Origin of the sequence: Pedobacter steynii (assembly GCF_900103665.1) — a bacterium.
GTDB lineage: Bacteria > Bacteroidota > Bacteroidia > Sphingobacteriales > Sphingobacteriaceae > Pedobacter > Pedobacter steynii.
The window spans coordinates 286976-340809 of the sequence record NZ_FNGY01000009.1; the positions used below are offsets into that span (position 1 = coordinate 286976).

The 53834-nt window shown below is 41.6% G+C and carries 40 protein-coding genes and 1 tRNA gene (1 of these 41 cut by a window edge); 25 read left to right on the top strand and 16 right to left on the bottom strand.

The features are described from left to right. On the top strand, window positions 1-765 hold the 3' portion of the coding sequence (locus tag BLQ87_RS24170; protein ID WP_083362033.1) for a PSP1 domain-containing protein. It extends 675 nt beyond the left edge of the window; the window shows 765 of its 1440 coding nt (coding positions 676-1440); its start codon lies off the left edge, out of view; it ends in the stop codon at window positions 763-765. Beyond that, window positions 758-1237: a gliding motility lipoprotein GldH gene (locus BLQ87_RS24175; protein ID WP_074611491.1), complete on the top strand. Its 480-nt coding sequence runs from the start codon at window positions 758-760 to the stop codon at window positions 1235-1237. Before BLQ87_RS24170 ends, BLQ87_RS24175 begins: the two co-directional genes overlap by 8 nt. 204 nt (window positions 1238-1441) lie before the next feature. Here the strand turns inward: BLQ87_RS24175 and BLQ87_RS24180 are convergent, their stop codons facing one another. Continuing rightward, window positions 1442-2743, bottom strand: a complete 1302-nt coding sequence (locus tag BLQ87_RS24180) for a UDP-N-acetylmuramoyl-tripeptide--D-alanyl-D-alanine ligase (protein ID WP_074611492.1) — start codon at window positions 2741-2743, stop codon at window positions 1442-1444. An 89-nt stretch (window positions 2744-2832) separates the two neighbouring features. On the opposite strand from BLQ87_RS24180, the gene BLQ87_RS24185 reads away from it, so the two are divergent. From BLQ87_RS24185 to BLQ87_RS24210, 6 genes are all read left to right on the top strand, one after another. Next, a complete protein-coding gene (locus BLQ87_RS24185) occupies window positions 2833-5316 on the top strand; it encodes a M14 family metallopeptidase (RefSeq protein WP_074611493.1) in 2484 nt (827 codons plus the stop codon). Window positions 5317-5639: 323 nt separating this feature from the next. Continuing rightward, window positions 5640-8867 (top strand): SusC/RagA family TonB-linked outer membrane protein, encoded by a 3228-nt coding sequence (locus BLQ87_RS24190; RefSeq protein WP_074611494.1) that lies wholly within the window; start codon window positions 5640-5642, stop codon window positions 8865-8867. A gap of 11 nt (window positions 8868-8878) precedes the next feature. Continuing rightward, the gene (locus tag BLQ87_RS24195; protein WP_074611495.1) at window positions 8879-10327 is read left to right on the top strand and encodes a SusD/RagB family nutrient-binding outer membrane lipoprotein; all 1449 of its coding nucleotides are present in this window, start codon (window positions 8879-8881) and stop codon (window positions 10325-10327) included. A 473-nt stretch (window positions 10328-10800) separates the two neighbouring features. Beyond that, window positions 10801-13929 carry a SusC/RagA family TonB-linked outer membrane protein gene (locus BLQ87_RS24200; RefSeq protein WP_074611496.1) on the top strand — a complete coding sequence of 1043 codons (3129 nt, stop codon included), beginning with the start codon at window positions 10801-10803 and terminating at the stop codon, window positions 13927-13929. Between the two features lie 25 nt (window positions 13930-13954). Next, the gene (locus tag BLQ87_RS24205; RefSeq protein WP_074611497.1) at window positions 13955-15424 is read left to right on the top strand and encodes a SusD/RagB family nutrient-binding outer membrane lipoprotein; all 1470 of its coding nucleotides are present in this window, start codon (window positions 13955-13957) and stop codon (window positions 15422-15424) included. A gap of 23 nt (window positions 15425-15447) precedes the next feature. Next, window positions 15448-15891 (top strand): hypothetical protein, encoded by a 444-nt coding sequence (locus BLQ87_RS24210; RefSeq protein WP_074611498.1) that lies wholly within the window; start codon window positions 15448-15450, stop codon window positions 15889-15891. Window positions 15892-15963: 72 nt separating this feature from the next. On the opposite strand, the gene BLQ87_RS24215 is transcribed toward BLQ87_RS24210, so the two are convergent. Beyond that, the gene (locus BLQ87_RS24215; protein ID WP_074611499.1) at window positions 15964-16863 is read right to left on the bottom strand and encodes a S66 peptidase family protein; all 900 of its coding nucleotides are present in this window, start codon (window positions 16861-16863) and stop codon (window positions 15964-15966) included. On the opposite strand from BLQ87_RS24215, the gene metG reads away from it, so the two are divergent. The 4 genes from metG (at window position 16862) to BLQ87_RS24235 (ending at window position 23606) form a co-directional block, all read left to right on the top strand. After that, complete coding sequence (metG, locus tag BLQ87_RS24220; RefSeq protein WP_074611500.1) at window positions 16862-19012, top strand: methionine--tRNA ligase; 2151 nt, start codon at window positions 16862-16864, stop codon at window positions 19010-19012. The two genes, BLQ87_RS24215 and metG, sit on opposite strands and share 2 nt — an antisense overlap. Before the next feature lie 5 nt (window positions 19013-19017). After that, a tRNA-Arg gene (locus BLQ87_RS24225) sits at window positions 19018-19089 on the top strand. A 154-nt stretch (window positions 19090-19243) separates the two neighbouring features. Then, window positions 19244-20701: a gluconokinase gene (locus tag BLQ87_RS24230; RefSeq protein WP_074611501.1), complete on the top strand. Its 1458-nt coding sequence runs from the start codon at window positions 19244-19246 to the stop codon at window positions 20699-20701. A gap of 469 nt (window positions 20702-21170) precedes the next feature. Then, window positions 21171-23606: a TonB-dependent receptor gene (locus BLQ87_RS24235; RefSeq protein WP_172664952.1), complete on the top strand. Its 2436-nt coding sequence runs from the start codon at window positions 21171-21173 to the stop codon at window positions 23604-23606. Window positions 23607-23619: 13 nt separating this feature from the next. Here BLQ87_RS24235 and BLQ87_RS24240 read toward each other — a convergent pair whose 3' ends face one another. The 3 genes from BLQ87_RS24240 to BLQ87_RS24250 form a co-directional block, all read right to left on the bottom strand. Further along, on the bottom strand, window positions 23620-23949 hold the full coding sequence (locus tag BLQ87_RS24240) for a helix-turn-helix domain-containing protein (RefSeq protein WP_074611503.1): 330 nt from the start codon (window positions 23947-23949) through the stop codon (window positions 23620-23622). Between the two features lie 190 nt (window positions 23950-24139). Continuing rightward, a complete protein-coding gene (locus tag BLQ87_RS24245; RefSeq protein WP_074611504.1) occupies window positions 24140-24799 on the bottom strand; it encodes a hypothetical protein in 660 nt (219 codons plus the stop codon). Window positions 24800-24862: 63 nt separating this feature from the next. Next, window positions 24863-25414 carry an RNA polymerase sigma-70 factor gene (locus tag BLQ87_RS24250; RefSeq protein ID WP_172664953.1) on the bottom strand — a complete coding sequence of 184 codons (552 nt, stop codon included), beginning with the start codon at window positions 25412-25414 and terminating at the stop codon, window positions 24863-24865. A gap of 444 nt (window positions 25415-25858) precedes the next feature. On the opposite strand from BLQ87_RS24250, the gene BLQ87_RS24255 reads away from it, so the two are divergent. From BLQ87_RS24255 to BLQ87_RS24280, 6 genes are read left to right on the top strand one after another with little or no spacing between them, the layout of a single operon-like run. After that, window positions 25859-26911: a FecR family protein gene (locus BLQ87_RS24255; RefSeq protein ID WP_074611505.1), complete on the top strand. Its 1053-nt coding sequence runs from the start codon at window positions 25859-25861 to the stop codon at window positions 26909-26911. Between the two features lie 31 nt (window positions 26912-26942). Next, on the top strand, window positions 26943-30443 hold the full coding sequence (locus tag BLQ87_RS24260; RefSeq protein WP_083362035.1) for a SusC/RagA family TonB-linked outer membrane protein: 3501 nt from the start codon (window positions 26943-26945) through the stop codon (window positions 30441-30443). Window positions 30444-30469: 26 nt separating this feature from the next. After that, a complete protein-coding gene (locus BLQ87_RS24265) occupies window positions 30470-32065 on the top strand; it encodes a SusD/RagB family nutrient-binding outer membrane lipoprotein (protein WP_074611506.1) in 1596 nt (531 codons plus the stop codon). 16 nt (window positions 32066-32081) lie between these two features. After that, on the top strand, window positions 32082-33092 hold the full coding sequence (locus BLQ87_RS24270; RefSeq protein WP_074611507.1) for a glycosyl hydrolase family 18 protein: 1011 nt from the start codon (window positions 32082-32084) through the stop codon (window positions 33090-33092). A 46-nt stretch (window positions 33093-33138) separates the two neighbouring features. After that, entirely contained in the window at window positions 33139-34482 is a 1344-nt protein-coding gene (locus tag BLQ87_RS24275; protein WP_172664954.1) for a glycosyl hydrolase family 18 protein, read from the top strand. Window positions 34483-34484: 2 nt separating this feature from the next. Next, window positions 34485-35684 (top strand): DUF5009 domain-containing protein, encoded by a 1200-nt coding sequence (locus tag BLQ87_RS24280; RefSeq protein ID WP_074611509.1) that lies wholly within the window; start codon window positions 34485-34487, stop codon window positions 35682-35684. On the opposite strand, the gene BLQ87_RS24285 is transcribed toward BLQ87_RS24280, so the two are convergent. Next, complete coding sequence (locus BLQ87_RS24285; RefSeq protein WP_074611510.1) at window positions 35685-36266, bottom strand: RNA polymerase sigma factor; 582 nt, start codon at window positions 36264-36266, stop codon at window positions 35685-35687. Between the two features lie 77 nt (window positions 36267-36343). On the opposite strand from BLQ87_RS24285, the gene BLQ87_RS24290 reads away from it, so the two are divergent. Beyond that, a complete protein-coding gene (locus BLQ87_RS24290) occupies window positions 36344-36907 on the top strand; it encodes a thiamine pyrophosphokinase (RefSeq protein ID WP_074611511.1) in 564 nt (187 codons plus the stop codon). Further along, window positions 36904-37398: a GNAT family N-acetyltransferase gene (locus BLQ87_RS24295; RefSeq protein WP_074611512.1), complete on the top strand. Its 495-nt coding sequence runs from the start codon at window positions 36904-36906 to the stop codon at window positions 37396-37398. Before BLQ87_RS24290 ends, BLQ87_RS24295 begins: the two co-directional genes overlap by 4 nt. 3 nt (window positions 37399-37401) lie before the next feature. Here the strand turns inward: BLQ87_RS24295 and BLQ87_RS24300 are convergent, their stop codons facing one another. The 3 genes from BLQ87_RS24300 to BLQ87_RS24310 all read right to left on the bottom strand — a co-directional run bounded on the left by BLQ87_RS24300 (window position 37402) and on the right by BLQ87_RS24310 (window position 43385). Beyond that, window positions 37402-40716, bottom strand: coding sequence for a S41 family peptidase (locus BLQ87_RS24300; protein ID WP_074611513.1), 3315 nt, complete (start codon window positions 40714-40716; stop codon window positions 37402-37404). 20 nt (window positions 40717-40736) lie between these two features. Beyond that, window positions 40737-42044 carry a M20/M25/M40 family metallo-hydrolase gene (locus BLQ87_RS24305; RefSeq protein ID WP_074611514.1) on the bottom strand — a complete coding sequence of 436 codons (1308 nt, stop codon included), beginning with the start codon at window positions 42042-42044 and terminating at the stop codon, window positions 40737-40739. 240 nt (window positions 42045-42284) lie between these two features. Continuing rightward, the gene (locus BLQ87_RS24310) at window positions 42285-43385 is read right to left on the bottom strand and encodes a DUF4407 domain-containing protein (protein ID WP_074611515.1); all 1101 of its coding nucleotides are present in this window, start codon (window positions 43383-43385) and stop codon (window positions 42285-42287) included. Window positions 43386-43554: 169 nt separating this feature from the next. Here BLQ87_RS24310 and BLQ87_RS24315 point away from each other — a divergent pair, with 169 nt between their 5' ends. Both BLQ87_RS24315 and BLQ87_RS24320 read left to right on the top strand, forming a co-directional pair. Further along, a complete protein-coding gene (locus BLQ87_RS24315) occupies window positions 43555-43872 on the top strand; it encodes a rhodanese-like domain-containing protein (protein ID WP_074611548.1) in 318 nt (105 codons plus the stop codon). 3 nt (window positions 43873-43875) lie between these two features. After that, a complete protein-coding gene (locus tag BLQ87_RS24320; protein ID WP_074611516.1) occupies window positions 43876-44079 on the top strand; it encodes a DUF6358 family protein in 204 nt (67 codons plus the stop codon). On the opposite strand, the gene BLQ87_RS24325 is transcribed toward BLQ87_RS24320, so the two are convergent. Continuing rightward, window positions 44051-45088, bottom strand: a complete 1038-nt coding sequence (locus BLQ87_RS24325) for a dipeptide epimerase (RefSeq protein WP_074611517.1) — start codon at window positions 45086-45088, stop codon at window positions 44051-44053. The genes BLQ87_RS24320 and BLQ87_RS24325 overlap by 29 nt on opposite strands. An 84-nt stretch (window positions 45089-45172) precedes the next feature. Between BLQ87_RS24325 and BLQ87_RS24330 the strand changes: the two genes are divergently transcribed. Then, window positions 45173-46141, top strand: a complete 969-nt coding sequence (locus BLQ87_RS24330) for a hypothetical protein (protein ID WP_074611518.1) — start codon at window positions 45173-45175, stop codon at window positions 46139-46141. Here the strand turns inward: BLQ87_RS24330 and BLQ87_RS24335 are convergent. From BLQ87_RS24335 to BLQ87_RS24345, 3 genes are read right to left on the bottom strand one after another with little or no spacing between them, the layout of a single operon-like run. Then, on the bottom strand, window positions 46124-46738 hold the full coding sequence (locus BLQ87_RS24335; RefSeq protein WP_074611519.1) for a rhomboid family intramembrane serine protease: 615 nt from the start codon (window positions 46736-46738) through the stop codon (window positions 46124-46126). The genes BLQ87_RS24330 and BLQ87_RS24335 overlap by 18 nt on opposite strands. Before the next feature lie 2 nt (window positions 46739-46740). Beyond that, the gene (locus BLQ87_RS24340) at window positions 46741-48480 is read right to left on the bottom strand and encodes a M14 family metallopeptidase (protein ID WP_074611520.1); all 1740 of its coding nucleotides are present in this window, start codon (window positions 48478-48480) and stop codon (window positions 46741-46743) included. Between the two features lie 19 nt (window positions 48481-48499). After that, window positions 48500-49231, bottom strand: a complete 732-nt coding sequence (locus BLQ87_RS24345) for a hypothetical protein (RefSeq protein ID WP_074611521.1) — start codon at window positions 49229-49231, stop codon at window positions 48500-48502. Between the two features lie 28 nt (window positions 49232-49259). Between BLQ87_RS24345 and pepT the strand changes: the two genes are divergently transcribed. Beyond that, window positions 49260-50513, top strand: a complete 1254-nt coding sequence (pepT, locus tag BLQ87_RS24350; protein WP_074611522.1) for a peptidase T — start codon at window positions 49260-49262, stop codon at window positions 50511-50513. A 54-nt stretch (window positions 50514-50567) separates the two neighbouring features. Here pepT and BLQ87_RS24355 read toward each other — a convergent pair whose 3' ends face one another. The 3 genes from BLQ87_RS24355 to BLQ87_RS24365 are packed head-to-tail and all read right to left on the bottom strand — an operon-like array spanning window position 50568 to window position 52892. After that, window positions 50568-51251: a class I SAM-dependent methyltransferase gene (locus BLQ87_RS24355; protein ID WP_074611523.1), complete on the bottom strand. Its 684-nt coding sequence runs from the start codon at window positions 51249-51251 to the stop codon at window positions 50568-50570. Between the two features lie 28 nt (window positions 51252-51279). Further along, window positions 51280-52677, bottom strand: coding sequence for an MBL fold metallo-hydrolase RNA specificity domain-containing protein (locus BLQ87_RS24360; RefSeq protein ID WP_074611524.1), 1398 nt, complete (start codon window positions 52675-52677; stop codon window positions 51280-51282). Between the two features lie 8 nt (window positions 52678-52685). After that, window positions 52686-52892 (bottom strand): YtxH domain-containing protein, encoded by a 207-nt coding sequence (locus BLQ87_RS24365; RefSeq protein WP_074611525.1) that lies wholly within the window; start codon window positions 52890-52892, stop codon window positions 52686-52688. Between the two features lie 154 nt (window positions 52893-53046). On the opposite strand from BLQ87_RS24365, the gene BLQ87_RS24370 reads away from it, so the two are divergent. Then, complete coding sequence (locus BLQ87_RS24370; protein ID WP_074611526.1) at window positions 53047-53406, top strand: hypothetical protein; 360 nt, start codon at window positions 53047-53049, stop codon at window positions 53404-53406. Window positions 53407-53834: the final 428 nt, after the last annotated feature.

Here is a 53834-nt window from a genome sequence, read left to right on the forward strand (position 1 = left end):
ACGAACTTCAAGACGGTTTCTACTGCAGCAGCAAGATATCAGAACTTATCGCTGAATACGTTGAAGCTCGCCGGACAGTGCGGAAAGCTGAAATGTTGTTTAAACTATGAGCTGGATACCTACCTGGACGCGTTAAAAGACATTCCTGACCGTGTAGAGAACCTGCAAACGGAAATCGGCGTTGCCCGTCATCAGAAAACCGACATCTTTAAGAAACTAATGTGGTTCAGTTATCCGAATATGGAAGACTGGATTCCTTTAAAAGTGGACCGTGTAAAAGAAATCATGGCCATGAATAAAAAAGGTTTAAAACCAAATAACCTGAAGGAAGAAGCGGTAGAACTGGTGAGTACTACGGTAATCGAGAAAACTCCGGATTATGAAAATGTGGTTGGACAGGACAGTTTAACACGTTTGGACGATAAGCCCAGAAATAAAGGAAACCGCAATAATAACAATAAACCTGCCGGCAATCGTAATGGAGAGCCAAGGAATAATAACAATGCGAACAGGACGGAAAGACCGGCTAAACCGGGACAACAGGGAAGGACGCGTACAGAGGGTAATAAGAATCCCGCTGGTGCTGCTCCCGGAGCTAAGGCACAACCTAAAGGCCAGCCTGCTGCTACCGATGTTCAGCCTAAAGCACCGAATCCTGCAGCAGCAGCTCCGGCAGATGGTACTGCACCAAAGCCGAGCAGAAACAACAGGAACAGAAATAATAACCGTAGAAAAAAACCAACGGATAAGCCTAAAAATGAATAATTTAAAAGCATTTCTATTGCTTGCAGCTGGCATCACAATCACTTTTTTTAGTGGTTGTGATGCCAATAATATCATTGACAATAACATTTCTATGCCCTCCAGAAACTGGAGTTATGTCAATAAGGTAAAAGCTGTTGTAGAGATCACGGAGCCTGCTAAATCCTATAATATTTACTTTAAACTACGCCATACTGCCGATTACGGCTACTCCAATATTTTCGTCTTGTTTCATTTACGGGAACCAGGACAAAAAAGGGAAAGCAGACGTTATGAGTACCGCCTGGCGCAGCCTGACGGACAATGGAATGGCGCTGGTTCAGGAAACCTGTACACCTATACTTTGCCGCTTTTAACCAATTATAAGTTCCCTAAAGCTGGAAAATACGAGTTGGAAATCGAGCAGAATATGCGCGATAACCCGCTTAAAGAAATTAGCGATGCCGGAATTAAGGTTTCTGCAATAGCTCCGTAATCGGTTTAAACCGCAATCTCCCCCAAATAGGCACTATGTGATTGTCTGGTCCTGTCTGCAGAAACGAAAGCAATATAGACTTCATAGCTGGAGCCCAGATCTATCCGGGGTTTATGCAAAGCAGTTTCTGCCTTGTTCCGGCGGCTGTCTTATGTCGGTTTTTACAGGATTTTAGAAAGAGATATTAAGAAAATAAAGGAAGGATTACAGGTAAGGAAGCAGGCGTTCCAGGGCCATACCTCTGGAGCCTTTCAGCAAAATCAGCTGGTCGCTTAATGATTCCTTTTCAAGGAAGGCCTTTGCCTCGTCTGGAGTAAGGAAAAAATGACCTCTATGTTGTTCTTTGGCGGCATAGAAATCTTTTCCGATAAAAATAAGCGTTTCCACGTTTGTTTTTTCCGCTTCAGAGATCACCTGGCGATGTTGTTCCCGCGATTCTTTTCCCAACTCAAACATATCGCCGATAATGGCCACTTTGTGGCTGGCACTAAGGCTGTTTATATTGGCCAGTGCTGCAGTCATACTGCTTGGATTGGCATTGTAAAAATCGCAAATGACTGTGTTTCTGTCTGTTTTGGTAAGTTGTGAGCGGTTGTTTTTGGGTTGATAACCAGATAAGCCGGTGTTGATCTGTTCCGGGCTAAGGTTAAAAAACTCACCGAGACCTATCGCAGCGAGGATATTTTCGAAATTGTAAGAGCCGGTCAGGTTTGTTGTGGTTTGATGGTTGCCGTCCTTGTCTGTCCAGCTAAGTTCCAGAAAAGGGTCGGTTTTTAGCAGCGATCCAGATACCGTATTTCCTGATCCGGTGCCGTAATAAATCACTTTATCTAAGCCTGCAACAGCAGTCATTTCCATTAGGTAGAGATTGTTCCGGTTGACGAATGCAGTTCCATGATGATTTTTGAGATAAGTATACAGCTCTGCCTTTCCTTTTTTAACTCCTTCAAAGCCTCCAAAACCGTCTAAATGAGCCATGCCGATGTTGGTGATCAATCCATGGGTGGGTTGTGCGATACCGCAAAGGAATTCAATTTCCTTTTGGTGGTTCGCGCCCATCTCAATGACTGCAATTTCGATTTCGTTGTCAATAGAAAGCAGGGAAAGCGGAACGCCGATATGGTTGTTCAGATTGCCTTTGGTGGCAAATGTTTTGTATTTTTCTGAAAGTACTGCATTGACCAGCTCCTTGGTCGTCGTTTTTCCATTGCTTCCCGTTAGTCCGATTACAGGAATGTTCATCAGGGAACGGTGATGTCTGGCGAGGTCCTGTAAGGCAGTTAATACATCCGGAACAAGGATACAGCGGTCGTCATTTAAATAATCAGGATTGTCAATGATGGCATAAGCTGCCCCATTGCTTAAAGCCTGCGCAGCAAAGGCATTCGCATCAAAATTTTCTCCCTTGAGTGCAAAGAAAAGACAGTCTTTGGTAATGCTCCTTGTATCGGTGCATATCGTACGATAATTTAAGAAATGTTGATACAGGGAATCGATGGCTGACATATACATAAATCTAAATGATACGGTAAAATTACACTATGAAAGAGAAACAAAAAATATTCTTTAGTATTTTGGAGTCTTAATCGCCGAATATGAAATATTTTTTGCTTTCGTTTTTATGCTTGTTTTTTGTTGGAAAGTCCGTTGAAGCACAGATAAAGTCGCCTGACGAGTTTTTAGGCTATAGTTTAGGAAGTCGTTTTACGCCTCATCATAAAGTGCTGGAATATTTTAAATATATCGGAGGGGCAAATAAAAACGTCAAAATTCAGAAATATGGGAAGACTTATGAGGGCAGAGAGCTGTTGGTAGCGATTATTTCCGCCAAGGAAAACCTGGATAACCTGGAAACGATCAGGAAGAACAATGTCAGCATGAGCAATGCAGAAAAGGTGTTTCCTAAATCCAGGCAGCCTGCGGTGCTCTGGTTGAGTTATAATGTGCACGGAAATGAAGCGAGTTCTACGGAAACGGCCCTGAAAATGTTATACACGTTGACCGATAGTAAAACCCTGAACATCCAAAACTGGTTAAAAAATACAGTAGTGATCATTGACCCATGCTTAAATCCGGATGGGAGAGAACGCTACGTGAACTTCTTTTCGGCAACAACAGGTTTTCAGCCAAATTCAAATCCAATGTCCAGGGAACATGCTGAGCCATGGCCAGGCGGACGATCCAATCATTATTATTTTGACCTGAACAGAGACTGGGCCTGGCAATCTCAGGTAGAAACCCAGCAGCGTCTGGTTTTATACCATGAATGGATGCCTGAAGTACATGTTGATTTTCACGAACAAAGCTATAACGAACCGTATTATTTTGCACCTGCCGCCGAGCCGATCCATCAGGACATCACGCCATGGCAAAGGAATTTCCAAATCACGGTAGGAAAGAACAATGCAAAGTATTTTGATCAGAACGGATGGCAGTATTTTACAAAAGAACAATTCGACTTATTATATCCTTCTTACGGAGATACTTACCCTTTATATAACGGAGCGATCGGCATGACTTATGAACAGGGAGGCATTGGTGCGGGCTTGTCTGTCGTAACCCTTGACGGGGATACACTGACCTTAAAAGACCGGATTGACCATCATTTTACCAGCGGCATGGCCACACTGGAAACGGTTTCCCTGCACGCGGAGAAGCTGGTTGAGGAGTTTAAGAAGTATTTTGAAAACAGTATTACCTCCCCTCCGGGGCTTTATAAAACTTATGTGATTAAGGCACAGAATAAAAGCCGGCTGAAACGAATGATCAGCCTTTTGAAGAAGAATGGAATTGAGTTTGCCTTTGGATTGGATAAAACTTTAAGTGGTTATAGTTTTGAAACACAGAAGACGGAAAGTTTCAGGGTAGAACGGAATGATTTGGTGGTGAACCTTCAACAGGCGAAAGCAGTGCTGGCCAATGTGTTACTGGAGCCGCAAACCTCGGTAAGCGATTCCAATACTTATGACATTACTGCATGGGCATTGCCTTATGCTTATGGCCTTCCGGCTTATGCAACTACGGAATCAATTAAAGGGAAATATCCGGGAATGGAAGAGGTTAAGGCGGTTTTTCCGGTTGTGGCCAAGCCTTATGCCTGGATTTTCCCATGGAATTCTATCGAGGATGCGCAGGTACTGATTGCATTACAAAAGGAGAATGTAAAAGTGAGAATTGCAGAAGAAGCATTTTCCCTCGGCAGCCGTAATTTTGCTGTTGGCTCTTTATTGGTTTACAGAACAGAGAATGAGCGTGGAATTCCTGACCTGCAGGCTAAAATTCTCGGAATAGAGAAAAGGCTTAAAATGTCCTTCTATCCGGCTTCGGGTGGTTTCGTGGATAAAGGGAAAGATTTTGGTTCTTCTGCCTACCGCGTACTAAATACGCCAAAGGTGGCGGTGGTTTCAGGGCCGGAAAGCTCTTCCCAAAGTGTAGGTGAGATCTGGCACTTTTTTGAGCAGGAACTCAATTATCCTGTTAGTTTAATTGATGCTAAAAATATGGGCAACCTTGATATTAATAAGGTAAATGTGTTAATCGTTCCGGATGGCTCTTATGGAGATGAAGTTGCCGGTAAACTGGAAGACTGGTTAAAGGTTGGCGGTAAAGTAATTCTTTTTGAAGATGCAATTCTGAATGTGAATGAGGCAAAGCCTTTCGAGATTAAAAGGAAAGAATTTCCAAAAGAAGAGCTTGGTGGAACGAATTCCAGTGAATATGCAAAAAGGAAACAGGGTGATTTATCAGAAGCCATCCCAGGTGCCATCTTTAAAGTTCATTTAGACCATAGTCACCCACTTGCTGCTGGCTTGGGAAGCTATTATTATGCCTTAAAAACGGATGATAAGATTTATGAGAATCTGAGCCGGGGATGGAATGTAGGTGTTTTGAAAACAGGGAGTTATGTGGCAGGTGTGGCAGGCAAGAATGTAGTTAAAAAGCTGAGTTCCGGAATGGTCTTTGGCGTACAATCCATAGGAAAAGGAGCCGTTGTTTACCTGGGTAGTGATGTGCTCTTCCGCTCATTCTGGGAGAACGGGAAACAACTTTTTCTGAACGCCTTGTTTCTTATTGATTAACTAATTGTTGTGCTACTGAGTTAATATTTAAATTTATTCTATAATTTAGGTAGAATTTAATTACTCAAATTTGTTACGAAACAACCAGAAACTTTATAAAATTCTATAATAACCTATGATTTGACTTCATTTCGGAATAATCAGGAGGTGGAGGTGGCTGGTGCCGGAATTATCTTTCGCTGTCTTTTTTGAGGTTTGGTTTTGACGCTTCGGCGTGTTGTCATACCAGTGTCAAGTCGCTGTCTGTGCGGGGTATGAAATTATGCTCGCATATCAAAAATGCTATATTTGGGCATTAATTAACCTAAATTTTATAATTCTTTATGAAAAAACTTGTACAAAGTTTGTTCATTTTTATGCTTTTTGCAGCTTCTGCAATAGCACAGGAAAGAACGATCAGTGGGTCAGTTACAGACAAAGAAGATGGTCAGCCACTTCCTGGAGTAACTGTACGGATTAAAGGTGCACAGGGAGGCACACAAACAGGAGGAGATGGAAAATTTTCTTTAAAAGTAACTTCAGCTGCAACCGGCTTAGAATTTTCTTACCTTGGGTACTTAACTCAAACGGTTTCAGCTACTTCTAACGTAATCAATATTTTGTTGGTTGCAGATTCTAAACTGCTTAGTGAAGTCGTGGTAACAGGAATGGGTATCTCGCGTGAGAAAAAAGCATTGGGATATAGCGTTCAGACTTTAAAAAGCGATGATTTGACAAAGGCATCCAATCCAAGTATGGTTGGGTCTTTGCAAGGAAAGTTATCTGGTGTGGAGATCAGGCCTTCAAGTGGTATGCCGGGCGCTTCAGCAAATATAACGATTCGTGGTGCAAGGTCATTTACCGGTAACAACAGTCCTTTATATGTAATCGACGGAATGCCAGTAGCTTCTCAGTCTGATTTCTCTACCGGAAACAGTGTAACCGGAGCTGACGTTGCTAACCGTTCAGTTGATATCGATCCAAATGAGATTGAAAGCATGACCGTGTTAAAGGGTCAGGCGGCTTCTGCATTATATGGTATCCGCGCTTCGAATGGTGTAATTGTGATCACTACTAAAAGCGGTAAGGGATTAGCCAAGGGAAAACCGGTGATTTCGTTCTCTTCTAACTTTGCGGTAGATAGAATTTCACGCAAACCGGAATTGCAGAACACATACGCACAAGGAAACGGCTCATTGAAGGTTCCGATAGCTTTCGTTCCAAATGGATCTTCTTCATGGGGACCAAGAATAGATGAGTTGCCTAATGATCCGGGTTTTGGCGGTAACACGAATAACACCTATACTAACGGTGGGGCTCAAAAACACCCTGGCCAATATTATGTGCCTCAGAGAGCTCAGGCAGGACTAGATCCATGGACCAATCCTGCTGTTTATGACAACATTGGTGAGTTTTTTGATCTTGGAAAAACCTTTGGTAACTCATTGAATGTAAGTCAGGCAACGGAAACCGGCAATTTCTCCATAGGTATTGGAAATACTCACCAGAAAGGAATTATTCCTAATACCGGATTGGACAGGTACAATGCCAAAGTTGCTGCGGAAACGAATTTAAGTAAAGCATGGAAAGCTGGATTTTCAGCCAACTATATCCAATCGGAAATTGATAAAACTACCGCGGGTAATGATGCCGTTTTGTTATCAGTTTTCGGTTCTCCTGCCAACTACGATCTGAAAGGAATTCCTTCAACTTTTCCTACTGATCCTTACAAACAGACCAGTTATCGCGCGATAAGCTTCAATAACCCATATTGGGCAATGCAAAACAACGTTTTCAATGAAAGAACAAATCGTTTCTTCGGAAATGGTTACGTTGTTTTCAGTCCGGAAGTGAACTGGGGAAGAGATTCTAAGTTCGTCGTGAAATATCAGGCTGGAGCAGATGCTTATTCTACCCATTTCCAGGATATCTTTGAATTTGGTAGTAAAGGTGCTGCCGGAAGTATTCGTAACTACGGTACAACTGTTGCTACTTATAACTCTTTGTTGACGGCTAATTACAGTGTTAAATTAAATGATGATTTTGATTTAAAAGTGTTGTTAGGTAATGAAATCAATCATGAGAACAACAAAAAATATGATGAAAATGGCTATGAATTCAATTTTGGTGGTTGGAAACATATTGACAATACAAAATCAAGAAATGCAACTGAATCTCAAAATCAATACAGAACAGTAGGTTTCTTCTCTAATATTGACCTTGCCTACAAAAACATGTTGTTCCTGAGCTTAACCGGTAGAAATGATATTGTTTCGAGTATGCCAAGAGGCAACCGTTCATTCTACTATCCTTCAGTATCCCTTGGATTTGTTGCGACTGAATTAGAAGGTCTAAAAGACAACAACATCCTTTCTTTCTTGAAAATCAGGGCTTCATACGCTGAAGTTGGACAAGCAGGAACTTATTTGAGAGATTACTACACTACACCAACTTATGGTGGTGGATTCTGGACTCCAGGGTTACCTCCGGTTGTATTTCCTTTGGATGGTGTTGTTGCTTATACGCCAAACACCACCTTATATGATCCAAAACTTAAGCCTCAGAATACGATCTCTAAAGAAGTAGGTGTGGAAACACGTCTTTTCAACAATTTGCTAAGTCTTGATTATACCTTCTCGAGACAAGATGTAAAAGATCAGATTTTCCCTGTTCCTTTGGCAGGTTCTACCGGAGCAGCACAGATCGTAATGAACGGTGGTAAAATCCATACTAACGCGCATGAGATTTCCCTAAGCATCAATCCTGTTAAAACAAAGAATTCAAACCTTACGGTTGGTTTTAACTTTACCAAGATCGACAACTATGTGGACGAATTGGCGCCAGGTGTAGAAAGTATCTTCCTGGGCGGTTTCACTACGCCACAGGTTCGTGCAGGTGTTGGAAGCAAGTTCCCTGTAATTTATGGTGGTACATTTGCGAGAGACGCAAAGGGAAACATCCTTGTTGATGAAAGAAAAAATATTGGTGCAAATCCAAATGACAACTATGGTATGCCTATGACAGGTAAACCAGGAGTGATCGGAAATGTTGCACCTGATTTCCTTTTAGGTGGTAATGCGGCTTTCAGTTATAAGAGATTCTCTATCGCCACAACTTTTGAATGGAAAAACGGAGGATCAATGTATTCAGGAAGTAATGGTTTGATGAATGGCTATGGAAGAACCAAAGTTACTGAAGATCGTACCACTCCTTTTGTTTATCCTGGTGTAAAAGCTGATGGAACACCTAATGATATCGTTAGAGGTGGAGCTTCAGATCCAACTGCTTACGAATCTTTGTATTCTAAATCATTAGGAAACATTGATGAAGCCTTTATTTATGATGCTTCCTTTGTAAAAATGAGAGAATTGGTTCTTGGTTACAAACTTCCAAAATTCAACAACCTTAACCTGAGTGTTTCTGCATTTGCACGTAACATCTTAATCTGGTCTAAACTTCCAAATTTTGATCCGGAGTCTTCTCAGGGAAATACAAATATGGGCGGAGCATTTGAGCGTTTCTCAATGCCTCAGACCTCTAGTTTTGGTTTAGGTTTGAACCTTACATTTTAATTAGTAATTATATGATTTTTGATAATATAAAAAAAACCGGATTGAGCCTGATTATGGCTACAGTGGTGTTGTCTTCCTGCTCAGAGAAGGTGATGGACGAAATCAATCAGAATAAAAATAACCCGAATGATGTTGCAGCGCGTTTCCTGATCCCTCAGGTAATTACTGCAAGTGCATTTAGTGTAACAGGTAGCGACTATGCCTTTTATGCAAGTGTTTACATGGAAAGCCAGGCTGGTGTAAATGGTCAGATGTTTAATGCGGAGATGAGGAATTCAGAGCCTTATTCGGCAACGACTTACAACAATTCATGGAATTCTACTTATACCAATCTTTTAAACCTTAAAGCAGTTCTGACTAAATGCGCTGTTGGCGGTTCTGAAGCCGGTAACTTTCAAACTTTAGGTGTAGCGCAGATTCTTACGGCTTATAATCTTGCGATTCAAACGGATTTAATGGGAGATATTCCATGGACCGAATTCGGATCTCCAGGTGTGATTTTCCAGCCGAAAATAGATAAGCAGGAAGCAATTTATAAAGAGATCATGAATTTCCTTGATGAGGCGATTGTAAACCTTGGAAAACCAACAACATTCGCTCCATTAGGCAGCAATGACCTGTTGTATAAAGGAGATAGCAATTCGTGGATTAAGTTCGCTTATGGATTGAAAGCCCGTTACAAAATGCGTCTGTCCTTAAAAGCACCAAAATATCAGGAAGTTATTGATGATTTGAACAAGTCATTTACTAAAGCTGACGAACAGGCTGCATATAAATTTAATGGAACGACTTCCTTTAATCCTTTCTTTCGTCTGAACAGAGACAGACAAGGTGTTTTAGCCTCAAGTAAAAGTTTACACGATAAATTAGTGGCGAGAAATGATCCTCGTGATGCTAAATATTTCGCGGTAAATCCAAGCAATGGAAAAAAAGAACTTGAATTTGCTCCGAATGGTAGCCCGGTGGATATCCTTGGACGTTATGGCATTTCAGGTTTACTAAGCGCTACAGCTCCGGTTCACCTGTTTAGCTTCCACGAGCTTCAGTTTCTTAAAGCAGAAGCTTATGCAAGGTTATCAAATATTCCGGCAGCAGAAACGGCTTTAAAAACAGGAATTGCTGCGGCTTTTGTAAAGGTTGGCCTGACAGCAACAGCGGCAGATACTTATTACACTGCAAGTGTTAAACCGTTGTTTGATGCAAACCCAACAAAGGAGATTGTACTTCAAAAGTACCTTTCTTTCTATGAAGATGAGGCCGTAGAAAGCTATAGTGACTATCGTAGATTAAGAGCGATGGGCAATAAAGATTTTATCCCTCTGGCTAATACTTCAGATTTCCCTTTACGTTTTACTTATGGTAACAGTGATGTAACCACGAACAATAATGTGAAAGAGGCCTATGGTGATGGTCGGTATGTAAATACAGAGAATGTATGGTGGGCCGGTGGTACACGATAGTTAACGCTTTGTAATTAAAATAAAGAAGGCTTTCTCATCACATGAGAAAGCCTTCTTTATTTTACGGTCAAAAATGAATTATTTATTGCCTGTCCATGGGCTTAATAAATCCGGGTTTTCAATTTTATTTATAGGGATAGTTATCCTTCCAGAGACTTTCCGTTTAGGGCTAAGTCTGACTCTCATTGCAGATGTGTTACCTGTTGGGCAAAAACACGTTTTCTATAGGTCCAGGTGCACATTATGTGATTTTTAAATACTAATCTGACAAATTTCAGATGAGCGTGTTCTGATAACTCTCTGACGATTAGTGGCTAGTGGTTTTTGTGTAATCGGACATGAAAAAGGATAGAAAAAGCAAATATTTATTGTGCTTATGACAGAAAATGACACAATAATGTTTTTTTATGAAAAAATATTAAAAATGTTGTATACCTTAGACTTACTATTAACTAACCTAAATTTATTATTTTATGAAAAAACTTTTACAAAGTTTGTTCATTCTCGTGTTTGTGGCAGGAGCTGCGATGGCACAAGAAAGAACAGTTACTGGAAAGGTTACTGCGAAGGACGACGGAAATCCACTTCCTGGCGTAACGGTGAAAATCAAAAATGTACGGGCAGGAACACAGACCGCGTCCGATGGGCGATTTTCTTTACAAGTACCTTCAGGTACGACCACACTTGAATTTTCTTATCTGGGCTATGTTTCCAAATCAGTAACTCTTGGTTCTGCTTCGGTTTTGAATGTCGTTCTGGATGCAGACAATGAAACCCTTACAGAGGTCGTTGTGACCGCTTTGGGTATTAAGCGCGAATCAAAAGCACTGGGCTATTCTGCGACTACCATTAAAGCCGCAGATTTAACTGCAGGACGTTCAGGAAACGTGGTGAACTCTCTTGCAGGTAAAGTGGCGGGTGTGAAGATTTTATCTTCAGGAGGTGCTGTAGGTGCTGCTTCGAACATTAATATTCGTCAGGCAACTACATTTACCGGATCTAATCAGCCGATTTTTGTTGTTGATGGTATTCCTATCGATAATGAAAGTAACATGGGAAACAGTATGTCGGTAAATACCGGCTCGACCAGGTCTAACAGAGCGATTGACTTAAATCAGGATGATATCGAGTCGATCAGTATCCTTAAAGGACCATCAGCTGCTATGCTATATGGTTCGAGAGCCGCTGCCGGTGCCGTAATCATTACGACTAAGAAAGGTGCAAAAGGACAAACAGGGCGTGTAGATATTTCTTCTAACTACAACATTATCAACAATAACAGGTATGCTGATTATCAGAATACATTTGCTCAGGGTAATGCAGGAAACTTTAATCCATTTTCTAACAACTCATGGGGACCAAAAATTGTAGGTCAGGAAGTAACAAATTACCTTGGAAATAAAGAAATCCTTACTGCATATCCGGACAACGTTAAAAATCTATTCAAGCAAGGGTATAACCTGCAGAATAACGTGACTTTTTCTGGTGGTACTGATAAGAGTACTTATTACTTTTCTTATGGTAACTATGGCGAAAAAGGTTATCTGGATAACAACAACCTGTACAAAAATAACTTTACGTTTAATGGAACATCTGAGCTAAACAATAAAGTAACAGCTTCCGTTTCTGCACAGTATATCCATTCGAATTCCTTGAATACTCAGGTTGCCAATCAAAGGGCCAATCCTTTGTTTGATGCCATTAGCTGGCCTAGAAATTACAATCCGGATAATTATCCATTTGAAAGACCAGACGGTTCAAACTTTACACCTTCTTCACAGGTGCCTAATCCTAATTATACTTATTGGAATTCTGCAGGAACAGATAATCCGTTATGGAGTATTAAGAACAACACGTTCAAGCAGGAAATCAACAGGGTGATTGGAAACATTGGCCTTGATTACAAAATCGTTGATTGGTTAAGCGCAAGTTATAAAATCGGTGTGGATAGCTGGACAAACGTATCCAAGCTGATCAATGCCAAAGGAACCAACAATAACCAATCGGCAAACAGAGCCGGATCAATCATTGACAATACAACCAACAGAACAGAGATCAGTTCTTATTTAAACTTAACCGCTGTAAAAAAACTAACCGAAGAAATTGGTTTACGCGTGTTATTGGGTAATGAGATCAACTACAGAAACCTGAACCAAAACCAGATTCGTGGTAATGGAATCCAGGATCCTAAAAACTTTAACATTGCGAATACTTTAACTTATGTGCCTTTTAACAACATCAGTGAGCAGTCGCTGATCGGTTTTTACGCAGATATAAGTTTGGATTATAAGCAATTTGCTTATTTGACATTCACTGGTAGAAATGATATTTCATCTACTTTCTCTCCGGATAAAAACTCTTACTTCTATCCTTCGGTAAATGCGAGTTTTATCGTTTCTGAAGCTTTCCCTTCCATTAAGGAAAATGGCATTATCAGCTTTGCTAAAATAAGAGGTAACATCGCTAAATTAGGACGTGAAGCTACTAACTACAGTACTGCAACTTATTTCGGTACTGCAGGTCCTTCTGATGGTTTCGGACCTGTGATGGTTTTCCCTTTTAACAACGTAAACGGACAAACCTATAATGACGGTGCAGGTAACAAAAATCTGGGACCTGAATTTACCACAAACAGAGAGCTTGGTTTGGAAATGAAATTCCTTAAAAACAGAATCGGCCTCGATTTCTCTTATTACAATACGAAAAGTACTGACGTCATCTTTAGCGTTCCTAAAGCCCCTTCAAGTGGACTTGGTTCTGTGATTTCCAACGCAGGTAAATTACAGACCAGCGGTATTGAGGTCTTACTTACTGGTACTCCTGTTCAAAGCAGAGACTGGAACTGGGACATTTCTTTGAACTGGACAAGAGGAAGAAGTAAAGTAATTCAGCTTGCTCCCGGAGTTCCTTTTATTGGAAACGGAGGTTTTACCAATCCTCAGGGACGAATTGTTGAGGGATTACAATATGGTACTTTATTCGGTCAGGTATATAACAAGATCAATGGTAAAGATGTGGTTGATGCGAACGGACGTTTAACCGGATTCAATCCACAGCTTCAGGTAATTGGTGATCCGAATCCGGAATGGACTGCCGGTCTTTCCAATACGGTGAGTTACAAAGGATTCTCTTTGTCTGCATATCTTGATATCAGATATGGCGGAGATGTATATTCGAGAACGGTAACGGATTTCAGACGCTTCGGTGTAGCCGAAGAAACTGCTAACCGTGACAGGCTATATGTACACAATGCGGTAAAAGCTGATGGAACACCAAATAATACACTAATTACTGCGGAGCAATATTATGCTGATTTATATTCTGCAGCCGCTCAGGAATATGCTGTTTTTGACGGATCATGGATCAGGTTAAGAGAAGCCGCAATCAATTATAAAATTCCAGGAAGTGCGTTCAAAGGAGCTCCATTTATCAAAGGAATCAATGTAGGAATCAATGGACGTAATTTATTCCTTTACGCACCGAACATGCCTCATATTGATCCGGAAAACAACTTGCTTGGTGTAAGTAATGGTTTGGGTATTGAGTATAACGGACAACCGCAGACAAGAAGCTTCGGTGCATCCGTTAAAGTGACATTTTAATACTGGTTTTTTAATTTAAGATGATATGAAAAAATATATAAGTAAAGCGGTGGTGTTGGCCCTGATGGGTTGCGTTACACTTAGCTCATGCAAGAAATTCACAGATATTAATACAGATCCAAATCAGCTGGTTGATGCTGATGCAAGTTTGGTGTTGCCTGCTGCATTAGGGAATGTTGGATTTATAATGGGATCTGATATTCACAGATATACCTCATTATACGTGCAGCAGTTTGCTGCTCAGGGAACTTTGAGTGCGCAGCCAAGACAATATGATTTGTATAATGTATTAGAAGGAGATATCAATAATACCTGGGCTTCAACATTTTCAGGGACACTTCCGGATTTGCAAAAAGTAATTGCTAAAACAGACGGTGTAAGTCCATGGTATGCAGGTGTGGCCAAAATAATGAAGGCTTATGTTTATGCAATTAATGCAGATGCTTATGGCGATCTTCCATTTACAGAAGCTACAAAATTCGAAGACAATTTAACACCTAAATTCGATCCTTCTTCCGTAATTTATGATAAGGCTTTTGCCTTAATTGATGAAGGAATTGCAAATGTTAAAGCTGCTGCTTCTACTCAGGCTCCAGGTGCTGATGATTTCATCTACTCTGGTTCCATGGAGAAATGGGAGCGTTTTGCAAATGCCTTAAAGTTGAGAATGTATATTCATTACTTTAGCACAGGTGCTACGGCGGCGGATATGCTGAAAGCAAAAACGGCAATTGATGCGTTGATCGCAGGCAACAGGCTGATGAGAAACAATGGCGATAGTTTTCAGTTTCGTTTCCTGGCTCAGGCCAACCAAACGAATCCAATTCACCAGTTTGAAGGTTCAAGACCAAATCAGTTTTTCCCAAGCAAAACTTTGGTCGATTTAATGAATGGAAAAGGTGATGGCAGAAGATCTGCATTCTTTACACTTCAGGGGGGCGTTTTCAAAGGGGCAATAAATGGGGATCCGACAGAAAGTACAGCTTTTTCAAGGATGCACACCTACCTTCGCGGGAAGGTGGCGGGTGCTACTTATGCTGGTGAGGCACCAACCCGTATGTTGACCTTTGCTGAGCAAAACCTGATTTTAGCAGAATACTTTGTTCGGACACAAGGAGGAAATAACCTGGTTACGGCTGATACTTATTTTAAAGCAGCGATTTCGGCTTCTTTTGATGCAGCTAAAGAATTTTCTGATGCGACTGAAGCAGCGGCAGTGACCGGATCCCTGGCGGCTTACCTTGCAACTAGCGGAACTTTACTTCCGGGAACAGCACTTCAGCAGGTGATTGAAGAAAAATTTGTGTCTAATTACGGGGTGGCAGTTGAGCCTTGGTCTGATTGGAGAAGAACTGGATTTCCAGTGCTAATCCCGGTTTCACCTGCAACTGCGTTACCTAGAATATTGCCTTATTCGTTTACAGAGAGAAGTTATAACCCTAATGTTCCGGCAAGACCATCTGTATTTACTAAAACAGTATTCTGGGATAAATAATTTCACACATCAAATTTTAAGAAATGAAAAGAATCACATATATTATATTTGCCTTAACCATGGTTCTGGCATCTTGTAAAAAAGATCCGAAACAGCCTGAGACACTTGATGCTCCGGCAACGATCATATTTAATGACAACATCGACTTAGTCTCAAAGAGTTTTCCTACAGGAACTCCGAAAGGAAATGGAGAAGTTGCACTTAAGATCAGCACAAGTGATAACGTAAAACAACTGAAATTTGTCACCAGATTATCGGGAGTTGATTATGCACAAGGGACGGTTACTGTTCCTGCCGGTGGTGTTTACAATTTTTCAAAACTGGTTAAAGATCTTCGTGGTCCAACCGATCCGGTGCTTCCTGCGGGAACGTCAAGTAGTGTTGCCGTTACATTGATCGTAGAGGGGATTTTAGCTGATGGAAGTTCAGTAAAAAGAGTCTTTACGGTGACCGTTACCAATCCATAAGAATTTAAATTACCTCCAAATAAAAAGGCTGCAATTTTGCAGCCTTTTTATTTGGATTCAGGTTTCTGAAAATTAGATATATTCTAAAACTACATGCTTATGGTCAACAGATAGCTTTGCTGTTTTGCCAATGATTAAGGCCCTGTTGTCATCGATATGACCAACCGGGAAGTTGAAACATACAGGATAGCCATATTCTTTTACCAGATCCAGAATTAACTGTTCCGGACTTGATCCGAATGGAATGTCCTCAGGTTGGACGCCAGTAAAAGCACCAACAATTAAGCCCTTTAACCGGGACAATTTACCACTGCGTTTTAGCATCCACATCATTCGGTCTATTGCATATTCCTGTTCACCAACATCTTCCAGAAACAGAATCTTATCGGTGTAGTCTATTGCCGAAGCGGAGCCTTCTGCCGCCACCAATAGGGTCAGATTTCCTCCTGTAACGATGCCTTCTGCATCCCCTTCCAGATTTTTAAACCCGCTTTCATATTCGTAGGAAAGCGGCTCTCCGAATAATGCTTTTCTTAACGATTCCAGTGATTCGGGAGAAGCCTCTTCAAATGTTTTAGGCATCTGCCCATGAATACTTTGGGTATTCAGTTCTGCTAAAAGATGAGAAAGCAGAATGGTGATGTCACTGAAGCCAATGAGCCATTTGGGATTTTCTTTAAAACGGTTAAAATCAAGCTTGTCAATGATTCTAATGGTGCCATATCCTCCTCTGGAGGCAATAATGGCCCTAATATCCGGATCATCCAAAAAGGTTTGAAGGTCTTTTGTTCGCTGTGCGTCGCTTCCGGCAAATTGATGGTGTTGGGCATAAACATTTTCTCCCAGGACAACTTCCAGTCCCCATTGCTCCAGAATCGCAATGGCGCTATTGATCTCTCCTGGTAATTTCTTTGCTGGGGAAACGATTGCAATTTTGTCTCCTTTTTTTAAATGGGCTGGCTGTTTAATCATGGGTAAAACACTTATATTTGACAAAATAATAAAAATAGTTTTGGATAATAGTAAAATAAAGAGATATACGGTTACGGCCGCTTTGCCTTATACCAACGGACCGGTGCATATTGGACACTTAGCGGGTGTTTATCTGCCTGCGGATACCTATGTAAGGTACCTGCGTTCGAATAAGAGAGATGTGAAATTTATCTGCGGATCTGATGAAAATGGTGTGCCGATTACCCTTAAAGCTAAAAGGGAAGGGGTGACTCCTCAGGTGATTGTCGATAAATACCATAAAATCATCGGTGATTCTTTCAAAGAATTTGGAGTTTCCTTCGACATTTATCACCGGACTTCTTCTTTAATGCATCATCAGACTGCTTCAGACTTTTTTGAAAACCTTTATGACAAGGGGGTATTTACGGAAGAAGTGACAGAGCAGTATTATGATGAAAAAGCACAAACATTCCTGGCCGACAGGTACATTACCGGAACATGTCCGAAGTGTGGAAATGAAAATGCTTATGGCGATCAGTGCGAGAATTGTGGAAGTACCTTAAATGCAACCGATCTGATCAATCCTAAGTCCACACTTTCAGGAGAAAAGCCGGTAAGGAAAGAAACTAAAAATTGGTTTTTACCGCTGGATAAATATGAAGATCAGCTTAGAGCATATATAGAAAGTCATAAAGAATGGCGTCCTAATGTTTATGGGCAATGCCAGTCCTGGTTGAATGCTGGATTACAGCCACGTGCGATGACCAGGGACCTGGATTGGGGAGTAAAAGTTCCTGTAAAGGATGCGGAAGGTAAAGTGTTATACGTTTGGTTCGATGCACCTATCGGTTATATTTCTGCGACAAAGGAATTGTTTGAGTATGCCCGTCTGGATGTCTGGAATCCTAAGGCTGAGGAATATTATATCAATAAAACGGGATTAGTAAAGGGAAACTGGGAAGATTATTGGAAGGATGAAGAAACAAAACTGGTTCATTTCATTGGTAAAGACAATATTGTTTTCCATTGTGTGATTTTTCCGGCAATGTTAATGGCGCATGGCGACTATACTTTAGCCGATAATGTACCTGCGAATGAGTTCCTGAATTTGGAGGGCCAGAAAATATCCACTTCTAAGAACTGGGCAGTCTGGTTAAATGAATATTTGCTGGAGTTTAAAGATAAACAGGATGTTTTACGTTATGTTTTAACGGCTACAGCTCCTGAGACTAAGGATAACGATTTTACCTGGAAAGATTTTCAGGCAAGAAATAACAATGAGCTGGTTGCGATACTTGGTAATTTTATTAACAGGGTGACGGTTTTAACACATAAATATTTTGGTGGTAAGGTGCCAATGCGCATGGAGGTTACTCCGGTTGATCAGGACGTTTTGGATGAACTTGCGGCCTTCCCTGCAAAAATCAGTGCATCAATAGAAAATTATCGTTTCAGAGAGGCATTGTCTGAGGTGATGAATGTTGCCCGTATGGGGAATAAATACCTTGCGGAAACGGAGCCTTGGAAAGTGATTAAGACAGATGAGGATCGGGTTCGAACGATTTTAAACATCAGTTTGCAGATTGCTGCAAATATTGAGGTGCTGATTGAGCCGTTTTTGCCTTTTACTGCGGATAAATTAATGAGGATGCTGAATTATGGCGGTCATCAGTGGGAAGATGCGGGAAGGTCCGACTTACTTCACCGTGGTCATCAGCTAAATGAGCCAGAATTGTTATTCGAAAAGATTGAGGATGAACAAGTACAGGCGCAGATTGATAAGTTAAATCAAAGTAAGGCAGATAATACGGTCAATAATGCTGTGGTTGCCCCTGCTAAGGAAGACATTCAATTTGAACAATTTGGTGCGATCGATATTCGTGTAGCTACCATTATTGCTGCTGAAAAGGTAGAGAAGACAAAGAAATTGTTGAAATTAACCCTCGATACCGGAATAGATGAACGGACTGTTGTATCTGGTATCGCTGAGTATTTTAAGCCGGAAGAGGTTGTAGGTCAGCAGGTAAGTGTGATTGTGAACCTTGCTCCGAGAGAAATTAAAGGAATTTTATCACAAGGAATGATATTAATGTCTGAAAATTCAGAAGGAAAACTTACTTTTGTGGCTCCTATACAAAACCATAGTAATGGCAGCGTAATTAAATAGGTATTGGTCCCGTAGTTCAACGGATAGAATAGAAGTTTCCTAAACTTTAGATATGAGTTCGATTCTCGTCGGGACCACACTTTAAATCATCTTAAATGGCTTTCCTATTGCAGGAAAGCCATTTTGCATTTATAATATTTTGACCCCGTTTATTTTAGTGGGTATGATTTCCTTGTTGCAAGGCCAAATGCACAGCATATTTTTTCTATATTAAAAATCTAAATCTGAATCATGGAATATATTCTGGGAATGGACATTGGAACGGGGAGCACAAAGGGAGTTGCGCTTGACCTGAATTATGAACCAATTGATTCGGTTCAGCATTATTATGCCTCTGATTCACCAATGGCAGGGTATAGTGAACAAGAACCTGAAGTAATTTGGGCCGCTTTTAAGAAGTGTATAGCGGAGATCATAGATCGAATGGGATCCAGTCCTGTTGCGATTGGATTAAGCAGTGCGATGCATAGCTTAATCAGCGTCGATGAGGATTGTATTCCTCTTGCTCCTATGATGACATGGGCAGACTCGCGTAGCTCCGGCATTGCGAGACGAATCAGGGCATCTGAACAGGGAATAAACATTTATAAGCGTACCGGAACGCCAATTCACGCGATGTCTCCGCTCTGTAAGATTGTCTGGCTGCGCGAACATCAGCCGGAACTATTTGATCGTGCGTATAAGTTTATCTCTATCAAGGAATATATCTGGTATCAGTTATTTAAAGAATTTAAAATTGATCATTCAATTGCTTCGTGTACCGGATTATTTGATGTAGAACAGTTGAACTGGAGTGAGAATGCTTTGCTAATGGCGGGCATTACTGAAGATCGTTTATCTGTACCGGTTGATACAAGCTATAGCAGGAAGGATGTTTCCGGAATAATATTTGTTATCGGTGCCAGCGATGGTTGTCTGGCAAATCTGGGAAGTGATGCAGTTGCAGCTGGGGTTGCAGCACTTACAATTGGAACCAGCGGGGCGATACGGATTTCGAGCAGAAAACCAATCGTTAACGAACAGGCCATGACTTTCAGTTATCTATTGGATGAGCAGACCTATATTTGTGGAGGGCCGGTAAACAATGGTGGGATTGCCCTGCAGTGGTTTCTTAAAAATGCGCTGGGTAAAGAAGAATTGATTGCTGATGATTATACTTCATTCTTTGAAAGAGCAAGCGCTACAACAGCAGGAAGCAAGGGGCTGATCTTTCTTCCTTACCTGACTGGTGAACGCGCGCCGATATGGGATTCCGAAAGCTGTGGTACTTTTTTTGGCCTTCGGCTCCATCATCGTCAGGAGCATTTTTCACGGGCTGTTCTTGAAGGCATTTGTTATGCGCTTAATGAAGTGCTTCAGGCGGTGGAACAATATGCTGAAGAGATCAAACAAATCAATGTGAGCGGCGGATTTGTTCAGTCCAGAATATGGATGGAAATATTGGCAGACATCACCGGGAAAGAAATTGTCCTCCTGCAAACAGAAGACGCTTCTGCCGTTGGTGCTGCTTATCTGGCCATAAAGGCGATGGGGTTACATCAAGACTATCCATCCTACATAAAAGAGAGACAAAGGATCGAGCCAAATCTGAAGAATCATGAGCTGTACCGAAAGATCTTTAAGATATATCAGCAGCTGTATCCAAATCTTAAAGAGAGCATGTGTCAGCTAGATCGCCTGCATACTTAGCCATTAACACCAGTCAGAAGAATGCTATGAGGAAGTATCTACTCCGGGGAACCGGTATCATGGGTGTTTTATTTAAAATAGTTCTAAATAGAAATAGGGGGAAATCCTGAGTTATGATAATTCTATATAGTAAGAGCACATTAAACTGCTTAGACGAAAAGAAAGGAATAAAAGCAGATGGTATAATTATACTCCCCCTTAATACTATAAACTAGAACCTGGCAGGTCATATCTGTCAGGTTTCCCCTCAACTAAATGAGGCTTATTTCTAAATCTATTAGTACTTAAAAGCAATGAAAATTAAAACATTTTTTGTTACAGGAATCCGCTATGCCTTTATATTTCATCGATGTTGTTTAAAAAAATAAATGCCTGCTTTAGGCGCGTCAATTGTAACGGCACTTCTGAAAGCTGCCGCTGCAAAAGAAAAAAAATCCGCAACCCTAATTTCTTAAATGATCCTCAATATATGAAAGCAACACTGTCCTTTTTATGTTTGTTTATTTGTTCTCTATATATTCATGCCCAGCCTCACCGTATTACCGGCCGACTGGTAGATGAAAAAGAAAAACCGGTTGGCTATGCCGGGATTTATCTTTTTAAATCTCCGGATTCATTAAAGGTGACGACCGCAATGACTGATTCCCTGGGATATTTTCAGCTAAACGGAGTTCCCAAAGGAAGCTACAAAGTTAAGATCAATTATGTTGGATACCTGAGCTATACCAGTCATGTATTGGACCTAAGCGGACCGCATCAGGTACTTTCTTTAGGGAGCATTAAGCTGTTAGAAGACAGTCGCCTTCTTCATACAGTAGAAATTGCTGCTTCCAGACCATTGCTCGAGCAGCGACTGGATAGAATGGTGATGAATGTAGAAAACAGTGTTCTTAGCCAGGGAAGTACTGCTTTGGAATTGTTATCAAAAGCACCCGGTGTAACTATCGATGACAGTGGGGAAATTAGTTTGAAAGGCAGGCCCGGAACTACGGTTATGATCAATGGAAAACTGACCTATTTGTCGGGAAGCCAGCTGGCGAATCTGCTTCGTGGAACAGCATCTAACACAGTGTCCAGAATAGAAATCATGGCAAATCCTTCCGCACGCTATGATGCTGCGGGTAAGGGAGGAATCATCAATATCCTGCTTAAGAAAAATGTAAAAACGGGATTGAATGGAAATGTTTCTGTTAATGGGGGAGCTGGAAGAGGAGCCCGTCTTGGCGGAGGGACTGATCTCAATTACCGAACGGAGAAAATCAATGTGTTTGGGAATTACAATTACTTTTTCCAGAATTTAAAAGGAAATACCAATACCGACCGAACATTCTTTACCGACCAGTCGGCAACACAGATGCCTTCGCGCGTTTCCCGGCAGGAAACGGTGGAAACTGCAAAATTACGGTCCCAGAATTTTCGTGCCGGCATGGATGTATTTATCAATGAGAAGAATACTTTGGGCTTTCTGATCAATGGTGGGGTAGGAAAATATCCTTCTCTTCAGAAGACAAAAAACATGTTATACAATGGTGCCGGGAATGAACAGTTGTGGGATAGCAGAACGCTTACAGAAGGAAAGGAAAGATGGGAGGATATGCTTTACAATGTGAACTATCTGCACCGTTTTGATGATAAGGGGCATGAACTTACCCTGGATATGGATTACGTGAGCCATTTCTCTAAAATGGATCAGCAGTTAGATACCCGGTATATGGATCCATCAGGGGCAACAATTCGGGTACCTGGCTCACGTCGGGGAGATCTTCCTTCCAGCAATGACATCTACGTGGCTAAACTGGATTACACCTTGCCATTGGGAGGCTCAGGGAAGTTGGAGAGCGGTTGGAAAGGCAGCTATGTACAAACGGAGAACAACCTGAAATATGATACCTTAAAGAATGAAATTTATCTGCGGGATGCCGGGACCAGTAATCACTTTAAATATAAAGAGCAAATCCAGGCAGGCTATGTTAACCTGAAGTATGCTTTTGGGAAATTCAGCTTTCAGGTCGGTCTGAGAGGTGAGTATACTTTCACGAGAGGACATCAGATTACCACGGATTCTTTAGTCACGCGGGAATATTTTAAAGTGTTTCCCAGTGTCTTCCTGAATCAGGAACTTAATGAAAATCATAAACTACAGATTGGTTACAGCAAAAGGATTGAACGTCCCAGTTATTGGGATCTGAACCCTTTTCGAATATATGTTGACCCTTTTAGCTACGAAGAAGGAAATCCTTATCTGCAGCCAGCGATTGTGAACTCCTTCGAGCTGGGATATAGCTTTAAATCGAAGTATCATGCTAACCTGACCTATAGTCGGAGTAATGATGTGATTAGTAACATTGTGGGTGGTTTTGGAGCACAGAATATGACTTTTTTGAAACCCGAAAATCTGGCCACCTTTGTTAACTATGGATTGAGCATTACCGGTTCAACTGATTTTACCACCTGGTGGACAGGAACGCAGTTTGCCAATCTGTTCCGCAATGAATTTACAGTAAACGATAAAGGGCTTAGAACGGCTTTGAAAGGAAACAGTTTCACTTTTGATTCACAAAATTCTTTTAAAATAGGGCAAGGCTGGAAAGCTGAACTTAATGGTTTGTACCGTTCTAAAGCATTATCTGGTATTTTTAGCACCAAGGGCTACTATATGGTTTCTGTAGGGGCGAAAAAGGAATTGATCGAGGGAAAGGCAAGCCTTAACCTGATGGTTAATGATATTTTTAAGAGTGCTCGATATCAGCACTCTGCCAATTATGGAGGGATTAAGACGTACAGCTATGAACGTCCGGATAGCCGCTCAGTAATTCTTTCCTTCTCTTATCGTTTTGGCTCAGGCCCTTCCGCGGAGAAAGCACGCAGCACGGGAAGTCAGGAGCTTAAGGACCGAATAAAATAAAATGACGGGAGGGCTAGTTGATGAAAGAGTAGCAGTGCTTCTTCTCGCCCTCCAGTTTTTGCTTCCCGAGGAGGCCACAGCGATGAAATCTATTTAAACAAAGTTGGACCGTGGCGATGCTGATTTTTACACCCGTTCTTTTAAGGGTCATCCAAAGCTCTTCGGTATTGATCACTACCTGTTTAGTATAGAGAAATTCGAGTAATAGGCGATCAAATGGAGTTAAATAAGATCCTTTCGCATTTTCCGCTCTTAAAAATAACTCGGCTAATTTATCGGCGTTGCAGTCACTTTGATCGACATTTATCTCTTCTTCCGGTAAATCTAATTGTTCATTCTTCATATTCAATCCAGCTCTTATATACTATTATCATAAGTTCTGCTTTTCCCCTACATTATTTAGAATAAATTTAAATAATTTATTGAAATGAAAAATGGAATAAGGATAGATACTGTTATGAATAATAAATGGATTCGACAATATGGTCGTAAGATCGTTTTAGGAAATCAGGTGCTTCTACTGAATATGTTGCTTAAAGAAGGCCAAAATCGTTCCTGAGGTTTATCACCAGGGCTGGTGGCATATCCATCAGCACGTGGTTCTCTATGATCAGAAGTTTATCTTTTTTGAGGGGGTAATAGGCAAGGAGGTATTTCTGTCCTTTCCTGAGGCAGATCTTTTTGCTGATTTGATGTCCGTCGGATGCAGTATATAGTACCTGGGTATATTTATCCTGAGCAGAGGTGTTGCTGAGCATCATATTGCCGGAAAGCTGGATATTGATGTCATTATCTATTTGACTTCGCATGCTTACTTTGCTGTTTGTTCCTAGTTTCATCAACAGGCCCTGGAATTCTTTTTCTAAGAAAGGTTGGGAGCTGTCAGATTGAAAGACCATTTGCTGATTGGAATGAAGCGTTTGCTTTTGAGAGAAAAACAAGAGTGTGCTGATCAATAATAAACCCGCAGCCACGGATCCCCATAACGTATGCATTTTATATTTATGGAAACGGTCCTGTTTTTGATTTTTTCCTTGAATCTGCGACCAGATACGGGAGTCAGAACCATCTTCGATTCCAATTTCGGGAAGATCATCATCTTCATCTGCACCCTCAAGCCACTGCTCATAAGCTAACCACTCTTCTTTAGAAGCGTCGCCTGATAAGCATTTTTTTAGTGTTTCCGGGTTCATAATTATGGGTTGTTGTTATAATATTATCATGACAAGGGCTTGTCCCCTATGTGTTTAGATCATTTAACTGATCGGATATTGTTCCAGCCCTTTGCGTATAAATTTTAAGGCTTTAGTGAGTTGATTTTCTACTGTTTTCTCAGAAATCAGGAGGTTCAAAGCAATTTCACGATTGTTGAGTCCTTCATTACGGCTGAGTTCGTAAACGGCTTTGCAGCGTTGAGGAAGCAAGTCAACCAGTTTGTCAATTTCGGCTCTTAAAAAAGTATATAATATTTGCTCTTCGGTATGGGAGTCGGAGTTGTTCTGCCTGCTTAGCAATTCATCCATTTTCTTAGTCTTTCGGATTTCATCACTATAGCTTCGTGCAATCCGGAAACGGATCGCACGGACGAGGTAGTTTTCTACCGTTTCCTCTTCCAATAGAATCTTATCTTTTCGTTGCCAGATGGAAGTGAAAACTTCCTGCACAAGTCCTTCAGCACGGTAAACATCCCCAAGGTATTTATAGGCCAATTGATATAATTTCTTCCAATAGGTTTGGTAAAGATGAAAGAATGAGGTTTCATCAATTTTGATCTGTCCTTTTGAATTAGATGTAGGTTGTCCTGACACGATTTACGTTGATTAAGCGGCAAAGTTAACATAATTTAGAATGATTAAAGATTAGATGAAAAAGAATCGGATGTAATACCGTCCTGATATCGATCATTTTGTCCGATATCGACCATATTTTATTTTTATTAAATCGTTATTGTGTTGATTATTTAGTCTTGTCCTTTATCTTCTGCTAAAATATACACAATGGACAAAAATATCGAACAGCAGGTTTTATCATAAAAGAAGAAAAAAACAGTGCTTTTTATGCTTTTGGGAGTGGTCCTGCTGGTCGTTGTTATTTTTGTCATAGTCTGGTACCTACCCTTCGTCAATCAGAAATTACTCCATTTTTTTGACTAACCTCCAGCTTATACCCATAAAAAAAATATATTTCAAAATCCTTTGGTAAAAAATCAATTCTTCCTGCACTTGTATTGGTAAACCCATATAACCGCCGGAATGAAATACGATGCTTATGCCATTGAAGACTTTTTAACTGAAGAAAGCTTTGTTAATTATTGCCTGGGAACTCAGCAGGAAGATGTTTTGTTCTGGAAAAATATCCTGAAGGAGCAACCTGAGCTGGAAGAAAGAATCCATAAAGCAAAAACGCTTTTCTTTTTACTCGCTGTCAAGATCGACCCCCGGGAAAAACAACAGGAGCTAAACAAGCTTAAGCTGGCAATAGAAGGTACGGAACAGCAAGTCGAGCTCCTGGAAGAAGTGCCGGTAAGGCGTCTCATGAGTCGCAGTTCCTGGATATCTATTGCAGCCACAATTCTGCTTTGCATTGGTGTTTATTCCTTATTCAACAAAAAGGAATATGGGAATCAAATTCAGCCATATGCTGCGGGTGCTAAAAGTATGCTCCTAAAGACGGCTTACAATGAAAGAAAGACCCTTATCCTCGGTGATGGAACTAAAGTAACCATCAATGGATCAACAGAACTAAAACTGGATGATCATTATAATCAGGAAAAGAGAGTTCTCTGGCTAAATGGAGAAGCTTATTTTGAGGTTGCTCAAGATAAAGAAAAGCCTTTTATTGTCATTTCCGGTACAACAACGACAACCGCCTTAGGAACGTCCTTCAAAATCAATAATTACAACAACCGGGCACATACATTAGTCATGCTCAATTCCGGAAAAGTCAGTGTCGGCTCCCTGGTGAATGAGAAAGTCGTAGACCATTTACAACTTGTTCCGGGTGAACAGGTAGAGGTTACATCCGATAGATTTGCCAAATCAACCTTTAACCTGGAGGAGATCGACAATTGGAAAAACCGTAAACTGGTGTTCTCGATGGCTTCTTTAAAAGAGATCAAATCAGTCTTAAAAGAAATCTACGGTATAGAAGTACGGAGTAGAAACCAACCGAAGAAACCAATTGCTTTTACCGGAACATTCGTCAATGAAGGGCTTAGCGAGGTACTTAAAGCCATAGGATTTTCTAACCATTTTACTTACACCATAAAAGATGATATCGTAACCCTGGATTTCGAAAAAAAATAACAAACCAACTAACCAAACCAACCAAACCAGTATGAAAAAAAACTTACCCCCCTATTATTTTTTTTATGGGCTTCTGCTAAAAACCTGTTTATGCTTTATTTTAATTATTTCCTTATCCGGGTATGCACAATCAAAGGATAAGCGATATTCTTTTAATTGGAAAAATACGACGGTCCTCAGTGCTTTTAAGCAAATTGAAGGTGAAGCAGGAGTTCATTTTTCTTACAATCCACTGGACTTAAATGTTAACACCCGGATTGACCTAAAGATTGAAAAACAAAAGATTGATGAAATCCTGAATGCAATTTCTAAAAAAGTAAGCATTAAATACCAGATTAATGGGCAGACCATTATGATTCAGTCTTACCGGCCGGTTCCAGAGATTAGTATTGTTTTTACCTTAACAGGGAGAGTGACTGATGAAAAGAAAGTCAGTATTCCCGGTGTTGTTGTTGTCAATACGAAGAACAACAAAACAGTGACAACCAACGCCGATGGCACATTCTCTATCCCTGCAGATCATGGTGATGTGATTCGTTTTAGGATGTTGGGCTTTCAGGAAACAGCAATTGTAGCAAACGAGCAGCAGAAAAGTGTGACGATTGTGCTAAAAGAAGCGACGACAGAATTACAAGAGGCAGTGGTGACTGCCTTAGGAATTAAAAGGGAGCAAAAATCTTTAGGATATGCCGTGTCTGAAGTAGATGGAAAGGGCCTAAAAAAAGCCAGAGAGATTAATGTCATTAACTCTTTAGCGGGGAAAGTTCCCGGATTGATCATTACCGGAACAGCAGGAGGCCCTGCAGGTTCTTCCCGCGTCATTATTCGTGGAAGCACAACCGTGACCGGTAATAACCAACCCTTGTATGTTGTAGATGGGGTTCCGATAGACAATTCCAATTACGGAGGAACGGGTTCAGGGCAATATGCTGCTGGTTTGGACCTGGGTGATGCGATATCTGCCATCAATCCGGATGACGTAGATAAGATCAGTGTCCTTAAAGGAGCCTCAGCTTCGGCGCTATATGGTGCCAGAGCGGCCAATGGGGTGATTCTGATCACAACAAAAAAAGGGGTTGGGTCAAAAGATTTGGGAATTGAATTTAACAATACATCATCTGTTGAAAGCCAGCTGACCAGCTACGACGGCTATCAATCGCTATATGGTCAGGGAACCAAGCAGCAGCTGAACACACTTGCCATACAGGATTATAATACGTTAACAAAGAATTTTGGTGCCAGGATCGATCCCGACCTAATGGTGATCACCGGAACGGGTGAACGTAAGCCCTATGCCTATGTAAAAAATAATATCGATGGTTTTTTCAGAACAGGTTCAACGTTTAACAATACGCTTTCGTTTACAAATGCCTCTGACGTTTCTTCCTTCCGTTTCTCGGCATCCAATCTGACGAATAAGGACATCATTCCTGCCAGTGGAATGCATAGAAACTCCTTCACCTTTAATGGAAGCTCTAAATTCGGATCTAAGATTACCCTGGAAGCAAGGGCCTTTTATATGAATGAAAAGGTCGACAACAGGCCTTCTCTGGCCGACGATCCTGCAAATATTGGAAATAGCTTTCTCTCCCTCGCAAATACAGTGGATCAGGCCCGGTTTAAGAATGAATATAGAAATGCCGATGGAAGCTATTTAGATTGGAACAACGGAAACCAATACCGCCTGAATCCTTATTGGGTGATCAATGAAATGAAAAATAAAACGACCAAGGATCGTTTGATGGGAACATTGCAACTCAACTATAGTATTTTAAGCTGGTTAAATCTTCAGGGAAGAGCATCTGCAGATCAGACGGACCTTGACTTTGAAAAGTTTAGCCCAAGATCTACGCCAGGCGCACTTACCGGAACGCTGGATCAAACTAAAAGAAAGTTGAAAACCATCGAGGCCGACTTATTGCTTTCTGCTGAAAGACAGGTCACTCCTTCCTTAAATTTATCAGCCCGTCTGGGGAGTAGCATTACCAGAAGCAGAGCAGATGGAAGTATCCTCCAGTTTACAAATCAAACGGTATTGGATGTGGTGAGTCCTACCAGTTATACTTCTCAGTCGGTACAGCCTACAGCGTATAGAAAATCGTTCAATTCCGTATATGGAATCATCGCCGCTGGTTATAAAGGCTATCTGTATGTGGATGCTACGCTTCGGCAGGATGCTTATTCTACTCTTGCTTTAGGTAAAAACAGCAAGCTTTACCCTTCATTAAGCGGAAGTTTTGTCTTCACAGAAGCACTCAAAATGGATAAAAGGATTTTATCATTCGGTAAAATCAGGGCATCCATCGCACAGGTGGCATCAGATACCGATCCTTACCTGACGGATGCTTATTATGCCACAAGTCCTTTGCCTTTTAAAGGACAGACTATCGGAGGAATTTCTACAAGTATAAAACCAAATAAAGACCTGAAACCGACTACGACACGTTCTTATGAGTTCGGAACAGAACTTAAATTCTTTGGTCAGCGATTGGGGCTTGACCTTACCTATTACAATTCAAAATCAAAAGATCAGCTGAATATTGTACCCGTTCCCCCTTCTTCAGGATATAGAAATGAGATCAAAAATGCCGGGGTGATCTCAAATGAAGGAATAGAGATTGCACTGAGTGGCACACCGATCAGCAGCAAGGACTTTACCTGGGATCTAAACTTCAGCTTTGCCAGAAATGTCAATAAAGTTGAGTCATTAGCACCGGGAACGCCTTTCTTAAGTCTATCTGATGCGCGTTGGATGGGCGTATCTGTAGTCGCACAGCCAGGCGCTTCTTATGGTGCAATTTTAGCCTTTGATTATCAAAAAGATCCTCAGGGAAATATTATTCTTAATCCGATAGACCTTCAACCCTTGTTAAGTCCTACCAGACAGATTATAGGTAAAGGAATCTTTGACTGGACGGGAGGATTGAGCAGTACGTTCCGGTACAAGAACTTTAGTCTGGGAACGATTTTCGACTTGAAATTCGGAGCAGACTTACTCTCGCTGACCAATTATTCTGCTGCCGGTGCCGGAAGTTTGAAAACAACACTGGGAGGAAGAGCCGAGTGGATCAAATCTGAAGAAGATCGTCAGGCGGCAGGAAAAACCATTCAGGAATGGACAGCATCAGGCATGGTCAGAGGGTTCGTGCCAGTCGGTGTCGTGCAAACAGGCACCAATGCGGATGGAAGTCCTGTATATAGCCAAAATACGAAGGCAATGGACCCTTCGGTGTATTGGGGAAGAATTCTCGATGTTTCGAATTCTGTAGCCAGACCTTTTATTTATGATGCTTCTTATGTCAAAATCAGGGAGATCACTTTGAATTACCGCCTTCCTTCAACGCTGACCTCCAGATGGGGAGTGAAAGATGTTCAGGTGGGATTAGTAAGCAGAAATCCATTCATTCTTTATAAGAATGTGCCCAATGTCGATCCTGATTCCAACTACAATAATGGAAATGGACAAGGTATTGAATATGGTTCCCTGCCCGGTAGACGAAGCTTTGGCCTTAATTTAAATTTTAGATTTTAACAGGTAAGTATTTAAATAAGATGACAATGAAAAAGATTTTAAAGACATACCTCCTCAGTTTATTAACCATTGCAATGGCGTTTAGCGCCTGCAAAAAATTTGGGGATACAAATATTGATCCGACCAGGTCCTCTAATCTGGATCCTTCGGTACAGCTCTCTTTAATTCAGCTCCGGTTTTCCGGTGATCTGAACGTGAATGAGAGAACGACTTTTATGATGACTATGCCATTGGTTCAACACATCGCAGGACCATATAGCAACCGTTGGGGAGGGATTTATTTCCGGGATCCCAATATTATGGGGGTACTCTGGGAAGATTCCTATGGAACTGATCTCGTAAATGTAGTAGATGCAGTAAAAAGAACGACAAATGTCCCGGATAAAACAAACCTGAACGCCATTTGCCGCATCATGAAGGTATACAACTTTGCCAGGATGACTGATTTATATGGTGATCTTCCTTATAGTGAAGCTGGTCTCGGAACAAAAGCCAAATTTGATACTCAGGAGGAAATATATACTAGTTTTTTCCAGGAGCTAAAAGCGGCAAGGGCACAACTTGATGGCGCGAAGGATATCGTAAAAGGGGATTTATTTTATGGTGGAGACATCAATGCCTGGAAGAAATTTGCCAGCTCTCTGCATTTGCGCCTCGCCATGCGTCTGGTGAAGCGCGACCCTGCAAAAGCACAGGCCGAAGCTCAGCAAGCTTATAATGAAGGGGTGTTTACCAGCAATGGGGATGTTTGTAAGTTAGATCATGAAGATGTTCAGAATCCTTATGAGGATGGGAAAGGTAATATCCGTGGAAATGCTGTTTCGGCTTCCTTCTTTAATGGGGGAGGTGTTCCGGGGCGTTTCACAACCCCTTTTCTCGATCAGCTTCGGGTAACCAACGATCCCAGAATGAAATATATGGTGAAATATTATGTGGATATTCCCGGTGGAAACCCATTAAGCCGGATTGACCTTACAGAACCTCTGGTTGAAAAAGTAGGCTATGTTGGCGTGATTCCCGGACGTTATATCTGGGATGGCTTTTTATCGAACGTTATTGTTGATATTCCCGGAAAAGGGGCTTATACTGCCGTGAATAATGACCAGAAGGCCCAGCCGGCAAATTTCCTGCTCCGCTTCAATGCTCCCTTTTTACACCTCACCTATTCGGAGGTGGAGCTGTTGCTTGCAGAAGCTACTGTTCGGTTTGGCGCATCATTTGGCGGAACTGCCGCCAGCCATTATGAAAAAGGACTGACCGCTGCTTTTCAGCAATTGAGCTTTTTCCCTGGAGGGCCGACGGTACCAGCGAACGAAATCAATACTTTCATTCAGGGAAATCAATTGATTCCGGGCAGAGAGATAGAGACCATCAATAAACAACTCTGGATTACTTTATTCTTAAACGGACCTGAGGCCTATGCCAACTGGAGAAGATCTGGTTTTCCCAATTTAATCCCTGCAGTAGGAGATTCTGAAACAGGAGAGAGCCTGACGATTCCGAGGAGATTTGAATATCCTTTCACGGAAGAGGAGCAAAATAAGGAAAACTTCCAAAAAGTTTTACCGGCACTGGGTGGCGTAGATAGCTGGACCAAACGAGTTTGGTGGGATAAAGAGTAACGTATAAAAGAGAATTATGAAACCTATAAAATTGTTTTTTCAGCTGATCTGCCTTTCGCTGATACTTACTGGTTGTAGTAAGACTCCGGTAAAGGCCGCTGAACCGGAAATTAAAAAAGAAGATCCTAAAAAAGAGGAATCTGGCCGCTTTAAAGTGGTGGGCTATATGTTCGCTGGAGGTGATTTACTGGCGGAATCTGCCAAGATTGACCTGAGTAAAATTACTCATTTAAACATCGCGTTTATTAACCCGGATGCTTTGGGTGTTTTTGCTCCTGTAGCGGGATTAACAGAATTGGTAAAGAAAGCACACCTGCAGCAGGTGAAGGTGATTGCTGCTATCGCCGGTGGTGATCCGCCACAGTATCTTAAAGAACTGCTCAAGCCGGACAAAAGGAAAATATTGGTAGACGGATTAATGCAATTGACGCGAACCTATAACCTGGACGGAATAGATGTGGACCTGGAGGGTGATTTTGTAAATGAACATTACGAAGCCTTTGTAACCGATTTATCTGCCGCGCTTAAAAAGGAAAGTAAACTGATGACTGCTGCGGTGGCGACCTGGAACTCTGCGGCCTATTCTGATAAAGCCCTGGCTTTACTGGACCTGATCAATATCATGTCTTATGACCAGACCGGTCCATGGAGAAAGGATAAACCGGGCCCTCATTCCACCTATGAGGCTGCAGAAATTGATTTTAACCATTGGAACGTGTTAAGAGGCATTCCCGCAGAAAGACTCGTTCTGGGGCTCCCTTTTTACGCCTATGGGTTTGGAGCTGATATTCCGGAAAGCCTGACTTATGGAGATATCGTACAAAGGTATCCGGGAGCCGAAAAGGTTGACCTCTGGGAATTGCCTGGTAAAGGAACGTTTTATTACAACGGCTGGCCTACCATAAAGAAAAAACTTTCCTATGCCTTACAAAAGAAAGCCGGGGGAGTGATGATCTGGCAGCTTTTAGGAGATGCCGGCGGAGAGCATTCTTTGCTGAAGGCGATTCATGGGGATATTAAAAATTAATAAGATTTAAATACATATGATGAATTCATCATTAAAGACATATGACATGGGAAATATAAAATACTTATTGCTTTCCTTCTTTTTGCTTGCCTGCTTAGCCGGATGTAAAAAAGGAAAGGAAGCCGATTACGATGATAATTTTCATCCCAGGATTATAGACAATAGCGGGGTTTTTACCAGCCCAAGCAGAATCATATTCCAGGGGCAGTCTGCCATATATTCAGGTTTGGCCTTCTCTCCAAAACCAATCGAGAAAACCAGGATTTCCTGGAAGCTGAACAATAAGGAAGTATCTACGGATACGGCCTTTACTTTTACTCCTGAAGCAGGAGGAGAGTATGAAATTAAAGTAGAGGCAACCTATAATGGACAGACCTCCACCCGGATTTCAAAGGTGCTGGTTAGCCCGTCGACGTATACCCCGAAAGCTTTTACAAATGTAGCCGTAGCTTACCTGACAGAAAATGCGACGGCTGCAAGTGTAGATTATACAACGGTAACGCATATCGTGTATACAGGAGCAAGGGTAACACCTACCGGAGCTGTTGATTTCTCGAAAGGCAACCAGGCCCAGAATCTTGATGAACAGGTGGCCCGGGCGCACATTAATAAAGTGCCATTGTTATTAGGGGTAACAGGAACCTTATCAGGAGTAGATGGCTGGTCGCTTTATAATAATGCTGATTTTGGTGCTGTGATCAGTGATCCGGGGAAAAGAGCTGCATTGGCAACGACCGTAGCTCAATATGTCACGGACCACAAAATAGATGGCGTAGATATCCTCATGACGGATCTTGGAAATGACGATGGGGCAGTGACGACCAAAAGCATGCAGTCTATAGGGCCCTTTTTAACACTGCTTCGCGCAGCGCTGCCTACACAAATATTAACGGTTTCTGTGACGACCAATTATTTGCATTGGGATTATCCGGTAGCAGATTTCAGCAAAGCAAACTGGGTAAATGTGCATGCCTATGAAGATGGTGCCCATGTTGGCCCGAATGCGCCGCTAGGTCAGCCTTCTGGTTTTGATTTTATGGTTGCAGGAGCTGATATCTGGAAAAATAAAATGCCTAAAGATAAATTAGTCATCGGGATTCCTGCATTTGGATTACGTTTCAATGAGATCAATGCTGCAGGAAATAACCTCGGTTGGGGCTCTTATGATTATATGCCTTTTAAAGAGATTATGGCGGCAGATCCCAATGCTTACAATAAAGAAAAAGCAGAGATCAAATTTGGCGTATATTACAATGGCATTCCTTTGGTGGATAAAAAAGCGGCTTACATTAAAGCGAATGGGTTTAAAGGTGCTTACCTCTATGCTGGCGATTATGATGTAAAGGGCGCAAATTCCTTAATGGGTGCAATTTATAAAACACTACACTAAGGATGACCACCATACCATTGAAAGAAGATTCCGTACCACGTCTGGTCGCGATTGACGCCTTGAGAGCAGGAGTAATGGTGCTCATGATCTTTGTGAATGACCTCTGGACATTAACGGGAATTCCGTCATGGCTGGAGCATGCGCCTGCAGATGCAAATTATATGGGACTTGCCGATGTGGTATTTCCTGCGTTTTTATTCATCGTTGGCTTATCTGTGCCATATGCGATTCAAAGCAGACAAAAAAAAGGAGACGATAACCTGCAGCTGTTTTTTCACATCTCTTCCCGAACGGTTGCCCTGTTGGTCATGGGATTTTTTCATGTGAACATGGAGAGTTATAGTGATACTGCAAGTCTGAGCAAACCAATCTGGCAGATTTTGGTAACCATTGGCTTCTTCCTGGTCTGGTTGGATTATACTTCCTATAAACCAGCTTTAAGCAAAGCCTTGAAAGCAATAGGTATCCTATTGTTAATTGGGATGGCAATTTTGTTTGAAAGTGATAACTCTTCCGGAATTATGGCAATGAAAGTACAATGGTGGGGCATCTTAGGCCTGATTGGGTGGGCTTATTTTATTTCCAGCTGTGTGTTCCTATTTTCGGGGGGAAAGCTGGTGCTACAGATTGCAGCATTTGTATTTTTCCTGTTTTTTAGTGCTGCCAATAATTTAGGCTGGCTGGAATTTCTTTCCGGAGTACGTCCATACGTTTGGATTGCCGGAGATGGAGCTATGCCCGCCTTGCCTCTTGCCGGAGTTATCACCGCTTTACTTTATCGGCGATTTGGAAGCAAAAGCTCCAGGTTCTGGGTCAGTGTCATTGCATTTAGTGTGTTGTTACTACTGTTTGGATATTTGACCAACCCAATCTGGGGAATCTCAAAAATCAGGGCTACACCATCCTGGACAAGTATCTGTGCCGGAATCACCGCGCTTACTTTTGCTCTGATCGTTTACCTCACGGAGATCTTGAACCAACGGAACTGGTATTTGCCAATTAAGGCTGCGGGAACGAGTACATTGACCTGTTATCTTTTGCCTTATATTCATTATGCCCTCCTCACCCTGTTTAGTATCCCTCAATTGCCGGCTTTCCTACGAACAGGAGGAATTGGTTTGGTTAAGTCGTTGGTGTATGCGCTGATGATTGTGATAATTACCGGGCTATTGGAAAAGAGAAAGATCCGATTGAAAATTTAATTAAAAGAAAGGCCAGATAAAGAGAAGATTTTCACGCAAAGCGCTGATGGCACTATGGAGGGTATTGTAAACCGTTCTTTCTGTCAACAGCGTTTTGTGTGCAATATCTTTAAAGGACAGGCATTCAAAATAACGCATCAGAATAATCTCCTTCTGTCTTGGCGTTAACTTGGCAAGGGCATACTTTAATCTCTTTTTAAGGTACTCATCTTCCTGACTGGCGATTAAGATCGATTCATAAGATTTTACACTGAGCATCTCTTCACTGACTTCTTCCAGAGGCAGTTTGAGGTCAGGGTCGTTGCTGAATGATTTTTGATACGTCTTATAAATGATCCGCTTATAGATCGTAAAAACATACTGTTGAATGTTCCCTACATTGGCCAGTTTATCCCGGATTGCCCAAAGTTCTATAAACAGATTCTGAATACTTTCTTTAATCAACTCCGGATCCCGGTACAAGGATAGGCCAAAGCGGTATAAATCATCATAAAAAAGGTTGAAGCAGGTATACAGTCCTTGTTTTTCCCCTTCCACTAATAGCTTCCAGTTCTTTATGATACTGCGGCGATGATCATCCATACATGAGTAGTGCTTTATCTGGAAAGGCTGGTTTGAATTAGACGAAAATAAGAAAAAAAATAAGATATATTTGCCTTATGTCATCACATCATATCGTTAGAGAAAAACAGGAGCCAGCGCTGTATATCCATCATTTAGGCGCTTTCAATGAAGAATATCTGGGGCAATTGCTGGAATGGAGCCCAACCTTAATTGTCAATTCCTCTCTTTATGAGAAATTGATCAGTCTCGGTTTAAAAGTCGACATTGTGGTCAATGCGACTGGTCAGGATTTCTTTCAGGAGAATACGAAGATTATTCGGGCTTCTACAAATGAACTCGATGCGGTACTTGATTACCTGATTGCAGAGAAATACCCTGCTGTTAATGTCATTGATGCAAAGAGTAACCTGAGAGAATTGGGAAGTTATATCTCGGAAATTAATATCGTCGTGTTTACTGAAACGGAAAAAGCATACGCCATCAAGTCAGGATTTAGCATTTGGAAACCTAAAGGCAGCATCTTTCACATAGAAGTGGTCTCTTATTTTGAAACAAGTAACCTGAAACAAGATGAAAATGGTGATTTTAGTGTAATTAATGACGGCTTTGTAACGTTTAACTTTACAACACCTTATTTGTTTATCAGTGAAAAGCTATGATACAGCTTAGAAAAGGAAAAGAAAAGGACCTTCCGGTGATTCAGGAAATTGCCCGTTTAACCTGGGGGCCTGCTTACGGTGCAATTACCAGCCAGGAGCAGATCGATTACATGTTGGAAAAGATGTATAATAAAGGGATTTTACTGGAGCAGCTTTTAGAGGGATATGTATTCCTGATTGCTGAAATCAATACCAAAGACGTCGGTTTTGCATCTTACTCTGTTACAGATCCTATCAATAAAATCTATAAGTTACACAAACTTTATGTTTTGCCCGAATGCCATGGGAAAGGTGTAGGGAAATTTCTGATCAACGAAGTTCTGGATAAAATAAAGGCAGAAGGTGGCTTACGATTAGAGTTGAATGTTAACCGGGAAAACAGGGCTAAAGACTTTTATGAAAGCGCAGGCTTTATCATAAAAGAAACCGTTAACGTTGATATCGGTAACGGTTTCTTTATGAATGATTATGTCATGCAAAAGATCATCTAAGGCTTAATGCCCTCTGATCGGATCTTTAGGTCTTGTTACATTTGGATATTTATAAGTCTTCATTTCTTCCTGAAGTTGTTGAACGGTACGCTCTAACTGAGGGTCTCTTCCTTCCAACAGGTCTTTTGGCGTTTGTTCCACAAAGATGTCAGGAGCGACACCTTCATTTTCAATGATCCATTTTCCATTGGTATCATAAATTCCAAAGTTTGGAGAAGTGATGCTTCCGCCGTCAATCAGACTTGGATAACCACTGATGCCTACCAGGATGCCCATAGTGGTACGACCAACAAGTTTACCTAGTCCTTTGTTTTTAAACATATAAGGCATCATATCACCTCCTGAACCTGCATTCTCATTGATCAGCATTGCTTTTGGACCGAAAATTCCATTACCTGGAGTGGTAAAGCTTTTGCCGTCTCTGATGGCCCAGTAACTAATTAACTCACGGCTTAACAGGTCGATTACATAATCTGCAACCCAACCACCACCATTGTTTCTTTCGTCCATCAGAAGGGCCTTTTTGTCCATCTGAGAGAAGTAATAACGGTTGAAATAGGAATAACCATCAGGACCGGTATTTGGCATGTATACATAAGCAATTTGTCCGTTGCTCAGTTTATCTACCCTTTTACGGTTGTTCTCTACCCAGTCCATTTTTCGCAACTCCATCTCCTGACCTACATTGACTGGTACTACGACCACTTCTCTCGCACCTTCAAGGCTTGGTTTGCTGTTGATCTTTATGGCAACCTGTTTACCTGCTTTAAAATCAAAGAAGCTATAGATCGATGTTTTTGCCGTTAAAGGAACTCCTTCAATGGCAACAATGTAATCACCTTCCTTAATGTTTAATCCAGGTTCTGCAAGCGGAGCTTTAAAACTCGGGTTCCAGTCCAGACGGGTAAAGATTTTACCAATCTTATAAAAACCATTGTTCACTTCATAGTCTGCACCTAGCATACCCACACCAACTGCAGGAGCATTGGGTTCGTCGCCTGGATAGATATAGTTGTGCCCAACTACCATTTCGCCCATCATTTCATTAAACAAATACGAAAGGTCAGAACGGTGGTTCACGTAGGGTAAGAATTTTTCGTACTTCACCTTCATTGCTGGCCAGTCTGCACCATGCATGTTTTCTACATAGAACAGGTCTTTTTCCATTTTCCAGACCTCGTTAAACATTTGTTTCCACTCCGCGGCCGGATCAACCAGTACCTTAATCCCATCCAGTTTTACCTTGCCACTCTCTGATGTTGCCGGTTTTTTTGCTGCATCCACGATGTAATAATTACCTCTTGAACTGTACATCATAGATTTTCCATCCGCACTGACACTTAGGTTGTTCACTCCGCTGGCTAAATTGGTTGTTTCCATTTTTTTCAGGTCAAGGGTCCCAAGTTCACCATTTCTGAAATAAAGAAGTTGTCCCTCCACATTTCCATCCAAAGCCTGAATACTACCCGCTGGAATAGGTAATGCAATCACCCGTGTACTTAAATCAGCAAGGTCTATCTCGATAGATTTTTTTTCAGGAACAGCGGGTTTCTCTTTGCTTTTGTCCTCTTTCCCTTTTTTATCCTTTTTTGATTCTTCTGTTTTCTTAGCTGGCTGTTCGTCAGGCTTTACACTTTCTTCATCACTTTCTGTTTTATATAAGGAAGGTGTTTTTTTAGAAAGGATTAAGGCATAAGCATTGTAATTTACCGGACGTTGGTAGGCTGACATGTGCAGGCCACTATTGGTCAATCCTACATCTGTACTTGCGGTAAAAAACAGGTATTTGCCATCACGGCTAAAACTTGGCGCGTTTACATTGCTCATTCCATCTGTAACCTGGGTATGGCTCGCCTTATCTACATTGTAAAGGAAGGCCGCACTTACTGCATTTGGAAGTGTAGCCACATAAGAAATCCATTTGGAATCCGGAGACCAGGCAGGTTGTAGCGCGCTATAGCTTCTGCCAGGACTTGAACCGTCCTTATCGGCTTTCACCAAAACTGGTTTCCTGTCATTAATGTCAATGTAAAAAAGATTCAGGTGGGTATCACCATAGACAAGTTTCTTACTATCCGGCGACCAGATCGGTTGGTAATAGAAAGGCATGTTCCCTAAAGAAATATAGATTGGTGCTTCTTTCGTTACCTGATTCAACAGCACCAATTGATAGCTGCCATTCTTATCGGAAAGGTAAGAGATATATTTCCCGTCGGGCGACCAGGAAGGGAATTTCTCGTAGCTACCCGGAGAGTTGGAAATGTTTCTTGCATCTCCTTTTTCTTTGGGTACAGAAAAGATTTCCCCGCGACTTTCAAACAAGGCCCTTACTCCTGTAGGAGAAATCTCCGTGCCACCGATAGCGCCGGCCATGTCAATATAATGAGGACGTTTATAAGGTGCGTCGGCCTGAATGCTAATAGAAATTGATTTCACTTTACCATTCGCTGTTTCCAGCAGATGAGCTTTTCCCCCTTGTTCAAAAGCCAATGCTCCCTGACCAGCAGTTAATGTTTTAATGTCATAATCCTTGAAATCGGTCAGCTTCTCTGTTTTTTTGCTGGAAACATCATAACTGAACAAGTTCATGGTAAGGTCTCTGTCTGAGAGGAAATAAACCTTGTTTCCCAGCCACTGTGGCTTCACATTGTTCGAGCCCGGACCAGGAATAATTTCTGTATGGTTTGTTTTAGTATCAAAGATCCAGATTTGAGGCATCCCTCCGCCGCGATAGCGCTTAAAGGCAACCCGGGCGCGTTCTGTCGGATCCGTATTTTTGATATATGCCCAATAACGTCCGTCTGGGGAAGGGCTTCCCTGAACGGCTTCAGGCATTGGCAAAGGCTGTTCTCCTGTGCCATCCAGATTCACCTTGTGGAGCCTTGGACTTAATGCAAAGTGAAAATCGCGAGTCGAGGTGAAGTACAGTTGATCGTTTCCAATCCAGCCTCTAAGGAGGTCCTCATTCGGATGAAAGGTGACTCTTTTTGGTGCTCCACCTTCGATAGGAATGACATATACATCTGTGTTCCCATCGTAATTCCCGGTAAATGCAATCTGCTTTCCATCAGGAGAAAAAAGAGGATTTTGCTCTACTGCAGGATTTACAGTCAATCTTCTCGGGTTACTTCCGTCTTTTCCGGAGATCCAGATATCACCACCGTATACAAAGGCCAGGTGATTGGCACTTACAGCCGGACTGCGGATTAACAATGTTTCTTGTTGTGCCGCTGCAGTAAAAGCGACACTCATGGTCATGCAGACTGATAATGCGGTGGCTGCAAGAAAGGTTAGTTTGTTCGGTTTAATAAAACTCATAAAGGGGCGGTATATGATAATTAATTACTCAATTTTGGGATTCTTGTAGGGGTATCAATGCCTTTTATAATGCTGATTGCACTCTTGGCGATTCCTTTTATGGTAGAGAGGATGTTATCTGAATCCAGAGTTTCGTATTCGTCTTTTACCGTATGATAGAATTTATCGCTGTCGATCTGATCAGTGCTGATCGTATGTGCAGGAACACCTAGTGCTGCTAAGGTTGCATTGTCGCTTCTATAGAAAAGGTTTTGTTGCGGATAGGGATCCGGATGGAAAGTGAATTCCGTGCCTTCCAGATTTTTCTGAAGAATCTTACCAAAGTCAGATTTATCAAATCCGGTAATAAAAGCGGTATTCTTACCAAACTTGCTGTCCTTTCCAATCATTTCAATATTGAACATCGCAACTACTTCATCAGGGTTCAGCTTTTGAGAAAAATGTTTTGCACCGAAGCCACCGATTTCTTCTGCGGTAAAGGCCACAAAGATTAAAGTACGCTCATTGTTGTTTAACTTTTTGTAATATTTTGCCAGTGCGATCATTGCCGTTGTTCCGGATGCATCATCATCGGCGCCATTGGCGATACTGTCCTGACCATCGCTTTTGATGATTCCCAGATGGTCATAATGGCCTGAAAAAACAACCAGTTCTTTGGCTTTTGATTTCCCGGGAATAACGCCGGCAACGTTAAATAAGGAAAGCTTTTCCAGTTTGCTCTTTACCTCTACTTTAAAATCATTGGTAACTGTTTCTTCTCCCATGACCAATACCAATGCTGCGGAAGGTTCATTTATTTTCTTTTCATCCAGGTCGGTGCCACCGGCCAGGTAATCCCTGACACGGTTAAACGACTCGGCAAATTTGGGATCTACCAATATCAATTGCTTTTTGTTCTCTTTGCTTAGGGATCTGATCTGGCCCATAAGAGGTTTTTCAGGATCAAGCTTTGCCCATCCGGCACTGCTTGCCTTATCAAATACCAGACTTTCCACTGTATTTCCGTAAACGAGAACATTGGATGCAGCGATTTCTTTACCATCAATGGTTACCTTAGTGCTGATCGGTTTTAGTTTTTGCTGAAAGAACGACTGTCTGAAAGTCTTTCCTTCAAATGGCTTTAAGCCAATGCTTTTAAACTCTGCCTCGATGAAACTGGCCGCTTTGTCGATCCCCGGAGAGAAGGTTGCCCGTCCTTGCATCTCGTCGCTGCTTAGTGTTTTGATCAGGCGGTCTACATAAGGTTTGGTAATGATTTTATCAATATCCTGTGCCCATGTCTGTTGAGCAAGGAACAATGCGAATAGTGTGTAAATTGTTTTTTTCATCAGTATATAATTTGATTTTTTTCGATCGTTTTATTGGTTTTCAATGGTTCTCAAGAGCTCGTAAACTCGGTTTATTGGTTATGAGGTTATCATAAGCATATGCTAATTGCTGCATGTCAGCGGTATGCTTATGATGATTTCATTTGTATAGTATTATTGCGTTTAGCCCTAAAGGTAACCATCAGGAGGCTAAGTTCCGAGCCTCTTTTTTTAACCTGTTACAGGTCAGTCCGGTCTTTGTTATTCTTCTTCCGAAGGGGGATGAGTGAGCTGTCTTTTTCTTTTCGTGATTTCTGTCGCGACCCGGGTATCATGAACCCCATCTACGACTGCCATCTCATAATCTTTATCCTTGTCCGACTCATGAACCTGGCTGCTTTCCTGGTTTTGAACGGAATGGTCATAAGGGCCGCTGCTGCTCATTAGTTTTACGAAAACAGGAAGACATTCAAAAAAGATAAACAGCAAACCAATAAAAGTCACTGCCAGTGAGGTATTCAGATCTCTTGTTCCATCGGTATTGAAGCTCAGTTGTCCGAGGGCCCAGTTGCGGTCTGCAAAGCCGGCAATGCTGGTCAGGCTGTCGAGTTGTTTCCCGGTATACAGTTTTTCCGTCATGAGTCCATCAAACTGCTTTCTTCCGTCTACAAATTTCTCCAGGGCCCTGACGTCTGCTGTTAAAGTATCCAGATTCTGTTCTCTTTGCTTCAGCTCTGCTTCCTTTCGTTTCGCATAAGGACCATAGCCCATTACACCCGATGTTTCTGTGGTTTTATTGCCAAAGATCTCAAAGTTTAACTTCTGACGGTCGGTTTTTATGGCGCTTGCCAGGGAATCTCTTTCTGCTTTTACCCCATTCAGTTTGTCCATCTCAATCTTATACTTATTCCCAAATGCGGCATTCAGTGTATCTATCTTTGAGCGCTGGTTATTGAGGTAACTCACTTTGAGTCGCTCTTTGATCTCTTTGTCAAAGATTTTCAATTCCAATGGGCGGGAGATGACGATCCCGATCATGATGGCCAGTAATATTCTGGGTGTTGCCTGCAGGATTTGCTTATTGGTACTGGAGCTTTTGTTGATGCTGGATACGATATAGCGGTCCATATTAAAGATCGCGAGCCCCCAGATCAGGCCGAAAAATACGGCAAAAAGAACAGCGGCTGTATCTCCTTTAAAAACGAAATACATGGCGTAACCTCCTGATAGTGCAGCAAATAATCCGGTAAAGAAAATGGTAGCACCTATTCCAATATACTTATTGTGCTCAGTCGGGTGTTTTTCAAGTGTAGAAATGTGCGCCCCGGAGCAAAACCAAAAGAAGCGGGATATCGTGTTCATGATGCAGAAGTCAATTTAAATATAGAATACTATTAAACGCCCGAGCCTGCCAGTTGTTACAGTAATCCACTTGAAATGATTCGATTATCTTCATCTTAATGTGATTTTGTGGTTTTTTTACCTTTAATAATTTCGGCATTGCTTATCTTTGAAAAAAGCAAAACATATGATAAAGGAAATAACCGTTCAGGAATTAAAAGCAAAAATCGATAACAAGGAAGATTTCCAACTGATTGATGTGAGAGAAACTTTCGAATATGAAACATCGAATCTTGATGGTCTGAACATCCCTTTAGGTGGAATCCTGATTGAAGCAGATCAGATTTCTCAGGATAAACCCGTGATTGTACAATGCAGAAGTGGCAAAAGAAGTGCAGCAGCAATCATGCAATTAGAGCAAATGCTGGGATTTACCAACTTGTACAACCTTAAAGGTGGAATCCTTGCATGGCAGGAAGCGTTTGACCCTAACATGCCTGTTTACTAAGACATGGGAAAGAAAATTGCATTAAACGTTTTTTACAACCTTGGTCTGATTGTATCCATCTTCGGAGCAGTATGGGCTTTTAACAATACAAAGTATCTTGTAATCGTCCTTTTTGTGGCTACAGCCGCATTCTTTCTTTACCTGAAACTGCAACTCATCAAAGAGATGCGCAGCGCACTTAAGAAGAAGCAAAAAGATTTGGGTTAATCCCTTCGAGGCCCAGGCCAGGCAGGTCTTTCAATTGATATTTCCCCGCAATGATTTGCGGGGCATCAAAAGGATTGTTTTTTGTCAGCCAGGGGCCATCCAGATCCGCCCAGTCGCAAAGCGGGGCGAGGGCTATTCCGGCTTGTGTGGCACAGGACGTTTCGCTCATGCAGCCGATCAGTACTTTCATTCCGAAAGACCGTGCCTTTTTGATCATTTGATGCCCTTCATACATCCCTGTACTCTTCATCAGCTTAATATTTATTCCATGGTAGGCTCCTTTCAGGGCATCCATATCACTCAGCCGCTGTACCGCTTCATCTGCCAGAATCGGAATCGGGCTCCGGCCTGTCAGCCATGCATTTCCTTCCAGGTTGGCTTTGTCCATTGGCTGTTCAATCAATACAACTCCCTGATCATGCAGCCAGTAAATCATGTCTATGGCCTGCTTCCTGTCTGTCCAGCCTTGATTGGCATCTACATATAGCGGCACATTGCTTATTGCCCTGATGGTATTGATCAGTTCTTTATCATTATCTCTTCCCAGTTTTACCTTCAATACCTTAAAGTCTTTGGCCTCGGTTACCTTTTCTTTAATGATATCCAGACGATCGATCCCGATGGTATAAGAGGTTACGGGCATCTTTAACGGATTTGCACCATAGATTTCGTAGCAGGGTTTTTCCAATATTTTTCCGCTCAGGTCATTTAGCGCGATATCTATTGCTGCTTTTATGGCAGGTTGCCCTTTTTCAATGTCGTCCAGATAAGTAATGATCTCTTCAAAATTGAAGGGATATACAAATCTTTTCCAGTCTACCTTCTTTAAAAAGGACTGAGCGCTGGCCACACTTTCCCCCATGTAGGGAACCATAGATGCCTCACCATATCCATCCTTACCCTCATAATTCAGTTTCAACAGCATAATCGGTGTGCTGGTCCTTGAAAATTTAGCGATAGCAAAAGGGTGCTTTAATTCCAGATTATAAGAGGTGTAGGTTGCCTGCATATGAATGTACTAATAGTAATATCAAAGTTAAAAAATCGGTGCTTCAGCGAATGTAAAAATAATATACTTAATATTGTGCCCTGTATGAATAGCACAATATACCAGCCTTTTAAAAACTTCGATTTCAAATATAAAAATTGCTTCCTGAGTGGGGATACCTTCAAATCTCCGGTGGAGGAAATCAATATCTTACCCGCCTGGCTTTTGGAAGTTGCCAACTTTAGCGGTGAGGAACAGATTAAATTGCTGGATGAAAGTGTGCGGTCGTACAATACCTTAAAAGTACCTTGTAATACGGAAGTCTTTACTCATTTTATCCAGCCTCTGGAAGAGAAAATTGCCAGTGCTTTTTCTAAAGGTTACGATGCTGTTTCTCAATTGGAAGAGGAAGACCTGTTTAAATGGATCGGTAAATTCATGTATAGCCTGATCTATGTAGAGATGAATGCTGCGGTACGTTTGCAGCAAATCAGTTCAGATGGCGTAAATATGTCGCAGGGGCTGATGCATAAATTCGGGAACCTGAATACCATGATTCAGAGCATTTACCTGGATGTAGTATATGAAGATTTCAAACCATGGTCTATTGTGGTGGTTCCTCTGGAAGAACAGGATACTGCTTTTAGCTTCCGTGATGAGATCAATACCTTAACATTTTCCATGAAACTGAAGAATTTCGGCATCATTGCCTGTCTTCAGGACAACGGGACGAACAAAAAATTCCATCAGGAAATCTTAGATCAGATCGGAAAATCAGCCCTTTCTCCTCAGCAATTCGAAGAAATTTGTGCCAGATTCTACTATTCCGCATATTTATTCAACAGGCTCCCTGAATACGCAATTATGCCGGTTGAGGGTTCCATATATATAGATGCGATGCCGCTGAGAGGAACATTGAACAAAGCATTGTTTGACCACTGGCAACATAAAACATATGCCCAGGTATTACAGGATTTCTGGAAACCATGGGGGCATACGTTATTTGAGATCATTAAAGATCCGACGAATCCGATCAGTTACTTTGTGCCGGCTTCTTTACCCGTTACCCAATAGCCTGGTAATAAAGTTCGGAATGATATTTGGAACAAGGAGGACGGTGATGATCATTCCGGTTAATGCACCAAAAAAATGGGCGTCATGGTTGATGTTATCCTGAGCTCTTTTCGACATCTGCCAGCAATAAGCCAGGTATAGCAATCCAAACAACCAGGCCCAGATTGGAATTGGCAAAGGAAAGATGATCATCTTTGACATGGGATCGAACAGGATAAAGCTGAACAACACTGCACTGATTGCGCCGGAAGCACCGAGACTATTGTACCACATGTCATCTTTATGCTTAATGACCGAAGGAATGTCACTTAGAATCAAGCCCAGGAAATAAAGCAGTCCAAATTGCCATGAGCCGATGAGCGCTTCCAGTCTGAAGGCAAAGAAATAGAAAGTCATCATGTTAAAGATCAAGTGCATCCAGTCCGCATGGATCAGGCCACTGGTGATTAACGTATATACTTTATGTTTTCTGGATACACTATAGGGATGAAGCATGAATTTTCCAAATAACCCATGGTCGTGGAAAGCATAAATGCTGGTAATAATCGTAAAAACAAAAATCAGGGAGGCTACCGGGGTATTATTGATGTAATCCATTGTTATTTTAAGGTTAAGTGTTGTTCTTTTAGCAATCTGCCAATAGGGTAACGGGTATGTGTTTTTTCATTATAGCTGGAATTTTTATAAATGAAATCCAGTTGCGCTTCCGCATCTTTTGCCATTTCCGGCTTTGCTGCTTTTTCTTTTTCCAGTTTTTCCCGCAGGGCTGGGTCTTTTTTTAAGAGCTCTGCCGCAGTATCTTCAAAAACATAAGCCGAGAAATGTTCTTTCATTCCCAGTATGGCATCAAAGAAGTTCCAGTTAAAGAAAGAGTCAACAGCTTGTGGCTCCAGCGTCTCTACAATATACCGGTTTGTAGCCTGGTTTACATAGACGATATAATCACCTGCATAGCAGGGAAGATTTTGGAGTGTTGGATTTACTTTCACGGCAGTATGCAGATAATGTCCCTCAAAAGGACGTGTTGCCGTTTTATAATCATTGATGTAATACATTTCTACCGGAATAACGGCATCTCTGCTCAGTTGTTGTACTTTCACCTGATTGAGTTTTAACAGCGCTACTACTTTAGTCCAGGCCTGGGGAATGAGGTACGCGATGGGCTTGCTGACCGTTAAAGCAGGTTCGAAAGTATTCCAGTATTTAATTTCTTTAGTATAAGGTTCATTTCTGTCGTAATATAACCTGTCGAGACCGCTCACTTCACTTGGTTTTTGCTTGGCGGCATAACCTTTAAACATCAGGGGTGTCGACTCTTTTTTGTTGAGTTTCCAGTCTATGGCAAAATTCTGCTGTAAGGCGACTGCTTCATCTGCTTTTTTCTTGTTTTCTCCAATCAGTTTTGCATCTCTGACCACCACATCGATATAGGTTTGCAGGAGCTTATAAGTGGCGTCTACTCTTTTATCAAAAGATTTCAGCATATGGGTCTCAGGCATAAAACCGATGGTATTGTGTAAAGCAGCATATCCGGTAGAGTAGCGTGGTGATTCCATAAAGCCCGTGATTCCCTGATCGGGGGTTTCTCCAATGGAGTTCACGTAGGGGATCATTTCATATCCTTTTTTTTCCATCTCCTGATATAGGGAAGGAACTAAGGTTTGTGTGAGGTAGGTTGAAAGAAGCGGTTGCAGTTTGTCTTTATGGGTGGGAATCAAGGTCATGGTATATTGATAGTCTGCGCCATTGCTGGTATGGGTATCTACAAATATTTCCGGTTGCCAGGTGTTAAAAATCTCCTGGAAGGACTGCGAATTTTTAGAATCGGTTTTAATGAAATCCCTGTTCAGGTCGTAATTTTTACTATTCCCCCTGAATCCATAAGCAATCGGACCATTCTGATTTGCCCTTGAAGTGCTACCGCGGTTAAAGCTGCCATCTATATTATATATAGGAATAATGCAGATCACCACATTTTTTGGCAATTTGTTTTCTTTGAGCAGATCGCGTGCTAGCATCATACTCGCATCAATTCCTTCAGGCTCTCCCGGATGGATCCCATTATTAATCAGCAAAATTCTTTTATTGCTTTTTCTGATGGCCACAGGGTCAAACACTTTGTCTTTGGACAATACCAGCAGGTGTAAAGGCTGACCAAAATCTGTAGGGCCATAAGTAATCAGTTTGGCCTGGGGATAGGTTTTTGCCAATGATTGATAATGATGAATCACTTCAGTGTAAGTGGCCGTTTCTTTTTTATTGCTGTGCTCGAAAGGTGTTTGTTGTGCCAAAGCCCCCGTCGTGGTTAAAAGAAATAAGATGAAAAATAAACGGCCCATGGATTTCCTGGTAATAAGGTTAGAAAATAGTTTTGTGAAAAAGTCCGATACTGCCAAACTGGTACCTCAGTCCGACAGAGAAATAAGTATAGACATCAGGCATACCGTTTTTAAAACTTCTTGAGGATTCGTCATAGCCATCCAAACCTTCTCCAATAGTAAGGTTACTTTGGTAATTGAAATTTAAGATATAGCGGGTATACCCTGAACGGTCCGGAAAATAAAAGTTGATGCCCACATTCAGCGGGAAAAGCAAATTTGTGGATTTTTCCTTTCCCGGCCATATTTTGTCGGGTGCAGGAGGGTCTGTTACCGGAAGATCCGGATCAACAGGCTCTTTCCGAACCCTGTTCACATCGTTCATAACCAGCCCGAATCCTGTTCCGATGTAAAGCCCTTTTATGCTATTGCTGAATTCCCCTTTTTGATAGTCAATTAAAGCACCCAAAGCTATTTTCCCATTGATTGTAAAAGCTTTGTAGGAATTGATAAATTCACGGTGATTGGGGTCTGTTTTTCTATTGCCCCCATTGATCTCGCCCATTTGTCCTTCTATTCCTGCACTGATAAAGGGTGTAAAATAGTAGTCTACAAGACCGTATCCTGCCAGACCAAAGGAATGTTTTTTCAAATCGGCGAAAGATTGTGTGAGTCCAAAACCGCCCCCGGCGCTTATTTTATAGAAGTTTGATTGTGCAGCGGCATTAATATAGAATAGAAGTGACAGGCATGCGGTGAAAATTGTTTTCAAATTATTTAGCTTTGTTTTTTTAAAGACTATGCTAAATTATCAAAATAAAAACAATTCCCTTCAAAACCGATTTGCAAAGTATGTGCAGATTGATACACAATCAGATCCGGCGTCTGCAACGATCCCTTCCACAGAGAAGCAAAAGAACCTGGGAAAAGTTCTTGTCGCGGAATTATTGGAAATGGGTGTTTCCGACGCCCATCTTGACGAATTTGGTTACGTGTATGCCACTATTCCTTCCAATACAGAGAAAAATGTTCCCGTGATTTGCTTTTGCTCGCACATGGACACTTCTCCTGATTGCAGTGGAACGAATGTAAAACCGATCATCCATGCCAATTATCAGGGGCAGGATCTGGTGCTTCCTGATGATGAAAGCATCATTTTAAAGATGTCTGAACATCCTGATCTAAAAGACCAGATTGGAAATGACATTATTACTGCCAGCGGAACAACACTTCTTGGTGCAGATAATAAGGCCGGATTGGCGGAGATCATGGAGGCTGCTGCTTTTTTTATGCAGAACCCGGGTTTCAAACACGGAACAGTTAAAATCTTATTTACCCCGGACGAAGAAATCGGCAGAGGAGTAGATAAAGCAGACCTTAAAAAGCTGGGTGCTGATTTCGCTTATACCATTGATGGGGAAACCTTAGGTTCTATTGAAGACGAAACTTTTTCGGCAGATGGGGCAGTACTAACGATAAATGGTGTAAGTACACATCCTGGATTTGCAAAAGGAAAAATGGAAAGCGCAATTAAGATCTTGTCTGACGTGATCAGTGCTTTGCCTTCAGATTGCCTTTCTCCTGAATCAACAGAGTTGAAGGAAGGGTTTATCCATCCGGTAACCATTTCAGGAAGTGTGGAGCAGGCACAGGCCCGCTTTATCCTGCGTGCTTTTGATGATGAACAGTTGGAAGCGAATGGAGAATTGTTGGATGCTACAGTGAGAAATATCATTGAAGATTTTCCAAATTCTACTTACGAGTTGAAGATTACAGAGCAGTACCGCAATATGAAAAAGGTGCTTGATGAATACCCGCAGGTGATTGAGTATGGTGTTGAAGCGATAAAGAGAGCCGGAATTACCCCAAAGAGACAAAGTATCCGCGGAGGAACAGATGGTTCACGTCTTTCCTTTATGGGCTTGCCTTGTCCTAATATTTTTGCCGGGGAACATGCTTTCCATGGTAAACAGGAATGGGCTTCTGTTCAGGATATGGAAAAAGCAGTCGAAACGATTATTAATATTTCTGCCATCTGGGAAGAGAAAGCATAATTAACAGATCGCTAAATGAAGAAGGCCTGGTTTTTTACCAGGCCTTTTTATATTTTAAAAGGTTAACCTAGCGAGGTACTGATCCTGACCATCTTCGAAGATAATCTCGGTTGTCCATCCGCTGTCTTTTGCGAGATCTGTCAAAGTTTTCTGATCTACATAAATCCATTTGAACCAATTTCCTTTGATGCTTTTATATTCATACCTGAAGCTCACTTCTCCAAAATATCCGTTAGAAGGAAAAGGGATTTCCTGATATAGATAAGAAAGATCTGAGCTGTCGAATACCAGTTGTCCGCCTGGATTAAGCAGACTTTTTACGTGTTTAAGAAAGGCTTTTAATCCCGGTATGGAGCCTGTCAGGCCTATTCCGTTCATCATGAAAAGAAGGGTGTCGTATTTTTGGTCCTTATACTTAAGGATGTCTCCTTCGATCGCTTGTTTCAGTCCACGTTGTTTCATGATCTGGACGGCAGGAGCGGAAATGTCCATTCCTGTAACATTAAGACCCCGCTGCTGAAGTATGAGTGCGTGGCTGCCTACACCGGCACCTACATCCAGCACTTTGCCTTTGCAAAGATCCAGGGCTTTCAGCTCCAGTTCCGGCATTTCGGATTCATTTCTGAAATAAATGTCGACCGGCATTTCCTCCGGTTCATCGTAAGAATTATGCACCCACAGGGTTTCTGCGGGTGGTTTAGTATATTGATCTTTTAATGCTTCACCAAAAACGTCCATCCGGCAAAGATAAAAAAACCTTTAATGGTTAGAGTTCAAATTCCTGATGATATTCGGGAATAGCTACGTTGTGGAACCCTTTATCGTTAAGATGTCCGGCAAATATCTGCTGTACTTTATATTCTCCATGAACAAGAAAAATGCGCTTTATCTGGTTTGGATCCTGTCCGGAAAGAAACTGCAGTAAATCTTCATAATCACCATGTGCACTCATTGATCTGATCGAACGGACATCGGCAACGACTTCATATTCCTGTCCAAAAAGCCATACTTTAGGCTGTCCTGCAAGTAGCTTGCCGGCCAATGACCTGGGCTCTGCATAACCAACCATTAAAATGGTGTTTTTCTGATCGCTGATGTTGTTGCGGATATGGTGTTTTACCCTGCCTCCTTCTGCCATTCCTGAAGAGGAAATGATGACACATGGGCGGGGGTCACTATTTAATGCTTTAGATTCTTCTACGCTTTCAATAAACTTTAAACCTTTAAAGCCAAAGATATCCTTATCTACTTTCATCACTTCTTTTACACCGTTGTTGTAGACTTCAGGATGACTCCTCAGCACCTCTGTTGCCTGAAGGGAGAGTGGACTGTCTACGTAATACTGTACATCAGGAAGGATGTTTTTCAGTTCCATCGCATTTAGTGCATACAGCAATTCCTGGGTACGGCCGACACTAAAAGCAGGAATGATCACCTTTCCTTTTTTTATAATGCAGGTTTGATGAATGATCTCCTTAAGGGTATTTTCAATGGGCTCCAAATCCTGATGAAGAGAATCTCCATAGGTGGATTCCATAATGACATAATCTGCCTGTGGAAAGGACTGAGGGCTTTTTAGCAATAAGTCTCCATACCTTCCCACATCCCCGCTGAAGGTCAGGTTAGTAGTTTTTCCTTCTTCGCTGATCTTTAAATGAACTGCAGCACTGCCGACAATATGGCCTGCATCGGTCAGGTTTAAGGTCACATTGGCATCGATCTGAAAGTCCTCATTGTAGTTGACTACTTTAATCTGGCTCAGCGTTTGGATCACGTCCTTTTCCGTATAAAGAGGGAATTCGGGGCTTTCGTCCTGGCGCTTTTTTCTATTCGCATATTCTGCATCCTGAGTTTGAATCTTTGCGGAGTCCATCATCAGGATTCTTGCCAGGTCCATGGTGGCCGGCGTGCAGTAGATATTTCCTTTAAAACCTTCAGCTACCAGCCTGGGTAGTAAACCACAATGATCGATATGTGCATGGGACAGGACGAAGTAACTGACCAGGGAGGGATCGAATCCAAACGATTCGTTGAGGTCATCGGTCAGATCACCCATTCCCTGAAATAGTCCGCAGTCTAATAAGATTTGAGTATTGTTTTTTAAAGTGATCAGGTGTTTACTACCTGTAACGGCACGTGCCGCCCCATGAAATGCGATCTTCATTAATTCTCTTAAGCTCTAACTTTAGCAATGGTATCTTTAACATGACCTGCGGCATCTACCAGTTTTTCTTTGGAAGAATCTAATAAATCACAAAACCAATCGGATACTTTATCTTTCATTTCTCCATCTTTATCTGATGCTAATATTAATGCGATGGCAGCTCCAAGGGCAGCTCCTGCCAATAAACCTGCAATGATTTTGGTTTCCTTTTTCATATTAATGTGTTTTTTGGTTGAATGATGGATCAGGAACAATATACGCCCAATCGTTTCATATAATTCTTTTTTTTTATCAATTAGTTAACAAAGACGATGCCGAATAGTTTGTGGTTCTCCGTAAATTGCAGGGAGATGTTTTAAATTAGGTAAAATGTTCAGGATCCTTTCTTATGCCAATATTTTATTCGCCATCGCTTACCTGTTGATGTTTCTTTTAAATGGAAGTAACGTGGTGATCTTTGGGATTTTGGTTGTAGTGGTTTTCAACGTTATTGTGGTTAAAAATATACAGGAGGGATGGGGAAAACCAGGATTGATCTATTATGTACTGGGCTTAGGCTGCCTGGGTTTTGCCGCGTTTCTTTCGGTTGGGCTGATTCATATTGTCCGTTCTTCTATAGCTTATCATTACTTCTCCAATACGCTAAATTATATGGTGCTGACAACATTATTTGTGCTCTGCATCGTCATCCACTTTGTGTTCCTGTGTCTTTATCGGAAGAAAGAATAATTTTTTGGCCATTTTCTACGGCGATATCAGTATGGTAATCTGAGCCGGTTGTAAAGTAAGGCTGTCCTGTAATTGTGATCCGGAATGTCCGGTCATCAGATCTTCAAAATTATTCTTGTGACTTGCTCCCTGATAGCGGCTGTCAGCTTTTTTATTTAAAATTTTGTTTAGGCTGGAGATTGGGTAGGAGCAGGTTCTGATTAAGGAGCAGTCAAGGTCGGATAAGGCACGAATCAAGCGCGTTGCTTACCCGCCTTTAACACGCTTCTGACCGAGTTAGCACCGAGTATAGACCGAGGTTAGAGCGTGTTCAGACCTAGCTTAGGTAAAAGCTGTCTTATCCGTGTATGGCTATACAGGTTATTGAATTAATTTTAAATTGACTATACATGCAAATTTGTTATTCCTGATCGGGTTATACAAGTTTG

Bases quoted from the DNA above. Each gene is read 5' to 3' on its own strand.
- BLQ87_RS24370 (WP_074611526.1), top strand. From the start codon at position 53,047: ATGTTCAGGATCCTTTCTTATGCCAATATTTTATTCGCCATCGCTTAC.
- BLQ87_RS24210 (WP_074611498.1), top strand. From the start codon at position 15,448: ATGAAAAGAATCACATATATTATATTTGCCTTAACCATGGTTCTGGCA.
- BLQ87_RS24280 (WP_074611509.1), top strand. From the start codon at position 34,485: ATGACCACCATACCATTGAAAGAAGATTCCGTACCACGTCTGGTCGCG.
- BLQ87_RS24360 (WP_074611524.1), bottom strand. From the start codon at position 52,677: ATGAAGATCGCATTTCATGGGGCGGCACGTGCCGTTACAGGTAGTAAA.
- BLQ87_RS24230 (WP_074611501.1), top strand. From the start codon at position 19,244: ATGGAATATATTCTGGGAATGGACATTGGAACGGGGAGCACAAAGGGA.
- BLQ87_RS24175 (WP_074611491.1), top strand. From the start codon at position 758: ATGAATAATTTAAAAGCATTTCTATTGCTTGCAGCTGGCATCACAATC.
- BLQ87_RS24295 (WP_074611512.1), top strand. From the start codon at position 36,904: ATGATACAGCTTAGAAAAGGAAAAGAAAAGGACCTTCCGGTGATTCAG.
- BLQ87_RS24255 (WP_074611505.1), top strand. From the start codon at position 25,859: ATGAAATACGATGCTTATGCCATTGAAGACTTTTTAACTGAAGAAAGC.
- pepT (WP_074611522.1), top strand. From the start codon at position 49,260: ATGCTAAATTATCAAAATAAAAACAATTCCCTTCAAAACCGATTTGCA.
- BLQ87_RS24290 (WP_074611511.1), top strand. From the start codon at position 36,344: ATGTCATCACATCATATCGTTAGAGAAAAACAGGAGCCAGCGCTGTAT.
- BLQ87_RS24325 (WP_074611517.1), bottom strand. From the start codon at position 45,088: ATGCAGGCAACCTACACCTCTTATAATCTGGAATTAAAGCACCCTTTT.
- BLQ87_RS24180 (WP_074611492.1), bottom strand. From the start codon at position 2,743: ATGTCAGCCATCGATTCCCTGTATCAACATTTCTTAAATTATCGTACG.
- BLQ87_RS24335 (WP_074611519.1), bottom strand. From the start codon at position 46,738: ATGGATTACATCAATAATACCCCGGTAGCCTCCCTGATTTTTGTTTTT.
- BLQ87_RS24215 (WP_074611499.1), bottom strand. From the start codon at position 16,863: ATGATTAAACAGCCAGCCCATTTAAAAAAAGGAGACAAAATTGCAATC.
- BLQ87_RS24240 (WP_074611503.1), bottom strand. From the start codon at position 23,949: ATGAAGAATGAACAATTAGATTTACCGGAAGAAGAGATAAATGTCGAT.
- BLQ87_RS24260 (WP_083362035.1), top strand. From the start codon at position 26,943: ATGAAAAAAAACTTACCCCCCTATTATTTTTTTTATGGGCTTCTGCTA.
- BLQ87_RS24200 (WP_074611496.1), top strand. From the start codon at position 10,801: ATGAAAAAACTTTTACAAAGTTTGTTCATTCTCGTGTTTGTGGCAGGA.
- BLQ87_RS24330 (WP_074611518.1), top strand. From the start codon at position 45,173: ATGAATAGCACAATATACCAGCCTTTTAAAAACTTCGATTTCAAATAT.
- BLQ87_RS24275 (WP_172664954.1), top strand. From the start codon at position 33,139: ATGGGAAATATAAAATACTTATTGCTTTCCTTCTTTTTGCTTGCCTGC.
- BLQ87_RS24310 (WP_074611515.1), bottom strand. From the start codon at position 43,385: ATGAACACGATATCCCGCTTCTTTTGGTTTTGCTCCGGGGCGCACATT.
- BLQ87_RS24300 (WP_074611513.1), bottom strand. From the start codon at position 40,716: ATGAGTTTTATTAAACCGAACAAACTAACCTTTCTTGCAGCCACCGCA.
- BLQ87_RS24195 (WP_074611495.1), top strand. From the start codon at position 8,879: ATGATTTTTGATAATATAAAAAAAACCGGATTGAGCCTGATTATGGCT.
- BLQ87_RS24205 (WP_074611497.1), top strand. From the start codon at position 13,955: ATGAAAAAATATATAAGTAAAGCGGTGGTGTTGGCCCTGATGGGTTGC.
- BLQ87_RS24305 (WP_074611514.1), bottom strand. From the start codon at position 42,044: ATGAAAAAAACAATTTACACACTATTCGCATTGTTCCTTGCTCAACAG.
- BLQ87_RS24340 (WP_074611520.1), bottom strand. From the start codon at position 48,480: ATGGGCCGTTTATTTTTCATCTTATTTCTTTTAACCACGACGGGGGCT.
- BLQ87_RS24320 (WP_074611516.1), top strand. From the start codon at position 43,876: ATGGGAAAGAAAATTGCATTAAACGTTTTTTACAACCTTGGTCTGATT.
- BLQ87_RS24190 (WP_074611494.1), top strand. From the start codon at position 5,640: ATGAAAAAACTTGTACAAAGTTTGTTCATTTTTATGCTTTTTGCAGCT.
- BLQ87_RS24355 (WP_074611523.1), bottom strand. From the start codon at position 51,251: ATGGACGTTTTTGGTGAAGCATTAAAAGATCAATATACTAAACCACCC.
- BLQ87_RS24365 (WP_074611525.1), bottom strand. From the start codon at position 52,892: ATGAAAAAGGAAACCAAAATCATTGCAGGTTTATTGGCAGGAGCTGCC.
- BLQ87_RS24185 (WP_074611493.1), top strand. From the start codon at position 2,833: ATGAAATATTTTTTGCTTTCGTTTTTATGCTTGTTTTTTGTTGGAAAG.
- BLQ87_RS24235 (WP_172664952.1), top strand. From the start codon at position 21,171: ATGAAAGCAACACTGTCCTTTTTATGTTTGTTTATTTGTTCTCTATAT.
- BLQ87_RS24245 (WP_074611504.1), bottom strand. From the start codon at position 24,799: ATGAACCCGGAAACACTAAAAAAATGCTTATCAGGCGACGCTTCTAAA.
- BLQ87_RS24265 (WP_074611506.1), top strand. From the start codon at position 30,470: ATGAAAAAGATTTTAAAGACATACCTCCTCAGTTTATTAACCATTGCA.
- metG (WP_074611500.1), top strand. From the start codon at position 16,862: ATGGGTAAAACACTTATATTTGACAAAATAATAAAAATAGTTTTGGAT.
- BLQ87_RS24270 (WP_074611507.1), top strand. From the start codon at position 32,082: ATGAAACCTATAAAATTGTTTTTTCAGCTGATCTGCCTTTCGCTGATA.
- BLQ87_RS24285 (WP_074611510.1), bottom strand. From the start codon at position 36,266: ATGGATGATCATCGCCGCAGTATCATAAAGAACTGGAAGCTATTAGTG.